Here is a 56,617-nt window from a genome sequence, read left to right as displayed (position 1 = left end):
CGGCGATCACCGCATAACGGGTAATCAGCCGCGGCGACTCCACCCCACGGGAGCGGATCGCATTGACGATGACGATGCCGAACACCAGCGCCCCCAAGGTATCCATCGTCAGATAACCATTGATAAAGCCTTGGGAGAACGGCGCCGCCACATAGGCCGGCTCGGGTGTACCTATGCTGCCCGCCGGCAGGGCAAAGGCCGCAAGGCCCAACATGGCCAAGGCCATGATCTTCAGCGGCGCGAGGAAGCGCCCTACCGTATCCAGCAGCCGCCCTGGGTAAAGCGCGACCCAGAACACGATGAGGAAATACACCAAACTGTAAGCGAATAACGCCAGCAGACTGTTGCCGGTCAAAGGCGCCAAACCGACTTCGAAGGACACCGTCGCAGTGCGCGGTGTCGCGAACAGCGGCCCGACCGCGAGATAACAGACCGCGGCCAGTACGCCACTAGCCAGCCGGCCAATCGGGCTGCTGAGTTCAGCCATGGCACCGCCGACCTTGGCCAGCGCCACAATGGTGATCACGGGCAGACCGACAGCGGTGACCAAAAAGCCCAAGGCCGCCATCCACAAGTGCGGGCCGGACTGTAAACCGACGATGGGCGGGAAGATGATGTTGCCGGCCCCGACAAACAGGGCAAACGTCATAAAACCAAGTGCCAGAATGTCCTGGCCTTTCAACACTTTCATTGAAGGAGGCAGCACATTGCTAAATCTGAACTTGCACAGGGTTTCCCTGCGAGATCGAGGGAAATGCTGCCTGTCCGGATAGGACAGAGCCCCTAAGCGCCGTACCCCTTATGGGGGCCGAACACGAGAAATAGTTGCCAGCCTACGAGTTCGTCTTCACCAAGCACTGACGTAGGTCAGACTGTCCGTTGCACGGAACGGCTGGTCGCCTCCATGACGGATTCGCGTCCGCATAGAAAGCACAGAGGCCACCCTAAGGCAGCCTCTGTTTTACTCTCGCCAGTCAGCCGAAGCTTACTTAACGTTCCAGCCAGTCAGTTCGGCCAAGGCCTTACCGATGTCAGCCAGCGAACGCACGGTTTTCACACCCGCGTCCTGCAGCGCTGCGAACTTCTCGTCAGCGGTGCCTTTACCACCAGAGATGATGGCGCCAGCGTGGCCCATGCGCTTGCCTGGAGGGGCAGTCACACCGGCGATGTAGGACACCACCGGCTTGGTCACGTGGGCTTTGATGTAGGCCGCAGCTTCTTCCTCGGCGGAACCGCCGATCTCACCGATCATCACGATCGCTTCGGTCTTCGGATCTTCCTGGAACAGCTTGAGGATGTCGATGAAGTTGGAGCCCGGAATCGGGTCACCACCGATGCCCACGCAAGTGGACTGGCCGAAGCCGGCGTCAGTGGTCTGCTTCACGGCTTCGTAAGTCAGGGTGCCGGAACGCGACACGATACCGACTTTGCCTGGCAGGTGAATGTGACCTGGCATGATGCCGATCTTGCATTCGCCGGGCGTGATCACGCCTGGGCAGTTCGGGCCGATCAGGACTACGCCCAGCTCGTCGCACTTGACCTTGGCTTCCAGCATGTCGATGGTCGCGATGCCTTCGGTGATGCAGACGATCAGCTTGATACCACCGAACGCCGCTTCAAGGATGGAATCCTTGCAGAACGGAGCCGGAACGTAGATCACGCTGGCAGTGGCGCCAGTTTGCTCTACCGCTTCCTTGACGGTGTTGAACACCGGCAGACCCAGGTGAGTGGTGCCGCCTTTGCCCGGAGTCACGCCGCCAACCATCTTGGTGCCGTAGGCGATGGCCTGTTCGGAGTGGAAAGTACCTTGCGAGCCGGTGAAGCCCTGGCAGATTACTTTGGTGTCTTTATTGATCAGGACGCTCATTACTTGCCCTCCGCAGCTTTAACGACTTGCTGAGCAGCGTCGGTCAGGCTGGTTGCCGCGATGATGTTCAAGCCACTTTCAGCCAGTACTTTGGCGCCCAGTTCGGCGTTGTTGCCTTCGAGGCGAACCACAACCGGAATCTTCACGCCGACTTCTTTCACTGCACCGATGATGCCTTCGGCAATCATGTCGCAACGAACGATACCGCCGAAGATGTTCACCAGAACTGCCGCTACGTTGGTATCGGAGAGGATGATCTTGAACGCTTCGGTTACGCGTTCTTTGGTCGCACCGCCGCCAACGTCGAGGAAGTTGGCCGGCTTGCCACCGTGCAGGTTGACGATATCCATGGTGCCCATGGCCAGGCCAGCACCGTTGACCATGCAACCGATGTTGCCTTCCAGCGCCACGTAGTTCAGTTCGAACTTGGCTGCGTGAGCTTCGCGCGGGTCGTCTTGCGACGGGTCGTGCATGGCGCGCAGTTTTGGCTGGCGATACATCGCGTTGCTGTCGATGTTGATCTTGGCGTCCAGGCAATGCAGGTTGCCGTCGGCCTTGATTACCAGCGGGTTCACTTCCAGCAGTGCCAGGTCGTAGTCCTGGAACAGTTTGGCCAGGCCCACGAAAATGTGGGTGAACTGCTTGATCTGGTCGCCTTGCAGGCCCAGTTGGAACGCCAGTTCGCGGCCCTGGAACGGCTGCGCGCCGACCAGCGGATCGATAGTGGCTTTGAGAATTTTCTCAGGGGTATCGTGAGCGATCTTCTCGATGTCCACGCCACCTTCGGTGGAGGCCATGAACACGATGCGACGGCTCGAGCGGTCGACTACGGCGCCCAGATACAGCTCTTTGGCGATATCGGTGCAGGACTCAACCAGGATCTGGTTGACCGGCTGACCATTGGCATCAGTCTGGTAGGTCACCAGACGCTTGCCCAGCCACTGCTGAGCAAACGCTTTGGCGTCTTCTTTGCTGCGAACCAGCTTCACACCACCGGCCTTACCGCGACCACCTGCGTGGACCTGGGCTTTAACCACCCATTCAGTACCACCGATTTTGTCGCAGGCTTCTGCAGCCGCTTCCGGGGTGTTTACTGCAAAGCCTTTGGATACGGGCAGGCCGTACTCAGCGAACAGTTGCTTACCCTGATACTCGTGAAGATTCATGCTTATCTACCGTCTTCGTTAGGTATTGCGCATCGGCGCTGCATTTTAGGTGCCGCGCCACCTGTGGCTGCCCCTCAGGGAACAGCCCGCCGGGCGTTCCGCGGTGAATCTTCCGAAGAAGACTCACGACGGGCAGCTCGGCGTGGTTCTTGTTGTCTCTTGTTATTTAAAACCTGTTTCTGATCTCGCGAGCTAAGGTCAGGCAAGGCGAAATCGGGCGAAGAAGCGCAGTTTACATGCAGTAAATGAGCATTCTGAGCCCGATTTCAACGCAGCATCACCGACGCGCAGCAGATCAGAACAGGTTTTTAACGCTTCTTGCGGTTGGCGATGTGGATGGCGTGGCCATTCACGGCCAGGGCCGCTTCGTGCAGCGCTTCGGACATGGTCGGGTGAGAGAAAACCATCATCCCGAGGTCTTCGGCGCTGGTGCCGAACTCCATACCGATGGCACCCTGCTGAACCAGTTCGGCTGCGGCTGGGCCAATCACGTGTACGCCCAATACGCGATCAGTCTTGGCATCGGCGATGACTTTGACAAAACCGACGGTGTCATTGGCAGCCATGGCACGACCGCTGGCTGCGAACGGGAAGGTACCCACGTTGACCGCAACGCCTTCGGCCTTGAGCACCTGCTCGGTCTTACCGACCCAGGCGATTTCCGGGTGGGTATAGATCACGGACGGGATCAGGTCGTAGTTCATCTGCGCTTTGTGGCCGGCGATACGCTCGGCAACCATCACGCCCTCTTCCGAGGCCTTGTGCGCCAGCATCGCGCCGCGCACCACGTCACCGATGGCGTAGACGCCCGGCACGCTGGTGGCGCAATAGTCGTCGACGAAGATGAAGCCACGCTCGTCCAGGTTCACACCGCTGTCGGCGGCCAGCAGATCGGTGGTCACCGGGCGACGGCCGACCGACACGATCAGCTTGTCGAACACCATCTTCTGCTCGCCATCGGCATCGGTGAAGTTGACGGTGACCTGCTTCTTCTTCACTTCCGAACCGGTCACACGGGCGCCCAGACGGATGTTTAGACCTTGCTTGCTGAGAATCTTCAACGCCTCTTTGGCGACCTGATCGTCGGCAGCCGGGAGGAACTTGTCCAAGGCTTCCAACACTGTCACCTCGGCACCCAGACGGGCCCATACCGAGCCCAGTTCGAGGCCGATCACGCCGGCACCAATCACGCCCAACTTCTTCGGTACCGCCTGGAAATCCAGAGCGCCGGTAGAATCGACGATGGTGTCGTGATTCACCAAGGCCGGTGGAATGTCGATCGGCTTGGAGCCGGAAGCGAGGATCACGTTGGTGGCTTCGACCACTTGAGTGGTGCCGTCGCCCGCAGTGACTTCCACTTGCTTGTTCGCCAGCAGCTTGCCGTGGCCTTCCAGCAGGGTCACGCCGTTAGCCTTGAACAGCGTGCTGACGCCGCCAGTCAGGTTCTTCACGATGCCGTTTTTACGCGCGACCATGGCCGGTACGTCGATAGTGACACCCTTGGCCTCGATCCCGTGAATCGCAAAGCCGGCATGGGCCTCGTGGTATTTATAGGAGCTGTCGAGCAGCGCCTTGGACGGAATGCAGCCGACGTTCAGGCAGGTACCACCGAGGGCGATCTTGCCCTCTTTGTCCTGGTACTTCTCGATACAGGCGGTCTTCAGACCAAGTTGAGCGGCTTTGATGGCGGCCACATAGCCCCCTGGGCCAGCACCAATCACTACCACGTCGAATTTCTGGGTCATAACTCATTCCTTCTCGGATGAAACCGGACGGCCCCGCGTGGGGACCGCCGTGATCAGACAACGGATCAAATATCCAGCAGCAGGCGTGCCGGATCTTCCAGCAGATCCTTGATGGCGACCAGGAAGGTTACCGCTTCCTTGCCGTCGATCAGACGGTGGTCATAGGACAGGGCCAGATACATCATCGGCAGAATCACTACCTGACCATTCACCGCCATCGGCCGCTCCTGGATCTTGTGCATGCCCAGGATCGCGGTTTGCGGTGGGTTGACGATCGGCGTCGACAGCAGCGAACCGAACACACCACCGTTGGAGATGGTGAAGGTACCGCCAGTCATGTCTTCGATGGTCAGCTTGCCGTCTTTAGCCTTCTTGCCGTAGCCGGCGATAGTGCCTTCGATTTCGGCCAGGCTCATCAGTTCGGCGTTACGCAGAACCGGTACCACCAGACCGCGATCGCTGGAGACCGCAACACCGACATCGGCGTAGCCGTGATAAACGATGTCGCCGCCGTCGATGGAAGCATTCACGCCCGGGAAACGCTTGAGTGCTTCGGTCGCAGCTTTAACGAAGAAGGACATGAAGCCCAGGCGTACACCGTTGTGGGTCTTCTCGAACAGATCCTTGTACTTCGAACGCAGGTCCATGACCGGCTTCATGTTGATTTCGTTGAAAGTGGTCAACATCGCCATGGACGATTGCGCTTCAACCAGACGCTCGGCGACCTTGGTACGCAGACGGGTCATGGGTACGCGCTTCTCGACGCGATCACCGGCAGCAAAAACCGGGGTAGCGGCAGCCGGAGCAGCCGGCTTGGCCACAGGAGCCGCAACAGCCGGCGCGGATTTCTTCGCTTCGATGGCCGCGACCACGTCTTCCTTAGTCACCCGACCGCCCTTGCCGCTGGCGGCGATGCGATTGACGTCGATGCCATTCTCTTCGGCCAGCTTGCGCGCGGCCGGCGACAGGATCAGGTCTTCGCCGGCAGCGGCCGGGGCAGCGGCTTGTGCCGCAGGTGCCGAGACAGGCGCAGCAGCAACTGGAGCGGCAGCGGCGCCGCCTGCTTCGATAGTGCCCAGCAATTCATCGGAAAGAACGGTGTCACCTTCGTTCTTGACGATGCTGCCCAGAACGCCGTCGGCGGTAGCCAGAACTTCCAAGACGACTTTGTCGGTTTCGATATCGACAATCAGGTCGTCACGCTTGACCGCATCGCCCGGCTTCTTGTGCCAAGTTGCAACGGTGCCGTCGGCAACCGATTCGGGGAAAGTAGGGGCTTTGATCTCGATAGCCATTATGTACGGGTCCTTAAATTCGGTTTCTTCTACGAGGCGGCTGCACCGCTACTGCGCGTTGCAGCCGCCTTTTATATGAAGGCGTTAAACAGTAAAGGCGTCCTGCAGCAGTCTTTCCTGCTGCTCGGCGTGCATCGATGCGTAACCACAGGCCGGAGCAGCGGAGCCTTCGCGGCCGGCGTACTCGAGGAACAGGCCTTTCTTATGCGCAGTGGTAACACGCCGCATATGGTGCTGGCTGCAATACCAGGCGCCCTGGTTCATCGGTTCTTCCTGACACCAGACGATGTGCTTGAGATTCTTGTACGGAGCCAGAACCTCAGTCAGATCCTCTTCAGGGAACGGATACAGCTGCTCGAGACGCACGATGGCGATATCTTCGCGGCCTTCGGCACGGCGTTTTTCCAGCAAGTCGTAGTAGACCTTGCCGCTGCACAGCACCAACCGGGTCACTTTCTTCGGATCGATTGCATCGGTCTCGGGGATCACGGTTTGGAACGAGCCTTCAGCCAGATCTTCCAAAGTCGAGATGGCCAATTTGTGGCGCAGCAAGGACTTCGGAGTCAATGCGACCAACGGCTTACGCAGCGGGCGGATCACCTGGCGACGGAGCATGTGGTAAACCTGCGCCGGGGTAGTCGGTACGCACACCTGAATGTTGTGCTCGGCACACAGCTGCAGGTAACGCTCCAGACGCGCCGAAGAGTGCTCAGGCCCCTGCCCTTCATAGCCGTGCGGCAGCAGCATGGTCAGACCGCAGAGACGGCCCCACTTGTGCTCGCCACTGGTGATGAACTGGTCGACCACCACCTGGGCGCCGTTGGCGAAGTCACCGAACTGAGCCTCCCAAATCACCAGCGCATCCGGCTTGGTGGTGGAGTAGCCGTACTCGAACGCGAGCACCGCCTCTTCCGACAACAGCGAATCGTACAGATCGAAACGCGGCTGACCGTCGTACAGATGCTGTAACGGCAGGTAGGTGCCGGCATCCTTCTGGTTGTGCAGCACCGCATGGCGGTGCGAGAAGGTACCGCGACCCACGTCCTGGCCGGTGATACGCACCGGATGGCCTTCGAACAGCAGGGTCGCGTACGCCATGGTTTCGGCGTAACCCCAGTTGATCGGTAGCGCACCCGCGCTCATCTTCTGGCGGTCTTCGAGGATCTTGGAAACCTGCCGCTGAACCACGAAACCTTCTGGGGTTTCCAGCAGTTTGCCAGCCAGTTCCTGCAGGGTTTTCAGCTCGAAGCGGGTGTCGTGACGAGCGGTCCAGGCATGACCCAAGTAGGGACGCCAATCGACGAACAGCTCTTTGTTCGGCTCTTTGACCAGACTTTTCACCACATGCTGGCCGTTATCCAGCGCATTGCGATAGTCGTCGATCTTCGCCTGCACCCGCGCAGTATCGAGGCTACTGGACTGGGTCAGAGCATCGGCATACAACTCACGGGTGGTGCGCTGCTTGGCGATCTGCTGGTACATCAGCGGCTGGGTGCCATTCGGCTCGTCGGCCTCGTTGTGACCGCGACGGCGGTAGCAAACCAGATCGATCACCACGTCGCGCTTGTACTGCATGCGGTAGTCGATGGCCAACTGGGTGACAAACAGCACAGCTTCCGGGTCATCGCCGTTCACGTGCAGGATCGGCGCCTGGATCATCTTGGCAACGTCGGTGCAGTACTCGGTAGAACGCGAGTCTTCCGGGTTACTGATGGTGAAGCCAACCTGGTTGTTGATCACGATGTGGATGGTGCCGCCCGTCTTGAAACCACGGGTTTGCGACATCTGGAAGGTTTCCATGACCACGCCCTGACCGGCAAATGCCGCGTCACCGTGCAGGGAAACCGGCAGAACCTTGTCACCGGCGATGTCATTGCGGCGATCCTGACGAGCGCGCACGGAGCCCTCGACCACCGGAGAGACGATCTCCAGGTGGGACGGGTTGAATGCCAGCGCCAGGTGCACTTCGCCACCTGCGGTCATGACGTTGGAGGAGAAACCCTGGTGATACTTGACGTCGCCGGAGCTGAGGCCCTCGACCTTCTTGCCTTCGAACTCGTCGAACAGGTCGCGCGGGTTCTTGCCGAAGGTGTTGACCAGGACGTTCAGACGGCCACGGTGGGCCATGCCGATGACGATTTCCTTGGTGCCGTAGGAACCGGAGCGTTGGATGATTTCGTCCAGCAGCGGGATCAGGCTCTCGCCGCCTTCCAGGCCGAAACGCTTAGTGCCCGGGTATTTGGTGCCCAGGTATTTTTCCAGACCTTCAGCAGCGGTCAGACGCTCAAGCAGATGGCTCTGAACTTCAGCCGACACAGTCGGACGACCACGCACGCTTTCCAGACGCTGCTGGAACCACTTGCGTTGCTCGGAATCGACGATATGGGTAAATTCGGCGCCAATGGTGCGGCAATATGTCTGCTGTAAGGCTACGTAGATCTCGCGTAGAGTCGCTTCCTCTTTACCGATGTAAAGCTCACCGGTACGGAAGGTCGTGTCGAGATCGGCATCGGTCAGGCCGTAATGATTGATCGCCAAATCAGCGGGTGCCCGACGCCGCCACAGCCCCAGCGGATCGAGCTGAGCAGCCTGGTGGCCACGCATCCGATAAGCCTGGATCAGTCGCAAGACTTCGACCTGCTTCTTCTCGTGCTCACTGCTCACGCTACCGGCGGACACCGGTTGAGCACGACGCTGGTTTTTCGCCAACAGTACGAAGTGATCGCGGACCGTAGAATGGGAAACGTCGTTCGCAACGTTGCCGTCAGCGGGCAGCTTCTGGAAGTAAGTGCGCCACTCTTCTGGCACAGCGTTGGGATCGTGCAGGTAGAGCTCGTAGAGCTCTTCCACATAGGCAGCGTTACCACCGGATAGGTGGGCACTGTCCCACATGCGCTGCATCACGCTTTCTTGCATGCTTGGTCACCCTCGGTAAGGGGACACCACCGGCGTGGAAACCGCATGGGCTTTAAAAGTCCTAAGGCAGCGACTTCGGTAAAGCCACTTCGGATCCCGCAGATAGTCCGGGCACCAGCCCGGATGCCCCTGCTGGTCGTCAAATTTTCCAAATAAGAATCGCGGCTTTGTGAGCTGCGACTCGAGCTAAAACTACGGCGCCGAAATCTATTCCAGCGCCGCAGGTATTACCGGTGTAGCAAAGAACGAATCAGGTACCGCTTTGCAGCAACATGTTGCGCACGTGGCCGATGGCCTTGGTCGGGTTCAGACCTTTCGGGCAGACGCTCACGCAGTTCATGATGCCGCGGCAGCGGAATACGCTGAACGGATCATCCAACGCAGCCAAACGCTCTTCGGTCTGGGTGTCACGACTGTCAGCCAGGAAGCGATAGGCTTGCAGCAGCGCAGCTGGACCGAGGAACTTGTCCGGGTTCCACCAGAAGGACGGGCAGGACGTCGAGCAGCAGGCGCACAGGATGCACTCGTACAAACCATCCAGCTTCTCACGCTCTTCCGGCGACTGCAGACGCTCGATTGCCGGCGCCGGCGTGTCGTTGAGCAGGAAGGGTTTCACCTTCTCGTACTGCTTGTAGAAGATGCTCATATCGACCACCAAGTCACGAATGACCGGCAGGCCCGGTAATGGACGAACGATCAGCTTGTTGCCTTTCACCACCGCCGACAGCGGAGTAACGCAGGCCAGAGCGTTCTTGCCATTGATATTCATGCCGTCGGAACCACAGACGCCCTCACGGCAGGAACGACGGTAAGAGAAACCTTCGTCCTGCTCTTTGATCAGCGCCAGTACGTCGAGGACCATGATGTCTTTACCATCGGTATTGACCTGGAACTCCTGCATGAACGGAGCAGCATCTTGATCCGGGTTGTAGCGATAAACGCTTACTTGCAACAGTTTGGCTTGGGACATATCGGCCACCCTTAGTAAGTACGAATCATGGGTTCAAACGCCGGAACCGTCTTCGGCGCGAAGTTGACGGCACGCTTGGCCACGCGCTTCTCACCTGGGAAATACAGGGAGTGGCACAGCCAGTTTTCGTCATCGCGATCTTCGAAGTCTTCACGCGCGTGCGCACCACGGGACTCTTTACGAACCTCGGCAGCAATCGCAGTGGCTTCAGCCACCTCAAGAAGGTTTTGCAGTTCCAGCGCTTCGATACGCGCGGTGTTGAACGCTTGGCTCTTGTCGGCGATTTTGACAGTGGCGATGCGCTCGCGCAGATCGGCCAACTGCGCGATACCCTTCTGCATGTATTCACCCGTACGGAATACACCGAAGTAGTTCTGCATGCAGCTTTGCAACTCTTTACGCAGCGGTGCCACGTCTTCGCCAGCCTTGCGCTCGTTCAAGCCGTTCAAGCGAGCCAGGGCTACGTCGAGATCCGTATCACTAGCGTTACGGTACTCAACGCCTTCTTTCAGGGTTTTTTCCAAGTGGATCCCGGCCGCACGGCCGAACACCACCAGGTCGAGCAACGAGTTGCCGCCCAAACGGTTAGCACCGTGAACCGATACGCAAGCCACTTCACCGACGGCGAACAGGCCTGGGATGATGGTGTCGTTACCGTTAGCGTCCTGGGTGATCGCCTGGCCATGAATGTTGGTGGCTACACCGCCCATCATGTAGTGGCAGGTCGGAACCACAGGAACCGGAGCAGTAACCGGATCGACGTGAGCAAAGGTCTTCGACAGCTCGCAGATACCCGGCAGGCGGCTGTGCAGCACTTCCTCACCCAGGTGGTCGAGCTTGAGCATCACGTGATCGCCATCCGGACCACAACCGTTACCGGCGATGATCTCTTTAACCATGGAGCGCGCAACTACGTCACGGCCAGCCAGGTCTTTGGCGTTCGGAGCATAACGCTCCATGAAACGCTCGCCATGCTTGTTGATCAGGTAACCACCTTCACCACGGCAACCTTCGGTAACCAGCACACCTGCACCGGCGATGCCAGTCGGGTGGAACTGCCACATTTCGATGTCCTGCACCGGCACGCCTGCACGCAGGGCCATGCCCACGCCGTCACCGGTGTTGATCAGGGCATTGGTAGTCGACGAGTAGATGCGCCCTGCACCGCCGGTAGCCAGCACTGTGGCCTTGGAGCGAATGAAGGAGGTTTCGCCGGTTTCAATGCAGATAGCGATGATGCCGACGATGACGCCGTCCTGGTTCTTCACCAGATCAACTGCGTACCACTCATTGAGGAATACGGTGTTGGCCTTGAGGTTGGCCTGATACAGGGTGTGCAGCAGTGCATGACCGGTACGGTCGGCAGCGGCGCAGGTACGAGCGGCCTGGCCGCCCTTGCCGAAGTCTTTCGACTGACCGCCGAAAGGACGCTGATAAATGCGGCCTTGTTCGGTACGGGAGAATGGCAAGCCCATGTGTTCCAGCTCGAACACGGCTTCCGGGCCGACAGAGCACATATATTCGATAGCGTCCTGGTCACCGATATAGTCGGAACCTTTGACGGTGTCGTACATGTGCCAGCGCCAATCGTCATTCGGGTCGGCCGAAGCGATAGCGCAGGTGATGCCACCCTGAGCGGATACGGTGTGGGAGCGGGTCGGGAAGACCTTGGTCACTACAGCGGTCTTATGGCCGCCCTGGGCCAGCTGCAGCGCGGCGCGCATGCCGGCACCGCCGCCGCCAACAATGATGGCGTCGAAGGAAAGCGTACTAATGTTAGCCATGAATCAGATACCCCAAAGAATCTGCACACCCCAGACGAAGAACGCGAACATGGCAATGCCACACGCTGCCTGGAACAGAAAACGCACGCCGGTCGCCCACTTACCCAACGCCATCGGGGTCAGGTAGTCAGTGGAGATTGTCCACATGCCGACCCAGGCGTGAACGCCAAGGGCAACCAGGGCCAGAAGGCTGAAAATGCGCATCCAGCTCTGCGAGAGCAGACCGTGCCAGACGCTGTAGTCCAGGCCTGGGTGAACAACGAGGTATCCAATGAGGAAGAGGAAATAAGCCGCGAGAACAACCGCAGAAACGCGCTGCGCCATCCAATCGTAGAGGCCAGAACGCGAAAAGTTCGTGACGTTGGTTACCATATCCACACTCCCGCCAGCACGATCAACACCGCCGAAGTGGCGAGAACGATTTGCGAGCCCAGTTTGCCGCCTTCCAGCGTCTCACCGATGCCCATGTCCATGATCAGATGGCGCACACCGGCCACCAAGTGATACAGCAACGCGGACAGCAGGCCCCAGATCACAAATTTGGCCAGAGGGCTGGCCAGACACGCTTTCACCTGCTCGAAGCCTTCCTCGGACGCCAGGGACTTGTCGAGTGCGAACAGCAGCACGCCGAGACCCAGGAAGAGGATGACACCGGAAATCCGGTGCAGGATGGACGTGTAAGCAGTGACTGGGAGTTTGATCGTCCTTAAGTCTAGGTTTACAGGTCTTTGGCTATTCACGGCTTTTTTTCACACTGAAGGGCCCCTAACAATCAGGGCAAAGTTGTCGGGAAGTGCACTGGTCAGGTACCCACCACCCAGGGAGTGACAACCTCCAGAATACGGGCCCTAAAGCCCCTGGCGGTCGGACGCAGAGTATAGACAGTTAGGTTACTAATGACAACGCAAAGGCCTCCCCCAAAGAGCGCATTGCGCGCCTTATATAAAAGGCGTAAATAGCGCCAAATTTCGCAAAAAAATTGCCCTACAACCCTTCTGCCGCCTGGGTTCAGGCAAATTGACTTTAGGATTTATCTCTCTATAGTGTGGCGGGCCCTGCGTGGGGGGCAGTCTGGTGATTTCAAGCATAAATAGGAGGCCACACATGGCTGACAAAAAAGCGCAGTTGATCATCGAGGGCACAGCCCCCGTCGAGCTGCCCGTTTTATCCGGCACCGTTGGTCCCGATGTAGTAGACGTGCGGGGCTTAACCGCCACGGGCCATTTCACTTTTGATCCTGGCTTTATGTCGACCGCCTCTTGCGAGTCGAAGATCACCTATATCGATGGTGACAACGGTATTCTTCTGCACCGTGGCTATCCGATTGAGCAGCTCGCTGAGCAATCTGACTACCTGGAAACCTGCTATCTGCTCCTGAATGGCGAACTGCCGACCGCTGAGCAGAAAGCCAAGTTCGTCAGCACCATCAAGAACCACACCATGGTTCATGAACAACTGAAGAGCTTCTTCAACGGTTTCCGCCGCGACGCCCATCCGATGGCAGTCATGTGCGGCGTGGTTGGCGCCCTCTCGGCCTTCTACCACGACTCGCTGGACATCCAGAACCCACAGCATCGCGAAATCTCGGCCATGCGCCTGGTTGCCAAGATGCCGACCCTGGCCGCCATGGCGTACAAGTACTCCATGGGTCAGCCGATGATGTACCCGCGCAACGACCTGACTTATGCAGAAAACTTCCTGCACATGATGTTCAACACCCCGTGCGAGATCAAACCGATCAACCCGGTGTTGGCCAAGGCGATGGATCGGATCTTTATCCTGCATGCCGACCATGAGCAGAACGCTTCGACCTCCACCGTACGCCTGGCCGGCTCTTCGGGCGCCAACCCGTTTGCCTGTATCGCCGCCGGTATTGCCGCACTCTGGGGTCCTGCTCACGGCGGCGCCAACGAAGCGGTACTGAGCATGTTGGACGAAATCGGCGATGTGTCGAACATCGACACCTTCATCGCCAAGGCCAAGGACAAGAACGATCCGTTCAAGTTGATGGGCTTCGGTCACCGCGTCTACAAGAACCGTGACCCGCGTGCCACTGTGATGAAGCAGACCTGCGACGAAGTACTGAAAGAGCTGGGCATCACCAACGATCCGCAACTGGAACTGGCCATGCGCCTGGAAGAGATCGCCCTCACCGATCCGTACTTCATCGAGCGCTCGCTGTACCCGAACGTCGACTTCTATTCGGGCATCATCCTCAAAGCGATCGGCATTCCAACCAGCATGTTCACCGTGATTTTCGCCCTGGCGCGTACCGTCGGTTGGATCTCGCACTGGAAAGAAATGCTCTCCAGCCCGTACAAGATTGGCCGCCCGCGCCAGCTGTACACCGGCTACCCGCAGCGTAATATCGCACCGCTGCAAGAGCGCAAATAAGCCCTTCGACTAGAAGAGCAAAGAAAAAGGCTGCCTCTGGGCAGCCTTTTTCGTTAGACAATCGTTTAGCGCTGCTCGGCCCGCCTACGCAGGGCTTCCAGCGTGTTGTAGGGTGCATCCACCACAAAGCTGTTGGCCAGCCACGACGGCACACTACCACCCGGCTCGGTTTGCACCTGATAAATAACCTCAACCTGCCCGGCACCTTTCGGCGTCAGCTTCCATAGGCCCTCGACCTTGGTCACGCGGACAAAACCCTTCTCCGCCGGCACATAGTCCGCCACACCTTCAAGAATGCGGATGACACTGCCGTCTGCATCCTCTTTGGTCGTCACATGCAGCACCGAGTCGCGTGGCGTCACCGGCCAAGGGGTATTGAAACGGGTATAGGTCCAGCTTTCTGCACCCTCATTCTTAAGCAACTTCTGCTCTCGGCACTCATGAATCCAGGCACAGGAACCGCTGACATCCTCTTGCAGGCCACGCAGGGTCGCCATATCCGCCTTGATGGTGGTAATGCCCCGGTACGCCTTGTACTTGGAACCTGGCACCTCGCTGAGATAAACCTTGATGCCATCCTCGTCTTTAGCCAACTGCCAACCCTCGGCATGGGCTGCGGTTGTCATCAGCACGCTCAAGCCACACAGCACAGCCACTCGACGTAGCGACCCCATGCTCTACTCCTTCTGAATTCAATCCATAAGTGCAATGATCGGCCCTGCTCGACAGGGCAAGGGAATTATCTGGAACGACCCTGCGTCACCGCCGTAGCCTGTTCCAACCAACCGAGCAGACGAATGGCCTGCTCACTGCTGTCGCCACAGACCTCGGGATCAGCTTCGAACTCCAAGCACACCGTCGGCCGCTCAGGCTTACCGAACAACCCACACAGGTGTTCGACCGAGAGGTGCAAACAGCGTTCGCCGGCCGCCTTGCCGTGTGGCATTCCGGGAATCGCCGAGCTGATAGAAGGAGCAATACAACAAGCGCCACAGCCAGAACGGCACTGCATGACGGGCAACCTCAAGACCTTGAGCCAACAGAGCAGCGATTTTACTCGGGCATCCACCGCTTTGGCATCAGCACCATGAGAAACTCAAGCCAACTGTAGACAACCGCTACCGAACGAACAGCACCGGCCACCGCCAGCACTCACGACTTAATCTTGTTGCCTGGCAAACCTCCAGTTAGGCTGCGCGCCTTCACTGCACTGGAATCATCAAACATGCCGATCTGGCTGCAAACCTCCGCCCTGCTCGCCCTCTCCAACGTCTTTATGAGCTTTGCCTGGTATGGCCACCTGAAGACCTTGAACAGCAAAACCTGGATCATCGCCGCACTGATCAGTTGGGGCATCGCGCTGTTCGAGTACCTGATCATGGTGCCGGCCAACCGCATCGGCTACACCGAACTGTCCGTGGGGCAACTGAAGATCATGCAGGAAGTCATCACCCTGGCGATCTTCGTGCCCTTCAGCCTGTTCTATATGCAGCAACCGCTGAAACTCGACTATCTGTGGGCAGGCCTGTGCTTGCTGGGCGCGGTATATTTTATTTTCCGCTCGTAGGGCTCATCTAATTGCTGGGTTTCACCCTAGAGGGCTCTTCCCAGCCTACAGCGTGCGATAAATTGCCCCCCTACGATGTCGGCTTCAGCCGCGCGATCAGGCTGGAGGTGTCCCAGCGACCACCGCCCATGGCCTGCACCTCGGCATAAAATTGATCGACCAGCGCGGTGACCGGCAATTGCGCACCATTACGGCTGGCTTCATCCAGGACGATGGAGAAGTCCTTACGCATCCAGTCCACCGCGAAGCCGAAATCGAACTTGCCCTCCAGCATGGTCTGATGGCGGTGCTCCAGTTGCCAGGACTGCGCCGCCCCCTGACTTATCACCTCCATCGCGCCCTGCGCATCCAGGCCTGCGCACTGGGCGAAATGCAGTGCCTCAGCCAGCGCCTGCACTAGCCCGCCGACACAGATCTGGTTGACCATCTTGGTCAACTGACCACTGCCTATCGGGCCCATCAGCTTGACCATCTTCGCGTAACTCTCGATCACCGGCGCGGCGCGCTCGTAGAAGGCCTGCTCACCACCGACCATCACCGTCAGCATGCCGTTCTCAGCACCCGCCTGACCACCCGACAGCGGCGCATCGAGAAAGCCCAGTTCGCGCTCCGCAGCTAACACCCCCAGTTCACGAGCCACGCTGGCGGAGGCCGTGGTGTGATCGACCAGTACACTGCCTGCGGCCATGCCGGCAAAGGCACCGTCGGCGCCCAGCAGCACACTGCGCAAGTCGTCATCATTGCCGACACAGGTCATCACCAGTTCGGCGCCCTGCGCCGCTTCACGCGGGGTGGCCGCGCTATCGCCAGCAAATTCGTCACACCAAAGCTCAGCCTTGGCCGGCGAGCGGTTATACACGCAGACCTGATGCCCCTCACACGCCAAGTGTCCGGCCATGTGAAAACCCATCGTGCCCAACCCGATAAATGCCACCTTAGCCATAGCTCACCTCCATCGTTCGACCAAACCAGAGCCTAGCATGCAGTTTGCCGACTCAGAAAAGCCCTTCCATACTGCCGAAAGCACAACGGAGGGGCCATGGGATATTGGTTGGTAATCGACCTGGAAGCCACCACGGAAGAGGGTGGCTGGCCAATCGCCGAGATGGAGATCATCGAGATCGGCGCCTGTCTGGTGTCCACCGACGGCCGTGAGCTGGATCACTTCCAGCGCTTCGTCCGGCCATTGCGCAAGCCCTACCTGACTAACTTCTGCCGCGAGCTCACGCATATCAGCCAAGCGCATGTGGATGCCGCCGCGCCACTGGCTGCAGTCTGGCCCTTATTCGAGCGCTGGCTGACCGCGCATCATCCACGCCTAACCGGCTGGGCCAGTTGGGGCGAGTATGACCGCCGCCAGCTGGAACAGGATTGGCGCCAGCAGCAGCTCAATAGCACGCTAAACGCGGTGCCACATCTCAACCTCAAGCAGCGTTTCGCCGAAGCCCGCCAGTTGCAGCGACCGGTGAGCCTGAACACCGCGCTGCAACTGGCCGGCCTGCACTTCAACGGCCAGCAGCACCGCGCCCTGGAAGATGCGCGCAACACCGCTCGCCTGCTGCCCTTAGTGCTTCCCGCCTAAAGCCATGCAAAGCGGGTGACGCACTGAAACGTGTTGGGCATACTGACCGGCCTTTTTAGCCCCCTTCGAGGAATTCCACATGTTCAAGGTCAACGAGTACTTCGACGGCACCGTCAAATCCATCGCCTTCGGCATGGCAGACGGCCCAGCCACCATCGGCGTGATGGCCGTAGGCGAATACGAATTCGGCACCAGCCAACTGGAAGTGATGCACGTCATCGCCGGCGCCCTGACCGTCAAGCTGCCGGGCAGCGACGCTTGGGAAACCTTCGCCGCGGGCAGCAAATTCACGGTGCCGGCCAACAGCAAATTCCAGCTGAAAGTCGCCGTCGATACTGCCTACCTCTGCGAATATCGCTGAGTAACAGGGCATGAAAAAACCGGCCTCAATGGTCGGTTTTTTTTGCCCATGTGCCAGCCTACGGTTTCCTGCGAGATTGCACAGCGGCAGCCGCTTTCATCAACGGACACGAACATGCCTGGGTCTAAACACGCGCCGTCAATCCTCCTGCCGATCGGCCTGCTGCTTATCGCCATGTGCTCGATTCAGGGCGGCGCCTCCCTGGCTAAAGGACTGTTCCCGATCATCGGCGCCGAAGGCACTTCGGCATTGCGCCTCGGCCTGGGCGCGGTCATCTTGTGCCTGGTCATACGCCCCTGGCGCGCCCGAGTAACTGCCCGCTCATGTCGATCGTTGATTGCCTATGGCGCAGCCCTGGGTGGCATGAACCTGATGTTCTACATGGCACTGAAAACCGTGCCGCTGGGCATTGCCGTGGCCCTGGAGTTCACCGGCCCACTGGTCCTGGCGCTGCTGTCCTCGCGGCGGATCATCGACTTTGCCTGGATCGCGCTGGCCGTACTGGGCCTGGTGCTGCTGTTGCCGACCGATCAGGCGAGCGCGCAGCTCGATCCAGTCGGCATGGGTTTGGCCCTCGGCGCGGGCGTGTGCTGGGCGCTGTACATCGTCTTCGGCCAAAAAGCCGGCGCTGAACATGGCGCCCATACCGTCGCGCTGGGGACGATTGTTGCCGCGTTGATCGTCTTTCCGATCGGGCTGGTGCAGGTCGGTAGCAGCCTCTTCAGCTGGTCGCTGCTGCCCGTCGCGATTGCTGTCGCCATACTCTCGACAGCCCTGCCCTACAGCCTGGAAATGGCCGCGCTCACCCGCCTGCCCGCGCGCACCTTCAGCACGTTGATGAGCATCGAACCGGCGGTTGCCGCGCTCGCAGGCCTGCTATTCCTGCACGAACAACTGAACCTGACGCAATGGCTGGCCATCGGAGCGATTATTATCGCGTCGGTAGGCACCGCCACGACGGTCAAGCCCAAACCTAAAAAGCTGAGCCTGAACTGACCAGACTCAGCTTCATCAAACACAGTAAAGCGACAGCCCACCCGCGAGGAGCCAACGCGGATTAAGGAAGCGGACTCAGGCCACAGCGTCCACAGTATTGAACTGCAACTCGGCCAGCCGCCGATACAACTCGTTAGTCGCCACCAGTTCTTGGTGGCTGCCGATGGCAATCAACTTGCCGTGCTCGATCACCGCAATGCGGTCGGCGTTCTGTACCGTCGCCAGCCGATGCGCAATCACCAGCGTGGTGCGCCCACGCATCAGCCTTGGCAGCGCTTGCTGGATCAGATGCTCGCTTTCCGCATCCAAGGCACTGGTGGCTTCATCCAGCAGCAGAATCGGCGCATCGACTAACAAGGCGCGGGCGATGGCCAGGCGTTGTCGTTGACCACCAGAGAGCCCCAGACCGCTGTCGCCCAGATGAGTCTGGTAGCCGTTGGGCATTTTCATGATGAAGTCGTGCGCATGCGCGGCGCGCGCCGCGGCCTCGACTTCGGCGTGCGAGGCCGCGGCTTTGCCGTAGCGGATATTTTCTTCGACGCTGCCGAAGAACAACGCCGGGCTTTGCGAAACCAGGGCGAAACAACGGCGCAGAGCCTGCGGGTCCAGTTGAGCGATAGGCTGCCCCTCGAGCAGGATGCGGCCCTCTTGCGGGTCGAAAAAGCGCAACAGCAAATCAAACAGCGTGGATTTACCCGCTCCGGATGGACCCACCAAGGCCAACGTTTCACCGGGCTCGACCACCAGGCTGATGCCATCGACGGCATAACTTTCGCGGCGCGTCGGATAAGCAAAGCGCACCGACTCCAGCACGATTCGCCCGCTCACCGGCTGCGGTAACTGCGCTTGTTGGCCGGTCGGCGGGTTGATTTCACTGCGCGCCTGCAACAACTCGGCAATCCGCTCGGCCGCCCCCGCCGCGCGCTGCAACTCGCCGATCACTTCGCTCAGCGTGCCAAACGCGGTACCGACAATCAGGCTGTAGAAGACAAACGCCGCCAACTCGCCACCGGAAATACGCCCGGCGATCACATCCATACCGCCGACCCAGAGCATCACCCCGACGGCGCCCAGCACCAGCAAAATCACCACGCTAATCAGCCAGGCGCGCTGGGCAATGCGTTGGCGCGCGGTGTTGAAGGCCTCTTCCACGGTGCCACCGAAACGACTCTTATCCTCTTCCTGATGGTTGTAGGCCTGCACCGTCTTGATCTGCCCCAGCGTTTCGCCGACATAGCTGCCAACATCGGCGACCCGATCCTGACTCAAGCGGGAAAGACTGCGTACCCGGCGACCGAAGATCAGGATCGGCGCGATCACCAAAGGCAGGGCCGCAATCACGATCGCCGAGAGCTTGGGGTTGGTAATGAACAGCAGAATGATCCCGCCAATCAGCATCAGTGCATTGCGCAACGCCATCGACAGCGATGAGCCAATCACCGACTGCAACAGCGTGGTATCCGCGGTTAGCCGCGACTGAATCTCGGAGCTGCGATTGGTCTCGTAAAAGCCCGGATGCAGGTTGATCAAGTGGTTGAACACGCGCTTGCGAATATCCGCGACAAAGCGCTCACCAATCCACGACACCAGATAAAAGCGGGTAAAGGTGCCGACCGCCAACGCCACAACCAGAAACATGAACAGCGCAATCGACTGATTGAGCATGGCTGGCGATTGCGTAGCGAAGCCCTTATCCACCAACAGCTTGACGCCCTGCCCCATGGACAAGGTAATGCCCGCAGTAAACAGCAACGCCAGCAAGGCGCCGATCACCTGCCAGCGATAAGGCGCGACAAAGCGGCGAGTCATGCGTAGCGCATTGCGCTGACGGGATGAGAGAAGTGCAGCCATAGATAAGTAAGACTCAATTAGGTGAAACGAAAGCCCGCGCCCGAGCGATCCGTGCCATTCAGGCTGTCCAACGGGCTGGGCACGCGCTGCACTTATTCTATGAATTCAGGCATCGGCATGCAGAAAGCGTCGAGCATGCTCGGGGCTGGGTAAAAGACAAGCGTCATATTTGCCAAATAGGCGATAGCGATTCAACGCAATGCGATCGTACAGCCAATTGCGCAGCGGCCTCGGGATAAGCCGCAGCACTAGCAAAGCACGCCAGGGCCAGTGCAGTTGGCCAACTATCCGCAAGATCGCCTCGGAACGCACGAACAACTCACGCCCCTCGATATAGGCCATGGTTTCAAAGGTCTCGGTCGGCAACCCATACCAACGCAGAATCGCTTGCCCTTCCGCCGATTGCACCGAGGCCAGCTTGAACAGCTGCTCACGGTCATAACGAAGCAAAAACCGCACCCAGCCATTGCACAGCTTGCAGACCCCGTCGAACAGCACCACGCGGGCGCCAGGCTGAATCAAGGGCGGGAAACCTTCAGCACTCATAAAAAACATCCTTTGCTGCATTCGACCGAGCGACAGTAACGCAATGACGGGCCGCGCGTTTTTGCTTCAAGCCCCATAGCCAAGCGGGTAAAGCAGCTCTTCCTTATATCCCGCCCACACCCGAATCGCATCCGGAAAGGCTTCATCCAAAGCCGGATCACCGCTATCCACCAGCAGTGGGCGGCCGGCGAGAGTTTCCAGTTTGCGTTTAGTCGCCACCACTCGCAGCTGATCCAAGCCCACCGCGCGCAGAATTCGCGGACTGATCTGCTGGTTACCACGACCAAGAATATGCCCCTGCCCACCGATGGCCGTGACCAGCAGAAACGCCGGATAACCATCGACCAGCTCGAACAGCTGCGCCTCGGTGACATCCTGTGCGATGACTTGGCCATTCTCGATCACATCGACGCCGAGCAAGGTGGTCTGCAGGCCAAGGTTATGCGCCAAGCCATGCAGGGTAGAACCTGGGCCGAGGATGTAACGCACATCGCGCTGCCAGGTGTCCTCCAGCCAGGCGGCCAACTCGCTCAGCACCAACTCTTCGGACTCCATACCGGCTTGTTTGACCTGCTGCATATAACCGCCCTCCTGCGGCACGCACAGCTCGCCGTACCAACGGGCGGCCACCCGGCCCTCGCGCAACGCAGCTTCGTCGAGGTCCCGCACTTCACCGCTGGCCAGGCGAACCAGGCCGCCCTCGATCAGGCGGCGGGTCAACTCACCTGCCGCGCGCGGACTGATGGCGTAAACCCCGGAATGAATCTTCACCCCGGCCGGAATACCCAGCACCGGCTGGTTTTGCCGGGCTACAGCGCACACATCCCGCGCCGTGCCGTCGCCGCCGGCAAACAGGATCAGCGCGACGCCGGCAGTTTGCAGCGCTTCGACGGCCTTCCGGGTGTCGTCCGCCCTAGTCATGCCCTCGTTTAACTCACCCAGCAGGCGATGAGCAAAACCCATCTCGCGCAACAAGTCGCCTCCCATAGGGCCGGGAAAGCTGAGGAACTCGATGCGTTCGGCCAGCGGCCGCAGACACTCCAGCGCGATCCGCGTACGCAGCGCCGCGCGCGGTTCTGAACCGCGCGCCAGAGCCTCAGCGGCAACCCCATCGCTGCCTTTGAGCGCCGCCGGGCCGCCCAGACCGGCCAGTGGATTGATGATCAGGCCCAGATGAAAGCGTGACATTCCTACCTCGTTGAACTCGTCTTACTGTGGGAATAATTTTTTATAAGATCGAAAGTCGACTGTTAGAACCCGCCCAAAGCTGTCACCGAGCGTTCATCTAGGCCACCTAAACTTGGCGAACCACCCGATGAGGAGACAGGCCATGAGCTTGCAAAACAGCACTTCTGAGCGCCGCGCAGTCCCGCTGAAACCGCAGCAGCCGGTCGGTGGAGCGATCATCGACGCCCAAGGGCGAGAAATCCCCATCACCGAACACATGATTCAACGCGCATGCAACGAACTGGATAAAGCTTGGGTGTCGGCCCCTAAGCGGGCCTGAACACTGCCGCAAATTTGAACCCGGACGCCCACCCGGGTTTTTCATTTTAACCAGCGCAACAGTTCGCCGGGATTATGCCAGCGTGGCCCCGAGCGCCCTTACCAGCCGCACCAACTCTGGCGCCTCACCACTCAAACGGACCCGCAGGCCATCGATTTCGCGGCGCGCTGGGTAGTACTTGCGCAAGGCATCGAAGCCGGCACGGCGAGCCGCGGCAGAACCCACCAAGCTGCGGCGAAACTCGGCATCGTCACGGCGCGGGTCATACACCGCGCGGCACAACAGGCCCAGCGCCCAGCTCGGATCAGTCGCGGCATCCAGGCCCAACTCAGTCAACCAAGGCGGCGGCAGCAACTCGTCCAGCTCTACGCTGGGCGCCAGGCCCAAGTATGCGCAAAGAGCCTGGTAAATCTGCGCGGTGCCCCGCAGCTTGCCGTCCAGGCTATAGCCGGCGATGTGCGGGGTGGCGATCAGGCACAGCTCCGCCAGCTCCACATCCACTTCCGGCTCAGCTTCCCAGACATCCAGCACCGCTTCCAGATCCATGCGTTGGGCGAGTAACTGGCGCAGCGCCGCGTTATCCACCACCGCACCACGGCTGGCATTAATCAGCCACGCACCGGGCTTGAGCCGCACCAGGCGTTCGGCATCGAGCAGGTGGTATGTCGGCTGCGCAGAAGCATAGGTGAGCGGCGTGTGCAGGCTCAGCACATCGCACTCGACGAGGATTTCATCGAGGCTGACGTAGTCACCGCCCTCCGCGGCCTGGCGCGGTGGATCGCAGACCAATACGCGCCAGCCCAAAGCCCGTAGCACTTCGACCAGGCGCCCGCCAACCTGCCCGGCGCCCACCACCCCGTAAGTCCGCGTGGCCAACTCGACGCCCCGCACTTCGGCCAGGCTCAGCAGGCTGCCGAGTACATAATCGACCACCCCGCGGGCATTGCAGCCGGGGGCGCGGGCCCAGCCAATGCCGGCCTCGGCGAAGTAATCGAGGTCGAGATGGTCGGTGCCGATGGTACAGGTGCCGACAAAGCGCACCCGGCTGCCGTGCAGCAGCGCGCGATTGACCTCGGTCACCGAACGCACCAGCAAGACATCGGCATCCGCCACTGCCGCGCGATCGAAGGCGCGACCCGGCAAACGCCGAATCTCGCCGAATCCGGCAAAGAACTCATCGAGCAGGGGAATATTTTCGTCGGCAAGAATTCGCATAACAGGCTCCGCAAATCAGGCTGCCATTCTAGGGCGTGTTCACAGTAAATGACGAATCGCGTTGGCGCTGTGATCGCGCGCCCTGCCAGCCCACTACAGCTCGTCGCCCTTGGCATGTACCGCCACGGCACCAGTTGCAGCGCACTTTCCTGACCAATGCGTCAGGGCGTAGACTCTGCAGTCCCCAGCAAGTCCTGCTCCATGGCGCCCTCAGCGCTCGCCGCAACACTCAGGCAGGACGAGTGCCCGGCCACCACTGCCGATACAGTGCGTGCTTGATATACCAATGGAATTCCCGTGACTGCCAGCGAATCACGCTTCAACCGCACCCGCCGCGAACTGCGCGCCCTGCTCACCCTCGCTCTACCGATCATGATTGCCCAGCTGTCCCACTCCGCCATGGGTTTCGTCGATGCGGTGATGGCCGGCCGTGTCAGCCCGCGCGACCTGGCCGCCGTAGCCTTGGGTAACTCGATCTGGGTGCCGGTGTTCCTGCTGATGACCGGCATTCTCCTGGCGACCACGCCCAAGGTCGCGCAACGTTTTGGCGCCGGCCAGGAAACCGAGATCGGCCCGTTGGTACGCCAGGCCCTGTGGCTGGCGCTGGCCGTGGGATTGGGCGCGGCCGTCCTACTCTGGTGCGCCGAGCCGGTATTGCACCTGATGAAGGTCGATCCGCAGCTGATCGGCCCGAGCATGACTTACCTGTATGGCATCGGCAGCGGCATCCCGGCAGTCGCGCTCTACCATGTGCTGCGCTGCTTCAGTGACGGTCTCGGTCGCACCCGCCCGAGTATGGTGCTGGGCATCTGCGGGTTGCTGCTGAATATCCCGCTGAACTACGTGTTCATCTATGGCCACCTCGGCATGCCGGCGATGGGCGGCCCCGGCTGTGGCTGGGCCACCGCGCTGGTGATGTGGTTCATGTTTTTCGGCATGCTCGCCTGGGTGCATTGGGCACCGGTGTACAAAGCCAGTCAGCTGTTCAGCCATTTCGAGTGGCCGCGCTGGCAGGTGATCCAACGCCTGCTCAGCATCGGGGTGCCAATCGGCATCGCCGTGTTTGCCGAGTCGAGTATCTTCGCGGTGATCGCCCTGCTGATCGGCGGCCTGGGCGCCCACGTCGTCGCCGGCCATCAAATCGCGCTGAACTTCAGCTCACTGGTGTTCATGATTCCCTATGCGCTGGGCATGGCGGTCACCGTCCGCGTCGGCCAAGCCCTGGGCCGTGGCGAGCCGCGTGAGGCGCGCTTTGTCGCGGGGCTGGGAATCGCCACCGCGCTGGCCTATGCGTGCGTCTCGGCCAGCCTGATGCTGTGGCTGCGCGCCAGCATCGCGCAGATCTATACCCCGGATGCAACGGTCATCGCCGTGGCCTCGACGCTGATCATCTTCTCCGCGCTGTTCCAGTTCTCCGACGCCATTCAGGTGACCGCCGCCGGCGCCCTGCGCGGCTACCAAGACACCCGCGCGACCATGCTCATGACCCTGTTCGCCTATTGGGGCATCGGCCTGCCGGTGGGCTATGCGCTGGGGCTGTCGGATTGGTTCGGCGAGCCCAGCGGACCACGCGGTCTGTGGCAGGGATTGATTGTCGGCCTGACGTGCGCCGCGCTGATGCTGACGATTCGCCTGGCCCGTAGTGCGCGCCAGCGTATCCGCAGCAGCGCCGCGGTTTATTCATCGTCATGAGCCGGCACGGCGGCTAGCGCGTCCCAATAGATCGCTTATGAGCTCTTCTTGCGAATCCAGTACAGATAGGTCCCCGCCTCTTCCTGCTGCTCCAGCAACTCATGGCCGAGGAACATGCAGAACTTGGGGATGTCGCGGCGCGTCGAGGGATCGGTCGCGATCACCTTGAGCAAACCACCGGCTGGCAGGTCGCGCACCTTGTTGTGCAGCAGCATGACCGGCTCGGGGCAATACAGGCCCGTGGCGTCCAGAATGGCGTCAGCCAGCGTGGTATCGAGTTCAGACATTGAGGCGCTCCAAAAACTGATGGCCATTGTCGCGCAAAGCTGACCCTGAGGTCACCTTCACCCGTCCGATTCAGGCCGTGTGAAAACTACTGCGCCCGGCTGACACAACCTTGGATGGGCAGCCACTAAGCCCGCGTTGCGGCAAGCTGCAGCCTTATTTGCCATAAGAAATTAAGAGCTTGCCGCCATGCGCCTGAGTTTGCTCCTGCTTACCGCCCTGCTACTGAGTGGCTGCGCCGCTCGTGATCAATTGCCGGATTTCGCCGCCACGGCCGATCAGGACTTACCGGCCACGCACTTCGAAGCGGTCATTCTCGGTCGCGACGGCACCAAACTCTCTGCCACGGTCTTCCAGCCGGCCCTGAAAGCCGGCGCCAGTGCCCCGGTGATAGTGCAGACCCACGGCTGGGGCGGCTGGCGCGTGACCGGGCCGGAGAGTTTCTACGGCACCCAGATGATGTCCGGGCGCGCGGCCCTGAAAGCCTGGCAAGCCGGCTTCTGGGTGATCAGTTACGACCAGCGCGGCTGGGGTGGCAGCGATGGCAATATCGAGATGATGGACCCGCGCTACGAGGTGCAGGACGCCCTCGCCGTGATCGACTGGGCGGCGCAACACCTGCCGCGCCTGCGCATGGACGGGCCGAACGATCCACGGGTCGGCATGCTCGGTGAAAGTTACGGCGGCGCCGTGCAGTTGCTGGCTTCGGCCGAGGACCCGCGCATCGACGCCCTGGTGCCCATCGCCACCTGGTACGACCTCGCCGAAGCGCTGGCACCGGGCGGCCACATGAAGGTCGGCTGGACCGGCGTATTGCTCGGCCTCGGCATGACCACCGGTTATGACCTCGGCAAGTTCGCCCAGCCGCCCTACCTGAAAAGCGCTGGCGGCGAGATGACCACGCAAGCGCAAGCCGAACTCAAGGCCCATAGCCTGACCAGCTACTGCGCCCGCGGCCAGCGCCCCCACGCCGACACCCTGTTGATCCAGGGCATGCGCGACACCTTGTTCCCGCTCAACCAGGGCCTGGCGATTCGCGACTGCCTGCAACAGGGCGATGCCGACATACGCCTGCTGGGCATGCAGGGCGGGCACATCTTGCCGCCGCCCATGCAGAGCTGGAGCGGCCTGCCGCCCTTCAACAACGAGCCCGTGCTGCACTGCGGTGACCGCGCGATCAATCTGTATCAGGCGATAGTCGCCTGGTACCAAGACAAACTGGACGGCCGCACCGGTGTGGCCGCCAGCGTGCCGGAACTCTGCCTGAGCCTGAACCTGGAGCAGGGCCTGGCGCTGCAACAGCTGCCCGCAGCCCAGCAACGACTCACTCTGCCGGCAACCCAGATTCGCCCACTGAGCAGCGGCCTGCTGGAGCCGGCTCGCTTTATCCCGCTGCACACGGCGCAAGAAACCAGCGCGCTGGTCGGCGTACCGCGTATTTATCTGGCTGAAGATGCGCAAGCACCCACCCTGTTCGCCTCCTTAGTGGTGCAGCGCGCCGATGGCAGCAGCGAAGTACTGAGCGAACAAGTCACCCCGCTGACCGGGCAGGCCGAGACTGATTTGGCGGCCATCAGCAGCGTGCTGCAACCCGGCGATGTGCTAGGCCTGCGGATCAGTGGTTTCAGCGGCCAGTACCTGTTCAACAGTTCCTGGCAGCCGTCATCGGTGACCCTGCGCGGGGAAATCGAGCTGCCCGGGCTACAGCCCTTGCCGCCGCGCCTGGCTAACAGCCAATTGCCGTGATCGCCAACCTACATGAGAGAGGCCTGAGGGGTTCTACTACTTGCCTAAGCGGCGCAGACTTCTTCGCGGTCGTGATGGAGCTGTTTGCAGCCGATGGCGACCTTGATGCCGCGCGCGACAAAGCCGTCCTCGATACGCTCGAGCAGGCGCCGCACTTAGGCGTAACGCTGCTTCATCGGCAGTTTGAGGTTGACCACCGCCTCGCGGCGCAGCCCTTCACCGGTCCAGGACTGTAGGGTGGGTTAGTAGGCGTAACCCACCATCCGGCCCGCAAGTGGCGATGCTTGGCGGCACCCTTGGTGGGTTACGCCGCTGCGCGGCTAACCCACCCTACGAACTTAAGGCTTACAGCTTCTTATTCCCCCAACACCCTGGCCAATACCGCCTTGACCTTGTCGATGCCTTCGGCCAGTGCCTGTTCGATCTCGGCCATGGTGATGATCCCAGCCGACTTGCCGGCCGCCGGGTTGACCACCAGCGCCAGACAGGCATAGGGCAACGCCAGCTCGCGGGCCAGCACCGTTTCCGGCATGCCGGTCATGCCGACGATGTCGCAACCGTCGCGCTCCAACCGGGCGATCTCGGCCACCGTCTCTAGCCGCGGCCCCTGGGTGCAGGCATACACGCCATGCCCGCTGAACGCGCAGCCTCCCGCCGCCAGCGCTGCCGTCAACTGCTCGCGCAGCGCAGCATCGTAGGGGTAGCTGAAATCCACGTGGGTCACATGCTCCAGCTCACCCGCGAAGAAGGTGTGCTCACGCCCGGAGGTGTAATCGATGATCTGGTGTGGGACGCAGAAATGTCCGGTGCCCATGGCCGGGTGAATACCGCCGACGGCATTCACCGCCACAATCGCCTCGGCCCCGGCCTGTTTCAGCGCCCAGAGGTTGGCCCGGTAGTTGACCTGGTGCGGCGGAATGCGGTGCGGATGGCCATGCCGTGCCAGGAACAGCACCTCGCGACCGGTGTACTCACCACGCAGGATATCCGCCGAAGGCGCGCCATAGGGCGTGTCCAGGGACAGCGCCTGGCGAATGGTCAAACCTTCCAGCTGGGTCAGGCCGGTGCCGCCGATAATGGCGTAGACAGTCATGTTCGTTATCCTTAGTCAATCAACTGGGCGGCCTGCAAGGCACCCATGGCCTGGAGCCAACGCGGGCTCTGACGGTATTCGGTGGTCGGGAAAGCCTGGCCGCGCATCCGCGCCAGACGCGCTGGCGGCTGCACTTTCAGACGCTGCAAAGCGCTCAAGGCCAGTTCTGCGGCGCCGCGCTCATTGCACACCAGCCCCATGTCGCAGCCCGCAGTCAGGGCAGCCTCGATCCGGTTCGCCGCATCGCCCACCACATGGGCGCCAGCCATGGACAGGTCATCACTGAAGATCACCCCATCGAACTGCAACTCACCGCGCAGGATGTCCTGCAGCCAACGACGGGAGAAACCGGCCGGCTGGCTGTCCACCTGCGGGTAGATGACATGGGCCGGCATCACCGCGGCCAACTGCTGACTTAATGCCGCGAAAGGCCGCAGATCACTAGCGCGGATCTGCTCCAGGCTGCGCTCGTCAACGGGAATCGCCACATGAGAGTCCGCCTCCGCCCAGCCATGGCCGGGAAAATGCTTGCCGGTCGCCGCCATACCGGCCGCGTTCATGCCGCGAATGAAGGCACCGGCCAGCAGCGTGGCCCGCTGTGGGTCGCCCTCGAAAGCACGGCTACCGACCACCGCACTGCGCTGATAATCCAGATCGAGCACCGGCGCAAAGCTTAGATCCAGCCCCACCGCCAGCACTTCGGTAGCCATCAGCCAACCGCACTGCTCGGCCAGCCACTCGGCATTAGCGTTATCGGCAATCGCCCGCATCGCCGGCAACCGCACGAAACCTTGGCGCAGACGCTGTACTCGCCCCCCCTCTTGATCCACCGCCAACAACAAATCCGGACGCACGGCACGAATCGCCGCAGACAGCTCCCGCACCTGTCGCGGATGCTCGATATTGCGCGCGAACAAGATCAGACCGCCCACTTGCGGCTGGCGCAGTAGTTGGCGGTCTTCGGCGGTCAGCCAAGTGCCACCGATATCCAGCATCAATGAGCCTTGCAGGCCAGAAGTCATAACAAAATCCTTAGCTGAGTTCGGCCGCCGCCCATGCCGGGCACGGCGCTTCATCTATCTGTACAGCGCAGTGGACGGGCACACGGGGAAAGAGTTCCAGCACATCGCGATTGCGCAGGCGAATGCAGCCGTGGGAGCCAGGTATCCCCATCGGCTCAGTGTCCGGGGTGCCATGCAGGTAGACATAACGGCGGAAGGTATCCACGGCACCGAGACGATTGCGCCCCAACTCGCAGCCGCTTAGCCAGAGAATCCGCGTGAGAATCCAATCGCGGTTGGGAAACTGCTCGCTCAGCGCCTCAGACCAGACCTCGCCCGTCCAACGCCGCCCACGCAGCACCGCACCCACGGGTAGCCCTTCGCCAATCTTCGCGCGCACCTGATGCAGGCCGCGCGGCGTACAGCCGGAGCCGTTTTGCTCACCCGGTCCATTCAGTGCAGTGGAAACCGCCAGGCGCAGCACCAGCTGCCCATTGGCAAAGCCGTACAGGCATTGGTCGGCGAGAGAGATGTGGAGAAGATCGAGGGCACGCATGGCGGCTAGCTTAGCCGATCACATCGGCTGCGCCCACCGCTCGACGTCAAACCTTGGCGGTGGCGATTGCGGTTTTGCTGCGCGGCCGGAGCTGTGCGCTGGCCAGGGTTTCATCGGTCACCCCGGTTTCAGAACGCATGCCCGCTGCGAGGAATGGCACCATCAGGCGCATCACCTGCTCAATCGAGGTATTCACACCAAAATCAGTCTCGGCAATGGCGCGTAGCGCCTTGATCCCAGACATGCTGAAAGCGGCCGCACCGAGCATGAAGTGCACCCGCCAGAACAGCTCGATGGGTGGAATCCGTGGCGCCGCCTCATGCACCAGTTGCATATAGCGGCGAAACACCTTGCCGTACATATCTTCCAAATAACGCCGCAGGTGGCCCTGACTCTGACTGAACGCCAGCCCTAACAGGCGCATGAAAATCGACAGATCATTGCCACTGCGTGGCTTCACCGCCAAGGCTTGCTCGACCAGGATTTCGAGCAAATCTTCCAGGCTGGCTTTGTGATCGGCTTTAGCCTGACGGCGGTCCAGCTCTCGTTCGAGACTGGCGCAGAAAGGCCCGAGGAAGCGCGAGAACACCGCCTGGATCAGTGCTTTCTTCGAGCCGAAGTGATAGTTCACCGCCGCCAGGTTGACCCCGGCCTTGCTGGTGATCAAGCGTAACGACGTCTCAGCGAAACCTTTCTCCGCGAACAACTGTTCAGCAGCATCGAGGATGCGTTCGACGGTTTCTGACTGGGCCATTGGACATCACCTAACAAACACTTGTTTGAAACATACGTTTCAAGCCGCAACCTTGTCAAGTCGCATGAGCCGCCTTTCGGCCGGCCAGTCACGGACTTTTATAACAGACTGACTTTTATAACAGAGAGGCTTACTGCAAGACGTCCGCCAAGCGCCTGAAGTAACAGTCCTTGCTCGTCCGCTGCCAGTAGAAAAGCTTCAAAGCTGCAAAAAGGAGGATTGCCAAGCCTCAATCACTGTATATAATCACAGTCACTGTATAAAAAGACAGAGCTCAATAATGCTAAAACTGACGCCCCGCCAAGCTGAGATTCTCGCCTTTATCAAGCGCTGCCTTGAAGATAACGGCTACCCGCCGACCCGCGCAGAGATTGCCCAGGAACTCGGCTTCAAGTCACCCAACGCAGCCGAGGAACACCTAAAAGCGCTCGCCCGCAAAGGCGCGATTGAAATGACCCCAGGTGCTTCACGCGGCATCCGCATTCCCGGTTTTGAGCCGAGCAATGAGGAAGATGGCCTGCCCATCATTGGTCGCGTCGCTGCTGGCGCACCGATTCTGGCACAACAACATATCGAAGAATCCTGCCGGATCAACCCGGCGTTCTTCCATCCACGGGCCGACTACTTATTGCGTGTCCGCGGCATGAGCATGAAAGACGTCGGCATCTTCGATGGCGACCTGCTCGCCGTGCACACCACCCAAGAAGCACGCAACGGCCAAATTGTTGTGGCGCGCCTTGATGACGAAGTGACAGTAAAACGCTTTAAGCGCGAAGGCGACAAGGTCTGGCTGATTGCCGAGAACCCTGAGTTCGCGCCCATCGAAGTGGACCTGGAAGCACAGGATCTGGTGATCGAAGGTTTGAGTGTCGGCGTTATTCGCCGCTAAAGGAGACTTTATGCAGTTCCCGCAGTCGCTGAACCGTACGCAGCTTCCACTGTTCGAGGCCTTTCTGGCTCAACCGGTGACACCGCTGTTAACCGAAGCTGTGGAATCAGCTTGGTTTGATGACCCGGAAACCTTTAGCGAGCTGTCGCTGCGCGGCGCTGCCGGGAATTGCCTACACCTGCTCGCACCCATACTGCGCGAACTGAGTCAGGAAAAAGATGCCCGCTGGCTAACGCTGATCGCCCCACCAGCAAGCCTGACCCAAGCCTGGCTACGCGATGCAGGACTGAACCGCGAACGCATCCTCCTGCTCCAACCACGTGGCGAACAGAGCGCCCTAGGCCTTGCTTGCGAAGCTCTGCGCCTGGGCCGCAGCCATACAGTCGTAAGCTGGCTGCACCCGCTGCAGCGTCCGGCGCGCCAGCAACTTGCCGATGCCGCTTGCCTGGGCAAAGCACAAAGTCTGAATATCAGCCTGGGCTAAAGATCACTGATCGATTTCAGCCGCTGATCGGCACATGGATGTGCCACTCGCAACACAAAGACATTTACTTTGCCTAGAGAAATGCCGAGGCAGAAGGGTTTGCCGCGCTAGAAGAGCGCTTCAGGAAGAACCGCTCAATCAACTATTGGGAAGTAACGCGCGCTGATCAGTGAAGTACGCGCGGCCCATCTTCTCGCTCAAAATCACCCTCAGCCAATCGACCCGCCATTTGCACGCCCACATTCAGCATGGCTTTAGCGACTTCAATATGGTGACCCTGCAGAAAGGCCTTGGCATCGGCAGAAAAATCTAGAACTACCAACGCCTCTTCATCCTCTGCACGACGCAAGGCAATGCGCCCGTCGGGCAACTCGACGATTTCAAGAAAGGATGTAGGCATAAAATCTAATCTCCACGAAAGGCCGTTAGTGTACCAGCCAGCTTGGCCTCTCCCCTAGCCCACCTATCCACCCAACTCAGCACTCGCTGAGCGACTCACGAAAACGCAAGGCCAACACTTTGAGCTGCTGACGCCAGTCTTCCAGCAGTAGACGCGCCAGTGGCGGCTCGTCCTCATCCAGGCTGAGCGACTCGATCAAGGGCAGCGTCGGATCAATTTTCGCCTTTTTCGGCGCTTGTGGCGGCTGAAAGAGTGCCGCATAGGCTGCCACCAACTGGGCAAGCCAGGTCTCCGACTGCTGCGCCAGTTCTACCAGCTCAGCCAACTCTGGGCTCGGCGCGGTATCCAATACGGCTTTCGTCAGCACTAGCTCCACGCGCGGAACATTGGTCTCCGCCAGCCGGTAATAGCCGGCGATTTCGTGGCAAAGGCCTAGCAGCCCACCGTACAGGTGAAATAACGCCGCCTCGCGCTCGGCCTGAATCAGCGCCTGGGCGTTCATCGCACGCCCCTCTTCTGCTTGGCGCCAGGCATCCAGGGCCAAGCCAGCAAAATAGAGTTTTTGGTTGGTGCGGGTATACAGTTCATGGGCCATTACGGCGCCCTCCACAGCAGATACGGTCAATATACGCGCGCTAGCAAAGGCCGGCGCGCGTTCTATCTGATCCCGCTTAGCGTTTGTCTTCGACCTTCCAGGCCCCGCCGCCGTAGAACGCCCGCCAGCCGGTGGGCTTACCGTCCACCTCGCTCTGTACATACTGTTCGCGAGTCTTGCGGCTGAAGCGAATCACCGCAGGACGCCCATCCGGGTCCTTCTTCGGCGCCTCGATCAGGAAGTGATACTTCGGATCGATTTCGTCCTTGTGCGGAATCAGCTCCAGCACCAGAGGCGCGCGGGTTTCGCGGTTCTTCGGAAACTGGCTGGCCGCGAGAAACAGACCGGAAGCGCCATCGCGCAGTACGTAGGTGTCGTTAACCTTCTCGCACTTCAGCTCCGGCATCTTCACCGCATCCATCTTCGGCGGCGCCGGCTCGCCACTTTTCAGCAGCTTGCGGGTGTTCTTGCACTCAGCATTGGTGCAACCGAAGAATTTACCAAATCGACCGGTTTTCAACTGCATCTGGCTGCCGCACTTATCGCACTCGAGACTTGGCCCTTCATAGCCCTTGATCCGGTACTGACCCTGCTCGATCTCATAGCCCGTGCAATCCGGGTTGTTACCGCAGATATGCAGCTTACGCGTCTCATCCAGCAGATAGGCATCCATCGCAGTGCCGCACTTCTGGCAGCGATGCTTGCCCAGCAGCACCCGGGATTCGGATTCGCCTTCATCATCGGCGGCGATCTCATCGCCGGGGATTAGGTTGAGGGTCGACTTGCAGCGCTCTTTCGGCGGCAGGCTGTAGCCCGAGCAGCCGAGGAATACGCCGGTCGAGGCGGTACGAATCATCATCGGCCGGGCACATTCGCGGCAGGCGATATCGGTCGGCGTCGGCTGATTGGCACGCATGCCGCTGTCGGTTTCGGCAGCCACTTCGAGCTTTTTCTTGAAGTCGCCGTAGAACTCATCCAGCACGTGCTTCCACTCGCGCTCGCCCTGGGCCACATCGTCCAGATGCTCTTCCATGCCGGCAGTGAAGCCGTAGTCCATCAGGTTGGAGAAACTCTCGGAGAGACGCTCGGTAACGATGTCGCCCATTTTTTCCGAGTAGAAACGCCGGTTGTGCAGCGCTACATAACCGCGTTCCTGAATCGTCGAGATGATCGCGGCGTAAGTGGATGGGCGGCCAATACCACGCTTCTCCATCTCCTTGACCAGGCTGGCTTCCGAGTAGCGCGCCGGCGGCTTGGTGAAGTGCTGGCTCGGATCGAGCTTGAGCAACTTCAGCACTTCGCCTTCGCTCATGTCCGGCAGCACATCGTCATCACCTGGCTTGCTCAACTGCGGCAGCGCACGGGTATAGCCATCGAACTTGAGGATGCGGCCCTTGGCGCGCAACTCGAACTTGCTGGCCGCCACGCTGACGGTGGTCGACAGGTATTCCGCCGGCGGCATCTGGCAGGCGACGAACTGACGCCAGATCAGCTCATACAGACGCTCGGCATCACGCTCCATGCCGGACAACTGGGTCGGTTTGAGGTTGACGTCGGACGGGCGAATCGCCTCGTGCGCTTCCTGCGCGCCTTCCTTGCTGCTGTAGACATTCGGCTTGGCGGGCAGGTATTTCTTGCCAAACTCGCCTTCGATAAAGTCACGAACCATGCTCACGGCATCGGCCGAGAGGTTGGTCGAATCGGTACGCATATAGGTGATGTAGCCAGCCTCATACAGACGCTGGGCCATCATCATGGTCTTCTTCACGCCAAAGCCGAGGCGATTGCTCCCCGCCTGCTGCAAGGTGGAAGTGATGAAAGGTGCCGACGGCTTGCTACTGGTCGGTTTGTCTTCACGCTTGACGATGCTGTAGCTAGAAGCCTTGAGCTTCTCCAGCGCAGCCATGGCCTGCTGTTCATTCAGCGGCTTGAACGCCTCGCCATTCTCACGCGCCACTTCAAAGCGGACATTGGCGCCTTTGGCGGTGCCGAGATGGGCATGGATCTCCCAGTACTCTTCCGGGTTGAACGCACGAATTTCCCGCTCACGCTCGACTACCAGTTTCACCGCTACCGACTGCACACGGCCGGCGGACAGGCCGCGGGCGATCTTCGCCCACAGCAGCGGCGAGACCATGTAGCCGACCACCCGGTCGAGGAAGCGGCGCGCTTGTTGCGCGTTGACCCGGTTGATATCCAGCTCGCCCGGCTGGGAAAAGGCTTCTTGAATCGCCTTCTTGGTGATTTCGTTGAACACCACGCGCTTGTAGCGGCTGTCATCACCGCCGATAGCCTCGCGCAGGTGCCAGGCAATGGCCTCCCCTTCACGGTCCAAGTCGGTTGCGAGATAGATGGTGTCGGCATCCTTGGCCAAGCGGCGCAGCTCTTCGACAACCTTTTCCTTGCCCGGAAGGATCTCGTATTTGGCCTTCCAGCCATGTTCCGGATCGACCCCCATGCGCGCTACCAACTGGCGCTTGGCTTTTTCCTTAGGTGACAGCACCGGCGCTTCAGCGGCAGCCTTGCCACGTTTGACCGGCTCTTTGCTGGCACTAGCCGAACCGCTGGTAGGCAGGTCACGGATATGGCCGATGCTCGACTTCACCACGTACTGGCTGCCCAGATACTTGTTGATGGTCTTGGCCTTGGCCGGGGATTCCACGATGACCAGCGATTTGCCCATGGATCGGAAATTTCCTGAATTCGAGAAGTGAAAGGCGGAAGGCGCCTCTCGCGGCACCGCTATATATAGTGGTGACCAAGGTGAGGTCAAGCGTGCGGCAAGTTCGATCTCAGCTCAGGGCTGCACGAAGAGGTCCGCTTCAGCCTGAATCAAAGCAAAGCGCGGTACGGCCTGCCCGTCCACCTCGACGGTTTCACGGAACATGCTCAGCGGACGCACCCACAGGCCGTAATCGCCGTAAAGGGCCTGATAAACCACGACCTGCTCTTCTGTCTCGGAATGCCGAGCCACCCCAAACACGCGGTACTCAGGGCCTTTGTAGTGACGATAGAGACCAGGTTGTAGCTGCATCATGTCGCTCCTTGCTGCTGCAAAATAAAAAATACCGAACCCAAAACAAAAACCGGGGCACTGGGCCCCGGTTACGTATCGTCAAACGCTTAGATGCGTTCGAAGATAGTGGAGATACCTTGGCCGAGTCCGATACACATAGTGGACACGCCGAAAGTACCGCCGTTCTGCTTCATCACATTCAGCAAGGTCCCGGAGATACGCGCGCCGGAGCAGCCGAACGGGTGACCCAGGGCGATCGCGCCGCCGTGCAGGTTAACCTTCTCGTTCATCTTGTCGAGCACTTTCAAATCCTTCAGCACTGGCAGGGCCTGTGCGGCGAAGGCTTCGTTAAGCTCGATGAAGTCGATGTCAGCCATGCTCAGACCCGCACGCTTCAGCGCTTTCTGCGTGGCCGGCACCGGGCCGTAACCCATGATTGCCGGGTCAACGCCCGCTACCGCCATGGCACGGATCACGGCCATCGGCTGGATGCCGAGGTCCTGGGCGCGCTGCGCCGACATGACGATCATGCAGGAAGCACCGTCAGTGATCTGCGAGGAAGTACCTGCAGTCACGGTGCCGCCTTTGGGGTTGAACGCAGGCTTCAGTGCAGCCAGGCTTTCCAGAGTAGTTTCCGGACGAATGGTCTCGTCGTAGTCAAACACTTTCAGGAAACCGTTCTCGTCGTAGCCTTGCATCGGGATGATTTCATCCTTGAACTTGCCTTCGACGGTGGCCTTGTGCGCCAGGCGGTGCGAACGCTCACCGAACGCATCCTGCTGCTCACGGCTGATGCCGTGCATCTTGCCGAGCATCTCGGCGGTCAGGCCCATCATGCCCGACGCCTTGGCGGCGTACAGGGACAGATGCGGGTTCGGATCGACACCGTGCATCATGCCGACGTGGCCCATGTGCTCCACGCCGCCGATGACGAACACGTCACCGTTGCCGGTCATGATGGCCTGCGCAGCGGTGTGCAGGGCGCTCATGGAGGAACCACACAGACGGCTGACGGTTTGGCCGGCGCTGGTGTGCGGGATCGGAGTCATCAGCGACGCCATGCGCGCGATGTTCCAACCTTGTTCCAGGGTCTGGTTGACGCAGCCCCAGATCACATCTTCCACTTCGGCCGGATCGACCTTGGGGTTGCGTGCCAGCACGCCAGTGATCAATTGTGCGGACATGCTGTCGGCGCGGGTGTTGCGGTGCATGCCACCCTTGGAACGACCCATCGGGGTGCGACCGAAGTCGACAATCACCACGTCTCTTGGATTCAGGCTCATAAATTCACTCTCGCTCTATCGTTCCGCGCTTAACCGAAGAAGCTCTGGCCGTTTTTGGCCATCTCACGCAGCTTCGCGGTGGGGTGGTACAGCGCGCCCAGGTCGGCGTACTTGTCGGCCAGGGCGACGAACTCGGCTACACCGATGGAGTCGATGTAACGCAGTGCACCACCACGGAAGGGCGGGAAGCCGATGCCGTAGATCAAGCCCATATCGGCTTCAGCTGCGGTTTCGACTATGCCGTCTTCCAGGCAACGTACGGTTTCCAGGCACAGCGGGATCATCATGAAGTTGATGATGTCTTCATCGGTCACTTCACGCTGTTCGGTGATCACCGGCTTGAGCACTTCGTAGGCAACCGGGTCAGCCACTTTCTTCGGCTTACCGCGCTTGTCCATCTCGTAGGCATAGAAACCTTTGCCGTTCTTCTGGCCCAGGCGGTTGGCTTCGTACATCACATCAACGGCGGTACGACCTTCGACGGCCATACGATCCGGGAAGCCCTCGGCCATCACATCACGGCCGTGGTGGCCAGTGTCGATGCCAACCACGTCGGAGAGGTAAGCCGGGCCCATAGGCCAGCCGAACTTCTCCATGACTTTATCGATGCGCACGAAGTCGACGCCGGCGCCGATCAGTTTGGAGAAGCCGCCGAAGTACGGGAACAGCACACGGTTGACCAAAAAGCCTGGGCAATCGTTGACCACGATCGGGCTCTTGCCCATTTTCTTGGCGTAAGCAACGGTGGTGGCAACCGCCACTTCGCTGGACTTCTCGCCACGGATGACTTCCACCAGGGGCATCATGTGCACCGGGTTGAAGAAGTGCATGCCGACGAAGTTTTCCGGACGCTTGAGCGCCTTGGCCAGCAGGCTGATGGAAATAGTCGAGGTGTTGGAGGCCAGAATGGTGTCCTCTTTGACCTTGTCTTCCACTTCGGCCAATACCGCTTGCTTGACCTTCGGGTTCTCGACCACGGCTTCGACGACGATGTCGACGTTGCCAAAATCACCGTAGGACATGGTCGGACGGATAGCGGTGAGGGCTTCAGCCATCTTCGCAGCGGTCAGGCGGCCTTTGGCGACGCGGTTACCCAGCAGCTTGGAGGCCTCGTTAAGCCCCATCTGGATGCCGTCTTCGCGAATATCCTTCATCAGGATCGGCGTGCCCTTCACCGCGGACTGGTAGGCAATACCGCCGCCCATGATGCCAGCGCCGAGTACGGCCGCCAGCTTCACGTCTTTAGCGACTTCGTCGTAACCCTTGGCCTTCTTCTTCAGCTCCTGATCGTTCAGGAACAGACCGACCAGGCTCTGCGAAGCAGACGTTTTCGCCAGCTTGACGAAACCGGCGGCTTCGGCTTCCAGGGCTTTGTCGCGGCCAAAGTTGGCAGCTTTCTGGATGGTCTTGATCGCTTCGACCGGAGCCGGGTAGTTCGGGCCGGCCTGGCCTGCGACGAAACCCTTGGCGGTTTCGAAGGCCATCATCTGCTCGATGGCGTTGAGCTTGATTTTTTCCAGCTTCGGCTGCCGCTTGGCCTTGAAATCCAGCTCGCCGGAGATGGCGCGCTTGACCAGGTCCAGAGCCGCGGCTTGCAGCTTGTCGGCCGCAACCACTGCATCGACAGCCCCTACTTTCAGGGCGTCGACAGCTTTGTTTTCCTTGCCGGAAGCGATCCACTCGATGGCGTTATCGGTACCGATAACCCGCGGCAGACGCACGGTGCCGCCAAAGCCCGGGTAGATGCCCAGTTTGACTTCTGGCAGGCCAATTTTGGCGCTGTCGGCGATGACGCGGTAATCCGCGGCCAAGCACATTTCAAAACCACCGCCCAGAGCGATGCCATTGATGGCTGCAACGGTTGGCACGCCGAGGTCTTCAAAGTCACTGAAGATCTTGTTGGCTTCGAGGTTACCGGCCACCAACTCTTCATCGGGCAACTTGAAGTTGTCGACGAACTCGGTGATATCGGCGCCGACGATAAACACGTCTTTGCCACTGGTGACGATCACGCCCTTGATCGAACCATCTGCCTTGATGGCGTCCACCGCCTGGCGCAGATCGGCCAGTGTGAGACGGTTGAATTTGTTGACGGACTCACCCTTGAGGTCGAAATTCAATTCGACGATGCCGCTCTCAAGAGCCTTAACCGTGATGGCTTTACCTTCGTAAATCATCAACTGATCTCCACGGTATGGAAGCTGAACAGTACACGTCGGACGCCAAGCAGCGGGGTCACCCGCAGCAGAACCGTCGAGGATAGCCTCAATCAGCCTGACACACCCGCCGACGCGATATTCGGGCTCTTATGAACCGTGCCGCACAAGGCAAACACTCGATTCATACGCCCGTTTGATTCGGGTGCGCACACCTTCGAGCAAAAACGCGCACTTGTCAATTGTGGCGCTGCAGCCTTGTCGCCCCACGATCAAGTTCCGATCCTGGGCGCAAAAGCTTCTCTGCAGGCGCTATAAACAGCGCCAATAACGCCTTATTCAGCAGCGAACAGGGGTGATCCAGCGCACAGCTAGCCAAATCGGCAAGCTCCGGGTACAGTCGTTTCAATATGGCCGCTTTAGACCGGCCGTGACAAAACAACAACAAATGAAAGCCCCCAACGGGCACCACGGAGTAACCCATGTCGAGCCGTCTGCTTGCCATTTCGCTTAGCGCCTTGCTCGCTACCACCCTTCCCGCCTTCACCGCCAGTGCCGCAGCCCCCACTGACAACCTGCTGAAGCTGCATCAATTGCGCCTGGCTGCACAAAAAAGCCTGGGCGACTTTTATATGTACAACGGCATGGAGGGTGATCAGCGCTATGCGCGAATGATTGAAGAGTCGCTGCAAGACGCCAGCAGCCGTCTCAATGAGATCACAGAGATGCCGGGCGAGGCCTCCAAAGCCCTGCGCGCCCAGCTCGGCCAGCAATGGAGCGATTATGCCGGCGAGCTCAAAAACCTCACCAGCACCCTGAAAAACCAGGGCTTCACCGACCTGCAGCCGATCGCCAACCTGGCCACGCGCAACCAGCAGCTGATCGCCTTGAGTAGCGAGCTGTACAGCAAGATTCAGCAGGAAAGCGGCCTCAATGTCCCGCCGCTGACCCAGCAAAGTCGCGAGCAGAGCCTGCTGATGCAGGCCATCGCGGTGGACTACGCTTCACGTAGCGCCTCAGTCGGCGGAACCTTCTTCGGCGGTGGCGGCGAAAGCCAATCCATCGACCAGCTGGTCGACGAGTTCGCCGGCAAACTGACCAGCATGGAGCGCGCAGCGCAGAACACTCCGCAGATCCGCCAGTCGCTGGGCGGGATCAACACCAAGTGGCGCTATATCGAGAAATCGCTGAAGAATTACAACGAGAACTCGGTACCCTTCGTGGTCAACAAGTACTCAGACAGCATCATCGACGGCCTGGAAGGGGTTTCCGCACAGTACGCGGCAGCCAAACTCTAAAACGCTTGCCCGCCTGAACTGCTCTTTTCCGGCCTGCCTGGCCATATACCTCGCCCGGTGTGACTACCGGGCTTTTCTTTGCCCCTCAGGCCAGCGCCGTCAGCAACGCGGCAATCCGCTGCAAGGTCTCCGGCTCTCCGCGCTCCCCCCAGCACAGGGCGATCATCTGCTTACCCGCCTCGACCTTGAACACATCCGCCGGCAGGCTCGCCAAGTGTTCAGCCAACGCCGCATCGGCACAGGGCTCGCGCCACTGATTGACCCATTGCCCAGGCGCCATCTGCCAATAGCACCAACTGTCCGTATGCCCGGCACGCCGCGCGCGGTGGTACTGCGGACAGGGGCTGGGCGGCTCCTGCGGCAACCAATGCGGCCACTCCTGGCGCGACAACTGCATCGCCAAGCCCATCCGACGGGCAGCCATACGCATGGCCATCTGCCCTTGCTGACGCCGCGAAGGCCGCAACCAGGCCAGCGGGCTGAGCACTACCGCCATGAGCGCTACCACGATCCACAAGGTCATAGGTTCTATCCCCTAGGCAAAAGTCCGCCGTCAGCGGCTAATGGCAGCCATACTTATGTTCATACGCCAATCTCAGGAGGAGTCACCATGTCCTATCAGCACATTCTGGTCGCCCTTGATCTGTCCGAAGAATGCGACCCGGTGATGCAGCGCGCCTACGCGCTGGCCACCAGCAGCCAAGCCAAGCTGTCCCTGGTGCATATAGTCGAGCCCATGGCCATGGCCTTTGGCGGCGATGTGCCGATGGACCTGTCGACGCTCCAGCAGCAGCAATTCGAGCAGGCCCGTGAACGCCTGGATGGTTTTGCCAGGAAATACTCGAAGCTGGGTACCGACCGCCGCCATCTGGTCTACGGCCAACCACGCCAGGAGATTCACCGCCTCGCCGCGGAACAGGACTGCGACCTGATCGTGGTCGGCAGCCACGGTCGCCACGGTCTGGCGCTGCTGCTCGGCTCCACCGCCAACGATGTACTGCACGGCGCGCCCTGCGACGTCCTGGCGGTGCGCCTGAAAAAACCGGAATAAGAACAATCCTGAGTAGGCTCACTCGGACGTAGCCTACTCCAGCTCTTCTCCGGTGCTCATCAGCAATGGGCGAATTTTCTGTAGTTGCGTCTCCAACGAATAGGTCATGCTCGAGGACATGGAGAAGAAGGAGAGGAACGCCTTGAGGTTCGAGTCGCCTTCACAGGTGTCGTGAATGCGTTGCCAAAAGGCCTGATTGACCAGCTGCAACTGCTGGAACAGGCGCACCAAGCCCTTCAAGTCCCAGTCCGCCTGCCGCCCTTCGCGAAAGTTGAAGTATTGCCGGGCCAAGTACAACGACACGGCCCGCAGGGTAAATTCCTGGCTATTGGCGAATGGCAGATGGTTCTGCGCCATCGGCTTGAGCCGGCCCAACACCGGGCAGGCGCTGGTGGCCATGATCACCCCGAGCAGCGCGCGCAGCCCTTCTTCCAGCCCGGCCTGCTTGGTGTATTCGCGCTCGGGAGTACGCACCCAGAACTGCGCCTTTTTGAAGGCTGGCAGACCACGGAAATCTTCGATCACCCGATGCAGATCCACCGCCGCCGGGCAATGGCTGAAATCCTCGCGCTTGAGCGGGCAGTTGCTGCACTGCTGATGCTCCAGACGCGTCCAACTCGGCGCCGCGGGCGCCCGCTCAGGGTCATAGTCACGATCCAGTTCGATCCGATAGCTGAACTCGTGACTATCGTCGAGGGTGATGCGGTACTCGATGGCCATTTATGTCTCCGACAGGCTAATTAGGCTTCCAGCTCGGCCCAGCGCTCCAGCAACTTATCCAACTCCTGCTGCAAGCTTTCCAGGCGCGCCAGGGTGGCATTCGCCTCGTCCTGCGGGCGCTGATAGAAAGTTGGCGCAGCGATCTCGGCATTCAGGGCGGCGATCTTCACCTCCTGGGCATCGATCAGCGCCGGCAGAGCTTCCAGCTCGCGCTGCAGTTTGTAGCTGAGCTTCTTCTTCGCGGCCGGCGCAGCCTCCAGCGGCACTTCGGCGACCACCGCCGCAGCCACCGCTTCGGCTTTGCTGGCCTTATTCTCGCCGACGCCCAGCAGACGCGGCGAGCCGCCCTGACGCAGCCAGTCCTGGTAGCCACCGACGTATTCGCGCACGCGCCCTTCGCCCTCGAAGACCAGGGTGCTGGTGACGACGTTGTCGAGGAACGCCCGGTCGTGACTGACCATCAGCACGGTGCCCTGGAAGGTCAACAGCACTTCCTCAAGCAACTCGAGGGTTTCCACGTCGAGGTCGTTGGTCGGTTCGTCGAGCACCAGCAGGTTGGCCGGCTTGCTGAACAACTTGGCCAGCAGCAGCCGCGCCCGCTCACCGCCAGACAAGGCCTTCACCGGCGTCCGCGCGCGCTGCGGGCTGAACAGAAAGTCGCCGAGATAGCTCAGGACATGCCGACTCTGGCCGTCGATATCGATGAAATCGCGGCCTTCGGCGACGTTGTCGATCACGGTTTTTTCCAGATCCAGCTGATGGCGCAACTGATCGAAATAGGCGACATCCAGGCGGGTGCCCACCTCGATGCTGCCGCTAGTCGGCTGCAAGTTCTCGAGCATCAATTTGAGCAAGGTGGTTTTGCCGGTACCGTTGGCGCCGAGCAGGCCGATGCGATCCTGGCGCTGCAAGACCATCGAGAAATCCTTGATCAGCATCGGACCGCCCGGGTGGGCGAAGCTGACGTTCTCGAGCACCATCACTTGCTTGCCGGACTTTTCGGCGGTGTCCAACTGAATGTTGGCCTTACCGGTGCGCTCGCGACGCTGGCTACGCTCGACGCGCAGCTCCTTGAGCGCCCGCACACGGCCTTCGTTACGCGTGCGGCGCGCCTTGATGCCTTGGCGAATCCACACCTCCTCCTGCGCCAGACGCTTGTCGAACAGCGCATTGGCGGTCTCTTCGGCGGCCAGTTGCTGCTCTTTGTGCACCAGGAAGCTGGCGTAATCGCCGTTCCAGTCGATCAAGCCGCCGCGATCCAGTTCGAGGATGCGCGTGGCCAGGTTCTGCAGGAAGGAACGGTCGTGGGTAATGAACAGAACCGCGCCCTGGAAGCCCAGCAGCGCCTCTTCCAGCCAGGCAATCGCGCCGATATCCAGGTGGTTGGTCGGTTCGTCGAGCAGCAGCAGATCCGGTTCGGAAACCAGTGCCTGAGCCAGCAAGACCCGGCGACGCCAGCCACCGGAGAGCTCGGCCAGGGTTTTGTCCGCCGGCAGTTGCAGGCGACTCAGGGTGCTGTCGACCAGTTGCTGCAAGCGCCAGCCATCACGCGATTCCAGGTCATGCTGCACATGCATGAGCTTTTCGAGATCGGCATCGGTATGGATGTTCTGGCTGAGGTGATGGTATTGCGCAAGCAAGGCGCCGACACCGTCCAGGCCTTCGGCCACCACGTCGAATACCGTGCGTTCATCGGCGAGCGGCAGTTCCTGCGGCAATTCGCCGATTTTCAATCCCGGCGCGCGCCAGACCGCGCCGTCGTCAGGCATTTGATCGCCCTTGACCAGGCGCAGCAGGCTGGATTTGCCCGTGCCGTTGCGGCCAATGATGCAGACCCGCTCGCCACGGGCAATTTGCCAGGACACTTGGTCCAATAGCGGCATGGCGCCGTAGGCCAGGGAAACATCGGTGAACTTGAGCAGGGTCATGGGCGCCTCTAAGAATTACTGCGCGGGATCGGACGGTGTGATTATCGGACTCAAACTGCTTGTTTAGCCTGAGTAAACTGCGCTGTGACACCGTGCCTGAGCGTCGCTCGAAACATGTTTAGAGACGCCCACAGGCATCTGCAAAACTGGGCGCGCATTCTACCGAGTTGCAGCGGGGCCCTGCTGGCCTTTTTTAATCAGGCCAGCCGAATGGCGCGGCGCTTCCGCCAGCACTGGGCAAAAGGCTAAGCTAGGCGCCTCTGGCGTCGCTCAAACCCTCGCCTTTTTAGAATTCTCTGTTCGGAAGTGTCATGCGCGGTCGTCTGCTTAGCCTGTTTTCCTGCCTAGTTCTCTCGGCTGCCACCCTCAATGCAGCCGATGCGGCCAGCCTCGCCCAGCAGCGTCAATATTATGATGAGGCTAAGCGCGCCCTGGCCAAGGGTGATGCTGGCCCCTACCGGATGTATGCCAAAGTCCTCGGCGATTACCCGCTAGAACCCTATTTGGCCTATGACGAACTGACCGCTCGGCTGAAAACCGCCAGCAACGCGGAAATCGAGAAATTCCTCGCCGAGCACGGCGACTTGCCCCAAGCCAGTTGGATGAAGCTGCGCTGGCTGCGCTGGCTGGCCGAGCGCGGCGACTGGCAACCCTTTATCAATCACTATGACCCGAAGCTGAATTTCACCGAGCTGGACTGCCTCTATGGCCAGTATCAACTCGGCCATGGCATGACTGCCGAAGGCTATGCCAGCGCGGAAAAACTCTGGCTGGTCGGCAAATCACAGCCGGAGGCCTGCGAGCCGCTGTTCGAGCGCTGGGCCGCAGCCGGCCAGTTGACCGAGAGCAAGCGCTGGAAACGCGCGAAGCTGGCCGCCGAGGCCCGTAACTATGGCTTGGCCAGTCATCTGGTGAAGACCCTGCCGACCCTCGCCAGCCAAGGCCAGCTGCTGATTGAGGTGGCACAGAAGCCACTGCTGCTGAAGCAGACCACACGCTTCGTTCCCGCCAGCCAAAGCATGGCCGATGTGGTCGGCCTGGGCCTGCGGCGCCTGGCCCGCCAAGACCCAGAAAAGGCCATCGAGCTGCTGGATGTCTACGCCAAGCGCCTGCCCTTCTCGGTCGAAGAAAAAGTCGCCATCGCCCGCGAGATTGGCCTGACCCTGGCCAAACGCTTCGATAATCGCGCCTTGCCGATCATGACCCAGTACGACCCGGAATTGCGTGACAACACGGTTTCCGAATGGCGGATGCGCCTGCTGCTGCGCCTCGGCCGTTGGGCTGAGGCCTACCAGTTGACCCGCCGCCTGCCGCCGGAACTGGCCAACAGCAACCGCTGGCGCTATTGGCAGGCGCGCAGCCTGCAACTGGCCCAGCCCAACAGCCAGGAACCGATCGGCCTGTACCTACCGGTTTCCCGTGAGCGCGACTTTTACGGCTTTATGGCCGCCGACCAGATCAAGGCACCCTACCAGCTGAATAACAAGCCGCTGCTGCTGGACCCGAGAGTCATCCAGAAAGTCCGCAACACCGCCGGTATTCGTCGCGCCCTGGAGTTCCACGCGCGCGGGCAAATCGTCGACGGCCGGCGTGAGTGGTACCACGTCAGCCGCCTGCTCAGCCGCGAGGAACTGGTCGCGCAGGCACGCCTGGCTTACGACATGGAATGGTATTTCCCGGCCATCCGCACCATCAGCCTGGCGCAGTACTGGGATGACTTGGATGTGCGCTTCCCGATGGCCCACCGCGCCACCCTGGTGCGCGAAGCCAAGGTGCGCGGCCTGCACTCCAGTTGGGTATTCGCCATTACCCGGCAGGAAAGCGCCTTTATGGCCGACGCCCGCTCCGGCGTCGGGGCCAGCGGGCTGATGCAGCTGATGCCGACAACCGCCAAGGACACCGCGCGTAAATTCGGTATTCCACTGGCCTCGCCGCAGCAGGTGCTCAACCCGGACAAGAACATCCAGCTGGGCGCCGCCTACCTGAGCCAGGTGCATGGCCAGTTCAACGGCAACCGGGTGCTTGCCTCCGCGGCCTATAACGCCGGCCCGAGTCGCGTACGGCAATGGCTGAAGGGCTCCAAGCACCTGGCCTATGACGTTTGGGTAGAGACCATCCCGTTCGACGAAACCCGCCAATATGTGCAGAACGTGCTGTCCTACTCGGTGATCTACGGGCAGAAGCTCAACGCTCCGCAGCCGCTGGTGGACTGGCACGAACGCTTTTTCGACGATCAGTAATTACTAAAAAGGGCGCCAATCGGCGCCCTTTTTAATGCTCCCTCTCCCATAAACGAGATAAGTGACGCAGCGCCCTACTCCAGCACTTCGACTGCCATCCCGACCTGCAGCTCGCCTGTGCCTTCATTGATCAGGTTCTGCCCGAAATACACCTCACCCTCGCGCTCGCGGTAGGTCTTGAGGGTGGTCAGCGGCTCGCGATCGGCACTGCGCTCGCCCGTTAGCGGGTCCAGGGTCGGCATGATGCAGCGGGAGCAGCCCTTGGCCACGCGAAACTCGACGCTGCCAATGCGGATGCGCTTCCAGCTGTCCTCTGCATAGGGCTCGCTCCCTTCGACCACCAGATTCGGCCGGAAGCGCAGCATCTCCAGCGGCCGCCCAACCCGCGCGCAGAGGTCATCCAGCGAGGCCTGGCCAATCAGCAGCAGCGGAAAACCATCGGCAAACCCCACCTTCTCATTCGCACTCAGACTGCCCTCGACCCAGCGGGCACGCTCGGCGGGGACCTGTACCAGGCGGCAGGGCTTGCCGATAAAGCGGCTCAGCCAGGCGGCCGCCTCATCGCCGGCATCCGGGACCTGCAGGCTGTCACTCCAGATAAACGCACCGCGCAACGGGGCATCCGCACCCGGCAAGGACACCTCCAGGGTGGGAAAGCCCGCCGCGTTGAGCGTCAAGCCACCGGCTGCATTACAGCGCGCCGACAGCTGAGTCATGTGCGGCAGCGCACGCTGAGTGAGGAAACGGCCGTTCGCCGCATCCACCAGCATCCAACGGCGGTCACCCTGCATCCCCAGGGCATCCAGCTGCGCCTGCGGCAGGCTTTCGCCAATGGCCGATTTAAGGGGGAAACGGTAGAGCGTGGAAAGTCGCAGCATGGGCCGGCGTCCTGTTCAGCAGATCAACGAGACACCCTTATACGGAATTGCCCGGCAGGCACTCAAGCCCGCCCTGTCATCCACCCGGCTCAGTTGTCGAGCAGCAGGCGCTGGCGAATCCCAGCGACCCGCTGGCCCGCTGGGGTAAACCGCGGTCAAGGCCTAAGCCGCTGCCTCCCCCAACCCCTCTCCCGCCGGGCAAGAGGCAGCATCACGCCGGATAACCGGTGATCTCGCGAATGCTCTGGTACAGCGGCTTGAGCTGCTTGTACATGCGCTGATAGACCTCTTTATAGAGGCGCTCATAGGTCTGTTGCGCCTGGGGATTGGGCTGGAACACCTGACCGACACGGGTCATAGCCGCAATCGCCGTGGGGAAATCAGGATGCAGGCCGAGCCCCACCGCACAGTCGATTGCCGCGCCCAGGCCGGAAGTCTCGTAGGTATGTGGCCGTTCGGCGGGCAGGCCGAAGATATCCGCCGTCAGCTGCATCGCCGCATCGCTCTGCGAACCGCCGCCGGAAACCCGCAGCCGCGTGATCTTGCTGCCCGAGCGCTTTTCGATCTGCTCCTTGCCCTGCCGCAGGGCGTAAGCCAAACCTTCGAGAATCGCTCGATAAAGGTGCGCACGGGTATGCACATCGCCGAAGCCAATGATCGAACCCTTGGCCTCCAGCCCCGGCTCACGGATGCCCGGCGACCAGTACGGCTGCAACAGCAGGCCCATGGAGCCGGCTGGCACGCTGTTGACCAATTCGTCGAACAACGCCTCCGGCTCGACGCCCAGCTTTTGGGCGCGCTGCATCTCGCGCAGACCGAACTCTTTCTTGAACCAGCTGACCATCCAGAAGCCGCGATAGATCATCACTTCGGTGTTGTAGTGATCGGGAATCGCCGCCGGATAGGGCGGAATCAGCGGGATGGTTTCCAGGTACTGGCTGCGCGTGGTGTTGATCGTCGCCGTGGTGCCGTAGGACAGGCAGGCCGTGCTCGGCTCCACCCCGCCGGCGCCCAATACTTCACAGGCTTTGTCCGCCCCCGCGGCAATTAGCGGCAAGCCCTCGGGAATTCCGGTGTGTCGACTGGCTTGGGCACTGATCAGGCCCAACTGCTCACCGGGCTTGACCAGTTCCGGCAACTGCTCGCGGCGCACCGGCATGGCTTGCCACTTCCAGTCACTCGGCGCGGCCCACTTCAGGCGTTTGTAATCAAACGGCAGGTAAGCCACGCAGCAGGCCACCGAGTCGACGAAGCGGCCGGTCAAACGATGGGTGAGAAAACCCGAGAGCAGCAGCAACTTATGGGTCTGCGCCCAGATTTCCGGCTGTTGCTGGGCGACCCAGTTGACCTCGGCCTGGGCGCGGAAGTAATCCACAGTCGCCTCCTCGCCGATCAGTTTGAACAGCCAGCCCCAGGGGCCCTTGATCTTGCCTTCGACCTCGGCCCGCCGCTGATCCAGCCAGAGGATCGCCGGACGCAGCGGCTGCCCCCGCTCATCGACATTGATCACAGTACCGCGCTGGGTGGTCAGCGCCACGCCCTTGATCAGGCTCTTGTCGATCGGCACCTGCTCCCACAACTGCCTGCAGGCTTCGCCGAGGCTCTGCCAGTAATACTCCGGGTCCTGCTCGGCCCAGCCGGGTTGCGTGGAGTAATAGGCCTCCAGCTCGACTTTGCCCTTGCCGAGCAGGTTGCCCTGCAGGTCGAATAGCAGAGCGCGGACGCTCTGGGTGCCGTTGTCGATGGCCAGCAGGTAGCTTTGTTCGCTCACGTAGACAGCCTTCTTATTCTTGTGCCGGCAGGCTGTAGCAACGCTGCCACAGCTGTAGATACTTCAGTTCTTCCTCGGCCCAACACGCGTCATCCCAGCCCAGGCGCGCCTGGCACAGTTGACGAACACGCGGCAGTTCGCCTGCGCCACCGGCAGCCAGCAACAGGCCTAGACGGGTACGGCGCAGCAGCAGGTCATCCAGGTGCAGCACCAACTCGTGTTCCGCGGCAAAGGCCAGCTCGGCCCAGAGCGTATCGGTGGCGCCGACCTGGTCGCTGCCCAGCTCTTCGAGCAAACCCGCCAGCTTCGGCAACTCGCGGCCATAACGTCCGGCCAAGCGTCGTTGCTGTCCGGGTGAGAGCTGCGGCAGCGGCACGGGCACCCTCTGGCGGAACACCTCGCTGCCCTGATCTTCCAGGGTTTTCCCGAGCATCGGCGCGCAGGCCTGCAACACCTCCAAGGCCAACAGGCGAAAGGTGGTCAGCTTGCCGCCGGCCAGGGTTACGCAACCGGGTTCGAGCCACAGCGCATGCTCGCGTTTTTCATCCGAAGGGTTCTTGCCCGGCACCCCGCTGCCGATCACCGGACGCACGCCGGCCCAGGTCGAGAGCACATCGCCGCGGCCTATCTGCGCCGCAGGGAACTGCTGGGCACAGGCCGCCAGCAGGTAGTCGACTTCGACAGCACTGATGCGCGCCTCGAGGTTGAGGTCGTCGTTATGATCGAGATCGGTGGTGCCGATCACGGTTGCGCCCTCCCAGGGGAAGACGAACACCGGTCGGCCATCTTCGGCGTGCATAAAGCTGAACGCATGGGCCAGCGGCAGACGCCAGGCGGGCAGCAACAGATGGCTGCCACGTAGCGGGCGGATCTGCTCGTTACCGGTTTTTAGGCGCAATTGATCGGCCCAGGCACCAGTAGCCTGAGCCACCACCCGCGCCTTGAAGCTGAGGCGCTGGCCAGTTTCCACATCTTCGGCCACAAGCCCGGTCACGCGGCCATCGGCCCGGCACAATTCGAGCACTTTCAGGCCATTCAGCGCCTCGCCACCTTCGGCCCGCGCCTCGCCGAGCACGCGCATGACCAAGCGCGCATCGTCGGTCACCGCATCGAAGAAGCGCGTGCCGCCGAGCAACTTGTCCTCTTTCAGACCGGGCGCCAGGTAGCGCAACTGTGGCAGCGGGTAATAGCGATGGTTGCGCTTACCCGCCAGGGCGTCATACAGAGACAGCAGGCCGCCAAACACTTTCGGCCCTGGAAACTGCCCCTGGTAGTGCGGCATCACGAAGCTCAGCGGGTCGACCAAGCCCGGCGCCTCGCTCAGCAGACGCTGGCGCTCGTGCACCGAATCACGGGTCAGCTTGAGCTGCCCCTTGGCGATATAACGCAGCCCGCCATGAACCATCTTCGACGAGCGGCTGGAGGTGCCCCAGGCGAAGTCGCGCTGCTCGATCAGCAGGCACTTCCAACCGCGCCGGGCGGCTTCGCGCAGAATCCCGGCGCCACTGATGCCGCCACCGACCACGAGCAGATCCCACTCGCGCGCGGCCAGTTCGGGTAACGCCTGCTCACGCCAGGCGGCGTTCCAGGTGCTCATTCGTGGATCAGCACGCCAGGATTGAGGCGCACCTCGGGGTCGAAATGCCTGGCCAACGCCCGCAGCGCCGCCATCCCCAGCTCGCCCTTCTCGACCGGCAGGTACGGCGCATGATCGCGACCGACGCCATGCTGATGGCTGATGGTGCCGCGGTTATGGACAATGGTTTCGCTGGCCAGCTGTTTGAGCTTTTTCCAGCGTTCCAGGGTGCCGGCGTAGCTGTCTGCCGGACGGAACACATAGGTGGTATAGAGGCTCGAACCCTCGCCGTAGACATGCGAAAGATGGGTGAACACATGCACCTGCTCGCCCTCGGCCGCCAAGCCCTCGCGCAGGCTGGCCTCGATCTTGTTCAGCAGGTGGTCGACGTTCGACCAGTCGGTGGCGGTTTCCAGGGTATCTACCGCATAACCGGCCTGCCACAGGCCCTCGCGCAGATACGGAAAGCGGAAACGGCCCTCGGCCCACTTCTTCCCCAGCAAGGTGCCGGTAAATACGCCGCCAAAGCTTTTCAGCAGCTTCTTCGCCTGCTTCAGCGACAGCGCATTCTGCGCACGGTTACCGGTGACGCCGAAGGTCAGCATGCACTTGCCGGTGCGCGCGCCACGCAAGGCCAGGTACTTCTCCAGCAGGGCGATCTGCTCGGGGTGGCCGGCCAGCGCCAGCTGGGTTTCGGTTTCGAGGGCATTCGACAGGCGCAACATCGACAGCGGCACCCGCGCCTGGCCCAGGATGCGGATCGCTTGCAGGGCCTGCGACCAGGACGGCAGGAACACCGCGTAGAACTTTTCTTGCTCCGCCAGCTTACTCACTCGAACCTTCACTTCGGAAATGATCCCGAAGCGCCCTTCCGAGCCCAGCACCACTTCGCGTAGATCGGGGCCGGCAGCCGAGGCCGGGAAGGTCGGAATCTGCAGCGGGCCGGCGAAGGTTTCCAGAGTGCCGCCGGCGAACAGCTGTTCGATCCGCCCATAGCGCAGCGACTGCTGGCCACTGGAACGACTGGCCACCCAACCACCCAAGGTGGAGAGTTCCCAGGACTGCGGAAAATGCCCGAGGGTATAATCACGGGCGCGCAACTGGCTTTCCACCTGCGGGCCGTTCGCACCGGGACCGAAGGTGGCGATCAGGCTTTGCTCATCCAGCTCCAACAGACGGCTCATGCGTTCCAGCGACAGCGTCAACACCGGCCTGCTGCTGAGCTGCGGGTTGATATGCCCGGCCACCGAAGTGCCGCCGCCGTAAGGGATGACCAGCACATCCTGCTCGGCAGCCCAGGCCAGCAACTGACGAATCTGCGCGGAGGTTTCGGGATAGGCCACGCCATCCGGGAACACTTCGAAATTGCCTTCACGCATCGCCAGCCAATCCGCCAGGCTCTGGCCACGGGCGTGGCGCACACGGTCTTCGGCATCGGTAACTATCAGTACATGGGGCGCCAGGCGCGAGGCCGGCACCTGGGCGATCACGCTGGGCAAACTGGCATCCGCCAACACCTGGCCAGCACCGATACGCGCGGCGAGGAAGGCCCCACCCTGGGCCGGCAGCTCGACTACCGTCGCCTCATCACCCCAACCGTTCCAGCGCCGCATGCACTTCTCCTCGTTTTATATATTCAGGCTGTCGATAGCCAGTTTCGAACACTGTTCTTGGCTGCCTATACTAGCCGGCCGCTGTCTGCCGTCACTGTCGGATCAAGACAGCCCCAGTCGCCAATCAAGACAGCCGCCAATCAAGACCCTCAAAATAAGAACGACGCCATGCACGCTCTGGGCTACACCTCAGTTCCCGCACTGCTCAAGTACCTGCGCCATGCCGAACGGCTTGGCCTGGATCAGGCGGCCGCGCTCGCTGCGGCCGGCCTGACCCTGGCGGATCTGGATGACAACGGCCGGCGCCTGCCCAGCGAAGCCCACGAGAAACTCCTCGCCCATCTGCTGCAAGCCTCGGGTGATCCGCTGTTCGGTCTGCATTCCGGGCATTTCGTGCAACCGGGTTCGTGGAGCGTGCTCGGTTACATCACCATGAACTGCGCCACCCTCGGCGAGGCCATGAGTCGCATCGTGCCCTACGAGAAACTGGTCGGAGACATGGGGGTCAGCCGCCTGGAACCGGCCGCCGATCACCTGCGGCTGATCTGGACCTGCCGCCACCAGCCGGCGGAGATCCGTCGGCACATGGTCGAGAACGTGCTGACGTCCTGGCTGCTCTATGCGCGCTGGATCGCCGACATGCACCACTCGCCGCGCGAGGTCTGGTTCGAGCACGCCCAACCGGCGGGCACCACGCTCGACGAATACGAAACGGTATTTGGCTGCCCGGTGCGATTCGAGCAGAGCGTGAATGCCCTGTTGGTGCCGCTGGAATACCTCAACGTGCCGTTGCGCCAGGCCGACGCCAATCTGCTGCGCACGCTGGAAGAACACGCCCTGACGCTGATGGCCGGGCTGGATGAAGGCGAACCGCTGCCGCTGCGGGTGAAGAACGCTCTGCGGCTGCTGCTCAAGGATGGTTTACCGCGCAAGGAACGAGTGGCGGAAAAGTTCGCGATGACCGTGCGCACCCTGCAGCGCCACTTGCAGCACGCCGGCACCAGCTACCAGGAGATCCTCGACCAGTTGCGCCAGGAGCTGGCCGAGCACTACCTGACCCGCAGCACACTGCCGGTGCAGGACATCGCCCATTACTTGGGTTTTACCGAGTCGCGCTCGTTCCACCGCAGCTTCAAGAGCTGGACCGGCGTGACCCCGGGCGAGTACCGCGAGGCTAAGCGCAAAGCAGCCGGGCTGCCAGAGACTCCCTGAGCTTCGCTAACCGTAGGCTGTGCCGGTGCGCACCAGCGGCTTGTGGTGCGCGCAGCGCACCCTACGTTAGACCGCCTCGATCCAAGACGCCGTCCGACCTGGCGCGCTAGTTCAGCAACTCGCTCAGCGGAATGAAGTTAACGCTATCGCCCTCCGCCAACGTCGTCCCCTCACGCACTTCCACCAAGCCCTCGGCCCAGGCGGCGCTGCGCAGCACCCCGGAACTCTGGTTCGGATACAACACCGCGCGCCCCTGCTCGAAGCGCGCCCGCAGGTATTCGCGGCGGTTACCGGGCTTGCGCCAAGCAAAACCTGCCGGCACCGGGAAGTGCAGCGGCGTCACCTCGGCAACCCCCAGGCGGCGCAACAGATAAGGCCGCGCCAGCAAGGCGAAGGTCACCAAGGTCGAGGCGGGATTCCCAGGCAGACCCATCACCGGTACACCACGAAAATGGCCAAAGGTCAGCGGCTTGCCCGGCTTGATCGCCAGCTTCCACAGCGCCAGTTCACCGTCTTCGCGCAGCGCATGCCCCAGGAAGTCCGCTTCGCCGACCGACACGCCACCGGTCGACAGAATCAGATCGACGTCCGCCAACTCGCCTAGCTTGGCGCGGGTCTTGTGCAGATCGTCCGGCAAAATACCGGCATCCAGCACCGCGCAGCCCAGTTGCTGCAACCAACTGCACAGCAGCATGCGATTGCTGTTGTAGATCTGCCCAGGCCCGAGCGGCTGCCCCGGTTCGATCAGCTCATCACCGGTCGACAGCACCGCCACCCGTGGCCGGCGCACCACCGTCAATTCGGCGGCCCCCAGCGCGGCGGACAACCCCAGCTCGATCGCCCCCAAACGAGTACCCGCGACCAACACCGTCTCGCCCATACGGGTTTCCTGCCCTTGCGGACGCACATGCTGGTCGGGCTTGATCGGCTCGCTAAAACGCACTCGGCCATCGGCCAGAACCTCGGCGTTTTCCTGCATCTCCACGCTGTCCGCACCCTCTGGCAGCGGCGCGCCGGTGAAGATCCGCGCACAGCTGCCGGGTTCCAGCGGCACAGGCGCCTGGCCGGCGAAGATGCGTTGGCTGACCACCAGCGGCTCGCCGCGCCAGTCGGCCTGACGCAGGGCATAGCCGTCCATGGCGCTGTTCGGCCACGGCGGCAGATCGAGGCTGGCGACCAACGGCTCGGCCAGCACCCGGCCATGCGCGGCGGCCAGCGCTACCCGTTCGTTTTGGCTGATCGGCGTTGCCTCAGCCAGCGCCAGCAAACGCTCCAGCGCCGCTTCGAGCGGCAGCAGGCCGGGGTGGTCGCAGGCACTCATCCACGCGGCTCGCAGGCGGCTGCTTGCTTGAGATGGGCGACGAAATTGCACGGGCGATGGCGGGCGTCCAACTGCTCGGCCAGGATGCCATCCCAACCCGTGCGGCAGGCGTTGGTCGAGCCCGGCAGGCAGCAGACCAGCGTGCCATTGGCCAAGCCGGCCAGCGCCCGAGATTGAATCGTCGAGGTGCCGATATCGGCTACCGAGATCTGCCGAAACAACTCGCCAAAACCATCGACCTGCTTGTCCAACAGACAGGCTATGGCTTCCGGGGTGCTATCGCGGCCGGTAAAGCCGGTGCCGCCGGTAATCAACACCACCTGCACGCTGTCTTCGGCGATCCAGGTCGCGACTTGCGCACGAATCTTGTACAGATCGTCCTTGAGCAAGACCCGTGCGGCGAGGTTATGGCCGGCAACCGTGAGGCGATCGACGAAGAGTTGGCCAGAGGTATCGGTTTCCAGGGAGCGGGTGTCACTGACGGTCAAAACAGCGATGTTCAGCGGCACAAAGGGTGCTTCAGCCTTGTGGTTCATAGGCTCAATCCGGTTGTGAGAGGGGCAGGCCGGTGTTATATCACAGCCCTCGCTATTCCCGCGCCAGGAGCGCCGTTATGACCGACTCTATCGCCCTGCCCGCCTGCTCCATACTGCTGCTTGCCGGCGGGCGCGGGCAACGCATGGGCGGGCGCGACAAAGGCCTGCTGGAGTGGCGCGGCAAGCCGCTGATCGCCCACCTGCATGCGCTGACCCGGCCGCTGACGGATGATTTGATCATCTCCTGCAACCGCAACGGCGAGCGCTACGCGCCCTATGCCGACCGCCTGGTGCAGGACGACAGCCTGGACTTCCCCGGCCCGCTGGCCGGCATCCGCGCAGGCCTGGCGGTCGCGCGCCAGCCGTTCCTGTTGGTGCTGCCCTGCGATGCACCCTTGCTTGATCTCGCCCTGCTCCAAGCCATGCGCGAAACCGCCGCCGCCCAACCGGAAAAGCCGCTGATGCTACGTCAGGGCGGTCAATGGGAGCCGCTGTTCTGCCTACTACCGAGAGCCTTGGCACCAGCCGTGGAAAACGCCTGGCAAGCCGGTGATCGCGGCCCTCGCCATGTCTTGCTCGCGCTCGGCGCAGTGGCCCTGGATTGCCCGGCGCAGGACCCACGCCTGGCCAACCTGAACACTCCAGAACTGCTGGCACAGGCTGCAAGTTACCGTCGGTGATCACCCTGAACGATGGCCGCGAGATTCAATCCGTGGATCAACCGGAATTCAACGAGGACGATGGCTTCTACGAGTTCGAAC

General features: G+C 61.1%; 53 protein-coding genes and 1 pseudogene (2 of these 54 only partly in view). 16 read left to right on the top strand and 38 right to left on the bottom strand.

Annotated features, from left to right (window positions below):
* The 10 genes from brnQ to sdhC all read right to left on the bottom strand — a co-directional run.
* Positions 1–691 carry the 5' portion of a branched-chain amino acid transport system II carrier protein gene (brnQ, locus tag FFS12_RS03270; protein ID WP_137885501.1) on the bottom strand. Its footprint begins 623 nt before the window's first position, so only the first 691 of its 1,314 coding nucleotides appear in the window; its start codon is at positions 689–691; its stop codon lies off the left edge, out of view.
* A 294-nt stretch (positions 692–985) separates the two neighbouring features.
* On the bottom strand, positions 986–1,867 hold the full coding sequence (sucD, locus tag FFS12_RS03265; RefSeq protein ID WP_119955369.1) for a succinate--CoA ligase subunit alpha: 882 nt from the start codon (positions 1,865–1,867) through the stop codon (positions 986–988).
* Positions 1,867–3,033: an ADP-forming succinate--CoA ligase subunit beta gene (gene sucC, locus FFS12_RS03260; RefSeq protein WP_137885500.1), complete on the bottom strand. Its 1,167-nt coding sequence runs from the start codon at positions 3,031–3,033 to the stop codon at positions 1,867–1,869. The genes sucD and sucC overlap by 1 nt, the downstream gene beginning before the upstream one ends.
* 308 nt (positions 3,034–3,341) lie before the next feature.
* Positions 3,342–4,778, bottom strand: coding sequence for a dihydrolipoyl dehydrogenase (gene lpdA, locus FFS12_RS03255; RefSeq protein WP_137885499.1), 1,437 nt, complete (start codon positions 4,776–4,778; stop codon positions 3,342–3,344).
* 65 nt (positions 4,779–4,843) lie between these two features.
* Positions 4,844–6,073 (bottom strand): 2-oxoglutarate dehydrogenase complex dihydrolipoyllysine-residue succinyltransferase, encoded by a 1,230-nt coding sequence (odhB, locus tag FFS12_RS03250; protein WP_137885498.1) that lies wholly within the window; start codon positions 6,071–6,073, stop codon positions 4,844–4,846.
* A gap of 84 nt (positions 6,074–6,157) precedes the next feature.
* A complete protein-coding gene (locus FFS12_RS03245; RefSeq protein ID WP_137885497.1) occupies positions 6,158–8,989 on the bottom strand; it encodes a 2-oxoglutarate dehydrogenase E1 component in 2,832 nt (943 codons plus the stop codon).
* Positions 8,990–9,239: 250 nt separating this feature from the next.
* On the bottom strand, positions 9,240–9,944 hold the full coding sequence (locus tag FFS12_RS03240; RefSeq protein ID WP_137885833.1) for a succinate dehydrogenase iron-sulfur subunit: 705 nt from the start codon (positions 9,942–9,944) through the stop codon (positions 9,240–9,242).
* A gap of 26 nt (positions 9,945–9,970) precedes the next feature.
* The gene (gene sdhA, locus FFS12_RS03235; protein WP_137885496.1) at positions 9,971–11,743 is read right to left on the bottom strand and encodes a succinate dehydrogenase flavoprotein subunit; all 1,773 of its coding nucleotides are present in this window, start codon (positions 11,741–11,743) and stop codon (positions 9,971–9,973) included.
* Between the two features lie 3 nt (positions 11,744–11,746).
* Complete coding sequence (gene sdhD / locus FFS12_RS03230) at positions 11,747–12,115, bottom strand: succinate dehydrogenase, hydrophobic membrane anchor protein (RefSeq protein ID WP_137885495.1); 369 nt, start codon at positions 12,113–12,115, stop codon at positions 11,747–11,749.
* Entirely contained in the window at positions 12,109–12,483 is a 375-nt protein-coding gene (gene sdhC, locus FFS12_RS03225; RefSeq protein WP_137885494.1) for a succinate dehydrogenase, cytochrome b556 subunit, read from the bottom strand. The genes sdhD and sdhC overlap by 7 nt, the downstream gene beginning before the upstream one ends.
* A 364-nt stretch (positions 12,484–12,847) precedes the next feature.
* Here sdhC and gltA point away from each other — a divergent pair, with 364 nt between their 5' ends.
* Entirely contained in the window at positions 12,848–14,137 is a 1,290-nt protein-coding gene (gene gltA, locus FFS12_RS03220) for a citrate synthase (protein WP_137885493.1), read from the top strand.
* A gap of 65 nt (positions 14,138–14,202) precedes the next feature.
* On the opposite strand, the gene FFS12_RS03215 is transcribed toward gltA, so the two are convergent.
* Together FFS12_RS03215 and FFS12_RS03210 are read right to left on the bottom strand one after the other, a co-directional pair.
* A complete protein-coding gene (locus FFS12_RS03215; RefSeq protein WP_137885492.1) occupies positions 14,203–14,811 on the bottom strand; it encodes an START domain-containing protein in 609 nt (202 codons plus the stop codon).
* A 65-nt stretch (positions 14,812–14,876) separates the two neighbouring features.
* Complete coding sequence (locus FFS12_RS03210) at positions 14,877–15,149, bottom strand: YkgJ family cysteine cluster protein (protein ID WP_137885491.1); 273 nt, start codon at positions 15,147–15,149, stop codon at positions 14,877–14,879.
* Positions 15,150–15,362: 213 nt separating this feature from the next.
* Here FFS12_RS03210 and FFS12_RS03205 point away from each other — a divergent pair, with 213 nt between their 5' ends.
* On the top strand, positions 15,363–15,704 hold the full coding sequence (locus FFS12_RS03205; RefSeq protein ID WP_137885490.1) for a DMT family protein: 342 nt from the start codon (positions 15,363–15,365) through the stop codon (positions 15,702–15,704).
* A gap of 70 nt (positions 15,705–15,774) precedes the next feature.
* On the opposite strand, the gene FFS12_RS03200 is transcribed toward FFS12_RS03205, so the two are convergent.
* On the bottom strand, positions 15,775–16,647 hold the full coding sequence (locus FFS12_RS03200) for an NAD(P)-dependent oxidoreductase (protein WP_137885489.1): 873 nt from the start codon (positions 16,645–16,647) through the stop codon (positions 15,775–15,777).
* 96 nt (positions 16,648–16,743) lie between these two features.
* Between FFS12_RS03200 and FFS12_RS03195 the strand changes: the two genes are divergently transcribed.
* The 3 genes from FFS12_RS03195 (at position 16,744) to rhtA (ending at position 18,643) form a co-directional block, all read left to right on the top strand.
* Complete coding sequence (locus FFS12_RS03195; RefSeq protein ID WP_137885488.1) at positions 16,744–17,286, top strand: exonuclease domain-containing protein; 543 nt, start codon at positions 16,744–16,746, stop codon at positions 17,284–17,286.
* A 79-nt stretch (positions 17,287–17,365) separates the two neighbouring features.
* Positions 17,366–17,647 carry a pyrimidine/purine nucleoside phosphorylase gene (locus tag FFS12_RS03190; protein WP_137885487.1) on the top strand — a complete coding sequence of 94 codons (282 nt, stop codon included), beginning with the start codon at positions 17,366–17,368 and terminating at the stop codon, positions 17,645–17,647.
* A 114-nt stretch (positions 17,648–17,761) separates the two neighbouring features.
* Positions 17,762–18,643 (top strand): threonine/homoserine exporter RhtA, encoded by an 882-nt coding sequence (gene rhtA, locus FFS12_RS03185; protein WP_137885832.1) that lies wholly within the window; start codon positions 17,762–17,764, stop codon positions 18,641–18,643.
* Positions 18,644–18,718: 75 nt separating this feature from the next.
* On the opposite strand, the gene FFS12_RS03180 is transcribed toward rhtA, so the two are convergent.
* From FFS12_RS03180 to FFS12_RS03170, 3 genes are all read right to left on the bottom strand, one after another.
* Entirely contained in the window at positions 18,719–20,494 is a 1,776-nt protein-coding gene (locus FFS12_RS03180; protein WP_137885486.1) for an ABC transporter transmembrane domain-containing protein, read from the bottom strand.
* Positions 20,495–20,599: 105 nt separating this feature from the next.
* Entirely contained in the window at positions 20,600–21,040 is a 441-nt protein-coding gene (locus FFS12_RS03175) for a thiol-disulfide oxidoreductase DCC family protein (RefSeq protein WP_137885485.1), read from the bottom strand.
* A 66-nt stretch (positions 21,041–21,106) separates the two neighbouring features.
* Entirely contained in the window at positions 21,107–22,228 is a 1,122-nt protein-coding gene (locus tag FFS12_RS03170; protein ID WP_137885484.1) for an ATP-NAD kinase family protein, read from the bottom strand.
* A 142-nt stretch (positions 22,229–22,370) separates the two neighbouring features.
* Here FFS12_RS03170 and FFS12_RS19830 point away from each other — a divergent pair, with 142 nt between their 5' ends.
* A complete protein-coding gene (locus FFS12_RS19830; RefSeq protein WP_171011800.1) occupies positions 22,371–22,547 on the top strand; it encodes a PA1571 family protein in 177 nt (58 codons plus the stop codon).
* A 72-nt stretch (positions 22,548–22,619) separates the two neighbouring features.
* On the opposite strand, the gene pdxB is transcribed toward FFS12_RS19830, so the two are convergent.
* A complete protein-coding gene (gene pdxB, locus FFS12_RS03165; protein ID WP_137885483.1) occupies positions 22,620–23,762 on the bottom strand; it encodes a 4-phosphoerythronate dehydrogenase PdxB in 1,143 nt (380 codons plus the stop codon).
* A gap of 297 nt (positions 23,763–24,059) precedes the next feature.
* Here pdxB and FFS12_RS03160 point away from each other — a divergent pair, with 297 nt between their 5' ends.
* On the top strand, positions 24,060–25,454 hold the full coding sequence (locus tag FFS12_RS03160; RefSeq protein WP_256657254.1) for an MATE family efflux transporter: 1,395 nt from the start codon (positions 24,060–24,062) through the stop codon (positions 25,452–25,454).
* Between the two features lie 35 nt (positions 25,455–25,489).
* On the opposite strand, the gene tusA is transcribed toward FFS12_RS03160, so the two are convergent.
* Positions 25,490–25,741, bottom strand: a complete 252-nt coding sequence (gene tusA, locus FFS12_RS03155) for a sulfurtransferase TusA (RefSeq protein WP_137817256.1) — start codon at positions 25,739–25,741, stop codon at positions 25,490–25,492.
* A 187-nt stretch (positions 25,742–25,928) separates the two neighbouring features.
* Here tusA and FFS12_RS03150 point away from each other — a divergent pair, with 187 nt between their 5' ends.
* Positions 25,929–27,485 carry an alpha/beta fold hydrolase gene (locus FFS12_RS03150; protein ID WP_137885482.1) on the top strand — a complete coding sequence of 519 codons (1,557 nt, stop codon included), beginning with the start codon at positions 25,929–25,931 and terminating at the stop codon, positions 27,483–27,485.
* 44 nt (positions 27,486–27,529) lie between these two features.
* On the opposite strand, the pseudogene FFS12_RS03145 reads toward FFS12_RS03150, so the two are convergent.
* The 5 genes and pseudogenes from FFS12_RS03145 to FFS12_RS03125 all read right to left on the bottom strand — a co-directional run.
* Positions 27,530–27,721: pseudogene (locus FFS12_RS03145) on the bottom strand (23S rRNA (cytidine(2498)-2'-O)-methyltransferase RlmM); the annotation flags it as partial.
* A 119-nt stretch (positions 27,722–27,840) separates the two neighbouring features.
* Positions 27,841–28,578, bottom strand: coding sequence for an S-methyl-5'-thioinosine phosphorylase (locus FFS12_RS03140; protein WP_137885481.1), 738 nt, complete (start codon positions 28,576–28,578; stop codon positions 27,841–27,843).
* An 11-nt stretch (positions 28,579–28,589) separates the two neighbouring features.
* Complete coding sequence (gene nagZ / locus FFS12_RS03135; protein ID WP_171011818.1) at positions 28,590–29,588, bottom strand: beta-N-acetylhexosaminidase; 999 nt, start codon at positions 29,586–29,588, stop codon at positions 28,590–28,592.
* A gap of 22 nt (positions 29,589–29,610) precedes the next feature.
* Positions 29,611–30,135: a L,D-transpeptidase gene (locus tag FFS12_RS03130; protein ID WP_137885479.1), complete on the bottom strand. Its 525-nt coding sequence runs from the start codon at positions 30,133–30,135 to the stop codon at positions 29,611–29,613.
* Between the two features lie 46 nt (positions 30,136–30,181).
* Positions 30,182–30,889, bottom strand: coding sequence for a TetR/AcrR family transcriptional regulator (locus FFS12_RS03125; RefSeq protein WP_137885478.1), 708 nt, complete (start codon positions 30,887–30,889; stop codon positions 30,182–30,184).
* A gap of 280 nt (positions 30,890–31,169) precedes the next feature.
* On the opposite strand from FFS12_RS03125, the gene lexA reads away from it, so the two are divergent.
* Together lexA and sulA are read left to right on the top strand one after the other, a co-directional pair.
* The gene (lexA, locus tag FFS12_RS03120) at positions 31,170–31,778 is read left to right on the top strand and encodes a transcriptional repressor LexA (RefSeq protein ID WP_137885477.1); all 609 of its coding nucleotides are present in this window, start codon (positions 31,170–31,172) and stop codon (positions 31,776–31,778) included.
* Between the two features lie 10 nt (positions 31,779–31,788).
* A complete protein-coding gene (sulA, locus tag FFS12_RS03115; protein ID WP_137885476.1) occupies positions 31,789–32,262 on the top strand; it encodes an SOS-induced cell division inhibitor SulA in 474 nt (157 codons plus the stop codon).
* A 166-nt stretch (positions 32,263–32,428) separates the two neighbouring features.
* Here the strand turns inward: sulA and FFS12_RS03110 are convergent, their stop codons facing one another.
* From FFS12_RS03110 to fadB, 6 genes are all read right to left on the bottom strand, one after another.
* On the bottom strand, positions 32,429–32,662 hold the full coding sequence (locus FFS12_RS03110) for a hypothetical protein (protein WP_137817883.1): 234 nt from the start codon (positions 32,660–32,662) through the stop codon (positions 32,429–32,431).
* A 76-nt stretch (positions 32,663–32,738) separates the two neighbouring features.
* The gene (locus FFS12_RS03105) at positions 32,739–33,257 is read right to left on the bottom strand and encodes a DUF6586 family protein (protein WP_137817884.1); all 519 of its coding nucleotides are present in this window, start codon (positions 33,255–33,257) and stop codon (positions 32,739–32,741) included.
* 76 nt (positions 33,258–33,333) lie between these two features.
* Positions 33,334–35,940, bottom strand: coding sequence for a type I DNA topoisomerase (gene topA, locus FFS12_RS03100; protein ID WP_137885475.1), 2,607 nt, complete (start codon positions 35,938–35,940; stop codon positions 33,334–33,336).
* 114 nt (positions 35,941–36,054) lie between these two features.
* Positions 36,055–36,291: a DUF1653 domain-containing protein gene (locus tag FFS12_RS03095; protein ID WP_137885474.1), complete on the bottom strand. Its 237-nt coding sequence runs from the start codon at positions 36,289–36,291 to the stop codon at positions 36,055–36,057.
* Between the two features lie 89 nt (positions 36,292–36,380).
* Positions 36,381–37,556 carry an acetyl-CoA C-acyltransferase FadA gene (gene fadA, locus FFS12_RS03090; protein ID WP_137885473.1) on the bottom strand — a complete coding sequence of 392 codons (1,176 nt, stop codon included), beginning with the start codon at positions 37,554–37,556 and terminating at the stop codon, positions 36,381–36,383.
* Between the two features lie 29 nt (positions 37,557–37,585).
* The gene (fadB, locus tag FFS12_RS03085; protein WP_137885472.1) at positions 37,586–39,733 is read right to left on the bottom strand and encodes a fatty acid oxidation complex subunit alpha FadB; all 2,148 of its coding nucleotides are present in this window, start codon (positions 39,731–39,733) and stop codon (positions 37,586–37,588) included.
* 461 nt (positions 39,734–40,194) lie between these two features.
* On the opposite strand from fadB, the gene FFS12_RS03080 reads away from it, so the two are divergent.
* Positions 40,195–41,010 carry a hypothetical protein gene (locus tag FFS12_RS03080; protein ID WP_137885471.1) on the top strand — a complete coding sequence of 272 codons (816 nt, stop codon included), beginning with the start codon at positions 40,195–40,197 and terminating at the stop codon, positions 41,008–41,010.
* Positions 41,011–41,095: 85 nt separating this feature from the next.
* Here FFS12_RS03080 and FFS12_RS03075 read toward each other — a convergent pair whose 3' ends face one another.
* Positions 41,096–41,533 (bottom strand): hypothetical protein, encoded by a 438-nt coding sequence (locus FFS12_RS03075; protein WP_137885470.1) that lies wholly within the window; start codon positions 41,531–41,533, stop codon positions 41,096–41,098.
* Positions 41,534–41,620: 87 nt separating this feature from the next.
* Between FFS12_RS03075 and FFS12_RS03070 the strand changes: the two genes are divergently transcribed.
* Entirely contained in the window at positions 41,621–42,061 is a 441-nt protein-coding gene (locus tag FFS12_RS03070) for a universal stress protein (protein ID WP_137885469.1), read from the top strand.
* A gap of 33 nt (positions 42,062–42,094) precedes the next feature.
* Here FFS12_RS03070 and FFS12_RS03065 read toward each other — a convergent pair whose 3' ends face one another.
* A complete protein-coding gene (locus FFS12_RS03065; RefSeq protein WP_137885468.1) occupies positions 42,095–42,781 on the bottom strand; it encodes a hypothetical protein in 687 nt (228 codons plus the stop codon).
* A gap of 20 nt (positions 42,782–42,801) precedes the next feature.
* Positions 42,802–44,709 (bottom strand): ATP-binding cassette domain-containing protein, encoded by a 1,908-nt coding sequence (locus FFS12_RS03060; protein WP_137885467.1) that lies wholly within the window; start codon positions 44,707–44,709, stop codon positions 42,802–42,804.
* Positions 44,710–45,020: 311 nt separating this feature from the next.
* Here FFS12_RS03060 and FFS12_RS03055 point away from each other — a divergent pair, with 311 nt between their 5' ends.
* A complete protein-coding gene (locus tag FFS12_RS03055) occupies positions 45,021–46,949 on the top strand; it encodes a transglycosylase SLT domain-containing protein (protein WP_137885466.1) in 1,929 nt (642 codons plus the stop codon).
* Between the two features lie 74 nt (positions 46,950–47,023).
* On the opposite strand, the gene FFS12_RS03050 is transcribed toward FFS12_RS03055, so the two are convergent.
* The 4 genes from FFS12_RS03050 to FFS12_RS03035 form a co-directional block, all read right to left on the bottom strand.
* Positions 47,024–47,827 (bottom strand): MOSC domain-containing protein, encoded by an 804-nt coding sequence (locus tag FFS12_RS03050; protein ID WP_137885465.1) that lies wholly within the window; start codon positions 47,825–47,827, stop codon positions 47,024–47,026.
* A 211-nt stretch (positions 47,828–48,038) separates the two neighbouring features.
* Positions 48,039–49,598, bottom strand: a complete 1,560-nt coding sequence (locus FFS12_RS03045; protein WP_137885464.1) for an FGGY-family carbohydrate kinase — start codon at positions 49,596–49,598, stop codon at positions 48,039–48,041.
* A 13-nt stretch (positions 49,599–49,611) separates the two neighbouring features.
* Positions 49,612–51,195, bottom strand: a complete 1,584-nt coding sequence (locus FFS12_RS03040; protein WP_137885463.1) for a glycerol-3-phosphate dehydrogenase/oxidase — start codon at positions 51,193–51,195, stop codon at positions 49,612–49,614.
* Positions 51,192–52,787, bottom strand: a complete 1,596-nt coding sequence (locus FFS12_RS03035; RefSeq protein WP_137885462.1) for an FAD-binding oxidoreductase — start codon at positions 52,785–52,787, stop codon at positions 51,192–51,194. Before FFS12_RS03035 ends, FFS12_RS03040 begins: the two co-directional genes overlap by 4 nt.
* A gap of 168 nt (positions 52,788–52,955) precedes the next feature.
* Here FFS12_RS03035 and FFS12_RS03030 point away from each other — a divergent pair, with 168 nt between their 5' ends.
* Complete coding sequence (locus FFS12_RS03030) at positions 52,956–53,999, top strand: AraC family transcriptional regulator (RefSeq protein ID WP_137885461.1); 1,044 nt, start codon at positions 52,956–52,958, stop codon at positions 53,997–53,999.
* A gap of 106 nt (positions 54,000–54,105) precedes the next feature.
* On the opposite strand, the gene glp is transcribed toward FFS12_RS03030, so the two are convergent.
* Entirely contained in the window at positions 54,106–55,320 is a 1,215-nt protein-coding gene (gene glp, locus FFS12_RS03025) for a gephyrin-like molybdotransferase Glp (RefSeq protein ID WP_137885460.1), read from the bottom strand.
* Positions 55,317–55,856, bottom strand: a complete 540-nt coding sequence (gene moaB / locus FFS12_RS03020; protein ID WP_137885459.1) for a molybdenum cofactor biosynthesis protein B — start codon at positions 55,854–55,856, stop codon at positions 55,317–55,319. Before moaB ends, glp begins: the two co-directional genes overlap by 4 nt.
* Positions 55,857–55,933: 77 nt before the next feature.
* Here moaB and mobA point away from each other — a divergent pair, with 77 nt between their 5' ends.
* Both mobA and FFS12_RS03010 read left to right on the top strand, forming a co-directional pair.
* Positions 55,934–56,536: a molybdenum cofactor guanylyltransferase MobA gene (mobA, locus tag FFS12_RS03015; RefSeq protein ID WP_137885458.1), complete on the top strand. Its 603-nt coding sequence runs from the start codon at positions 55,934–55,936 to the stop codon at positions 56,534–56,536.
* On the top strand, positions 56,458–56,617 hold the 5' portion of the coding sequence (locus FFS12_RS03010) for a YgdI/YgdR family lipoprotein (protein ID WP_137885457.1). 62 nt of this gene lie beyond the right edge of the window; the window shows 160 of its 222 coding nt (coding positions 1–160); it begins with the start codon at positions 56,458–56,460; its stop codon lies off the right edge, out of view. Before mobA ends, FFS12_RS03010 begins: the two co-directional genes overlap by 79 nt.

The organism is Pseudomonas sp. 2FE (assembly GCF_005503735.1).
Classification (GTDB): Bacteria; Pseudomonadota; Gammaproteobacteria; order Pseudomonadales; family Pseudomonadaceae; genus Aquipseudomonas.
This window is presented reverse-complemented; position numbering and strand designations above follow the sequence as displayed.

What these genes read in the sequence shown, in the direction of transcription:
- sucD (WP_119955369.1), bottom strand. Translation starts at nt 1,867, where the DNA reads ATGAGCGTCCTGATCAATAAAGACACCAAAGTAATCTGCCAGGGCTTC.
- sucC (WP_137885500.1), bottom strand. Translation starts at nt 3,033, where the DNA reads ATGAATCTTCACGAGTATCAGGGTAAGCAACTGTTCGCTGAGTACGGC.
- lpdA (WP_137885499.1), bottom strand. Translation starts at nt 4,778, where the DNA reads ATGACCCAGAAATTCGACGTGGTAGTGATTGGTGCTGGCCCAGGGGGC.
- odhB (WP_137885498.1), bottom strand. Translation starts at nt 6,073, where the DNA reads ATGGCTATCGAGATCAAAGCCCCTACTTTCCCCGAATCGGTTGCCGAC.
- FFS12_RS03245 (WP_137885497.1), bottom strand. Translation starts at nt 8,989, where the DNA reads ATGCAAGAAAGCGTGATGCAGCGCATGTGGGACAGTGCCCACCTATCC.
- sdhA (WP_137885496.1), bottom strand. Translation starts at nt 11,743, where the DNA reads ATGGCTAACATTAGTACGCTTTCCTTCGACGCCATCATTGTTGGCGGC.
- sdhD (WP_137885495.1), bottom strand. Translation starts at nt 12,115, where the DNA reads ATGGTAACCAACGTCACGAACTTTTCGCGTTCTGGCCTCTACGATTGG.
- gltA (WP_137885493.1), top strand. Translation starts at nt 12,848, where the DNA reads ATGGCTGACAAAAAAGCGCAGTTGATCATCGAGGGCACAGCCCCCGTC.
- FFS12_RS03215 (WP_137885492.1), bottom strand. Translation starts at nt 14,811, where the DNA reads ATGGGGTCGCTACGTCGAGTGGCTGTGCTGTGTGGCTTGAGCGTGCTG.
- FFS12_RS03210 (WP_137885491.1), bottom strand. Translation starts at nt 15,149, where the DNA reads ATGCAGTGCCGTTCTGGCTGTGGCGCTTGTTGTATTGCTCCTTCTATC.
- FFS12_RS03205 (WP_137885490.1), top strand. Translation starts at nt 15,363, where the DNA reads ATGCCGATCTGGCTGCAAACCTCCGCCCTGCTCGCCCTCTCCAACGTC.
- FFS12_RS03200 (WP_137885489.1), bottom strand. Translation starts at nt 16,647, where the DNA reads ATGGCTAAGGTGGCATTTATCGGGTTGGGCACGATGGGTTTTCACATG.
- FFS12_RS03195 (WP_137885488.1), top strand. Translation starts at nt 16,744, where the DNA reads ATGGGATATTGGTTGGTAATCGACCTGGAAGCCACCACGGAAGAGGGT.
- FFS12_RS03190 (WP_137885487.1), top strand. Translation starts at nt 17,366, where the DNA reads ATGTTCAAGGTCAACGAGTACTTCGACGGCACCGTCAAATCCATCGCC.
- rhtA (WP_137885832.1), top strand. Translation starts at nt 17,762, where the DNA reads ATGCCTGGGTCTAAACACGCGCCGTCAATCCTCCTGCCGATCGGCCTG.
- FFS12_RS03180 (WP_137885486.1), bottom strand. Translation starts at nt 20,494, where the DNA reads ATGGCTGCACTTCTCTCATCCCGTCAGCGCAATGCGCTACGCATGACT.
- FFS12_RS03175 (WP_137885485.1), bottom strand. Translation starts at nt 21,040, where the DNA reads ATGAGTGCTGAAGGTTTCCCGCCCTTGATTCAGCCTGGCGCCCGCGTG.
- FFS12_RS03170 (WP_137885484.1), bottom strand. Translation starts at nt 22,228, where the DNA reads ATGTCACGCTTTCATCTGGGCCTGATCATCAATCCACTGGCCGGTCTG.
- FFS12_RS19830 (WP_171011800.1), top strand. Translation starts at nt 22,371, where the DNA reads ATGAGCTTGCAAAACAGCACTTCTGAGCGCCGCGCAGTCCCGCTGAAA.
- pdxB (WP_137885483.1), bottom strand. Translation starts at nt 23,762, where the DNA reads ATGCGAATTCTTGCCGACGAAAATATTCCCCTGCTCGATGAGTTCTTT.
- tusA (WP_137817256.1), bottom strand. Translation starts at nt 25,741, where the DNA reads ATGTCTGAACTCGATACCACGCTGGCTGACGCCATTCTGGACGCCACG.
- FFS12_RS03150 (WP_137885482.1), top strand. Translation starts at nt 25,929, where the DNA reads ATGCGCCTGAGTTTGCTCCTGCTTACCGCCCTGCTACTGAGTGGCTGC.
- FFS12_RS03140 (WP_137885481.1), bottom strand. Translation starts at nt 28,578, where the DNA reads ATGACTGTCTACGCCATTATCGGCGGCACCGGCCTGACCCAGCTGGAA.
- FFS12_RS03130 (WP_137885479.1), bottom strand. Translation starts at nt 30,135, where the DNA reads ATGCGTGCCCTCGATCTTCTCCACATCTCTCTCGCCGACCAATGCCTG.
- FFS12_RS03125 (WP_137885478.1), bottom strand. Translation starts at nt 30,889, where the DNA reads ATGGCCCAGTCAGAAACCGTCGAACGCATCCTCGATGCTGCTGAACAG.
- lexA (WP_137885477.1), top strand. Translation starts at nt 31,170, where the DNA reads ATGCTAAAACTGACGCCCCGCCAAGCTGAGATTCTCGCCTTTATCAAG.
- sulA (WP_137885476.1), top strand. Translation starts at nt 31,789, where the DNA reads ATGCAGTTCCCGCAGTCGCTGAACCGTACGCAGCTTCCACTGTTCGAG.
- FFS12_RS03110 (WP_137817883.1), bottom strand. Translation starts at nt 32,662, where the DNA reads ATGCCTACATCCTTTCTTGAAATCGTCGAGTTGCCCGACGGGCGCATT.
- FFS12_RS03105 (WP_137817884.1), bottom strand. Translation starts at nt 33,257, where the DNA reads ATGGCCCATGAACTGTATACCCGCACCAACCAAAAACTCTATTTTGCT.
- topA (WP_137885475.1), bottom strand. Translation starts at nt 35,940, where the DNA reads ATGGGCAAATCGCTGGTCATCGTGGAATCCCCGGCCAAGGCCAAGACC.
- FFS12_RS03095 (WP_137885474.1), bottom strand. Translation starts at nt 36,291, where the DNA reads ATGCAGCTACAACCTGGTCTCTATCGTCACTACAAAGGCCCTGAGTAC.
- fadA (WP_137885473.1), bottom strand. Translation starts at nt 37,556, where the DNA reads ATGAGCCTGAATCCAAGAGACGTGGTGATTGTCGACTTCGGTCGCACC.
- fadB (WP_137885472.1), bottom strand. Translation starts at nt 39,733, where the DNA reads ATGATTTACGAAGGTAAAGCCATCACGGTTAAGGCTCTTGAGAGCGGC.
- FFS12_RS03080 (WP_137885471.1), top strand. Translation starts at nt 40,195, where the DNA reads ATGTCGAGCCGTCTGCTTGCCATTTCGCTTAGCGCCTTGCTCGCTACC.
- FFS12_RS03075 (WP_137885470.1), bottom strand. Translation starts at nt 41,533, where the DNA reads ATGACCTTGTGGATCGTGGTAGCGCTCATGGCGGTAGTGCTCAGCCCG.
- FFS12_RS03070 (WP_137885469.1), top strand. Translation starts at nt 41,621, where the DNA reads ATGTCCTATCAGCACATTCTGGTCGCCCTTGATCTGTCCGAAGAATGC.
- FFS12_RS03065 (WP_137885468.1), bottom strand. Translation starts at nt 42,781, where the DNA reads ATGGCCATCGAGTACCGCATCACCCTCGACGATAGTCACGAGTTCAGC.
- FFS12_RS03060 (WP_137885467.1), bottom strand. Translation starts at nt 44,709, where the DNA reads ATGACCCTGCTCAAGTTCACCGATGTTTCCCTGGCCTACGGCGCCATG.
- FFS12_RS03055 (WP_137885466.1), top strand. Translation starts at nt 45,021, where the DNA reads ATGCGCGGTCGTCTGCTTAGCCTGTTTTCCTGCCTAGTTCTCTCGGCT.
- FFS12_RS03050 (WP_137885465.1), bottom strand. Translation starts at nt 47,827, where the DNA reads ATGCTGCGACTTTCCACGCTCTACCGTTTCCCCCTTAAATCGGCCATT.
- FFS12_RS03040 (WP_137885463.1), bottom strand. Translation starts at nt 51,195, where the DNA reads ATGAGCACCTGGAACGCCGCCTGGCGTGAGCAGGCGTTACCCGAACTG.
- FFS12_RS03035 (WP_137885462.1), bottom strand. Translation starts at nt 52,787, where the DNA reads ATGCGGCGCTGGAACGGTTGGGGTGATGAGGCGACGGTAGTCGAGCTG.
- FFS12_RS03030 (WP_137885461.1), top strand. Translation starts at nt 52,956, where the DNA reads ATGCACGCTCTGGGCTACACCTCAGTTCCCGCACTGCTCAAGTACCTG.
- glp (WP_137885460.1), bottom strand. Translation starts at nt 55,320, where the DNA reads ATGAGTGCCTGCGACCACCCCGGCCTGCTGCCGCTCGAAGCGGCGCTG.
- moaB (WP_137885459.1), bottom strand. Translation starts at nt 55,856, where the DNA reads ATGAACCACAAGGCTGAAGCACCCTTTGTGCCGCTGAACATCGCTGTT.
- mobA (WP_137885458.1), top strand. Translation starts at nt 55,934, where the DNA reads ATGACCGACTCTATCGCCCTGCCCGCCTGCTCCATACTGCTGCTTGCC.